Genomic DNA, 56233 nt, shown 5'->3' with positions numbered 1-56233 from the left:
GCGTAGTCGGCGGCGTGGGCGGCGAGGTGTTCGCTGATGCGCTCGGCGACCGCGCGGCCGCCGGTGACGCCGAGCGAGCCGCCCTCGACGAAGTCGTTCTGGACGTCGACGACGATCAGCGCGCGCCTGGAGTCGGTCATCGGGGTCTCCTCTCGAAGCGTGGTGGTGAGGTACGCCGGCCCGGCCGCGACGCCGCGGGCGTCGGGCGGCAGCGTGGCGAGGGTGGCGGCGGCGAAGTCGCGGATCTCGGTCAGCGAGGGCCGGTGCACGATCTCTCCGGCCCGGATCAGCGGGACCTGGACGGGCCGGGCGTCGTCGGCGGGTGGGGGAGCGTCCTGGCCGGTGAACCACTCGGCGACGACGATCCCGCGCTCGTCGTAGGCACGGTAGGGGTGCTTGCGGCCACCGACCGACGCCTTGTCCTTGGACTTCTTCGCGACCGGCCGCAGCGGCTCGCCCTCGGCGTCGGCGATCGCGACCAGCTTGTAGACCATGCTCGCGGTCGGGTGGCCGGAGCCGGTGGCGACGCGGGTGCCGACGCCGTAGCCGTCGATCGGAGCGTCGGCGAGCGCGGCGATGACGAACTCGTCGAGGTCGCTGGTGACCACGATCCGGGTCTTCGTCGCGCCCAGCTCGTCGAGCAGGGTGCGCGCCTTGTGCGACTCCTCGGCGAGATCGCCGGAGTCGATGCGGACCGCGCCGAGGTCGGTGCCGGCCACCTCGACGGCGGTGCGGATGCCCTGGGCGATGTCGTAGGTGTCGACGAGCAGGGTGGTGCCCACGCCCAGCGCCTCGACCTGGCTGCGGAAGGCGTCGGCCTCGCTGTCGTGGGCGAGGGTGAACGCGTGGGCCGCGGTGCCGGCGGTCGGTATGTCATACCGGCGGCCGGCGGCGAGATTGCTGGTCGTCGCGAAGCCCGCCAGGTAGGCGGCGCGAGCGGTCGCGACCGCCGCCTCCTCGTGCGTCCGACGCCCGCCCATCTCGATGATCGGCCGGCCCCGTGCGGCGTCGACCATCCGCGCGGCCGCGCTGGCGATGGCCGTGTCGTGGTTGAGGATGCTGAGCACGAGCGTCTCGAGCAGCACGCACTCGCCGAGCGTGCCGGTCACCGACAGGATGGGGCTGCCGGGGAAGTAAAGGTCGCCCTCGCGGTAGCCGTCGACGTCGCCGGTGAACCGGAAGTCGGCCAGCCAGGCGGCGGTCTGCGCTCCGATGACGCCCTGCTCCTGCAGCCAGGCGAGCTCGTCCGCGTCATAGGTGAAGTGCTCGATCGCGTCGAGCAGCCGGCCGAGGCCGGCGAGCATGCCGTAGCGGCGACCCTCGGGCAGCCGGCGCGCGAAGGCCTCGAAGACGGCCGGGCGCCCGGCACTGCCGTCGCGCACGAACGAGTCGAGCATGGTCAGCTCGTAGCGGTCGGTGAGCAGTCCGGTGCGGTCCATCGCGACTCCCAGCGTTGTAGTCACAATGACTTTAACGCGGGTCCTCTAGCCTCACCAGCATGGCGCGCCGCGACGACGAGGACGACCGCCGCTCGTCGGACGCCTACGAGCGGCATCTCGCCGACCACGAGCGCGACCGGCGGCGGGCCCAGGGCTCCTTCTACACGCCGCCCGACCTGGTGGCGTGGATCCTCGACCACGCGCTGGCGGGTGCGCCGCCGGAGGCGACCGTCCTCGACCCCGCCTGCGGCACCGGGCACTTCCTCGTCGCGGCCGCGCGGCGGCTGGGCGTCCGAGCCGTGCACGGCTCCGACCTCGACCCCGAGGCGGTCCGGATCGCGCGCGAGCGACTCGCCGCCATCGACCCGACCGTCCCGGACGCCGACCTCGAGCGGCAGGTCGTCGTCGCCGACGGGCTGACCGCCTGGGCCGGTCGGACCTTCGACGCGGTCGTCGGCAACCCGCCCTTCCTCGGCCAGCTCCGGCGTCGGTCCGCCGGGCAGAACGAGGAGCACCGCCGCGGCCTCGGCGCCTACACCGACACGAGCGCCGTCTTCCTCCACCGCAGCCTCGACCTGGTCGGCCCGGGCGGCGCCGTCGCGCTGGTGCAGCCGCTGTCGGTGCTGGCGGCGCGCGACGCCGGCGCGGTCCGTACGGCCGTCGCCGGGCGCGGCGCCGTCACCGACTTCTGGTGCTCCGACCGGCCGGTCTTCGACGGGACGCCCGTCCTCACCTGCGTGCCCGTGGTCCGCGTCGGCGCCGAGCCCCCGACCGACCCCGGTGCATGGGGACGGTTGGCGGCGCCGACCTTCGACATCCCCGCCGTAGCGCTGCCCGGCGACACGGGCGTGATCGGCGACCTCGCCGACTGCACGGCCGACTTCCGCGACCAGTTCTACGGGCTCGCGCCCTTCGTCCGGGAAGGTCTCGACGGCGGGACGCCGCTGATCACCACCGGACTGATCGACCCCGCCGAGAGCCGGTGGGGGCGGACGTCGACCCGTTTCGCCGGCACCACGTACGACGCCCCGGCGGTCGACCTCGCCGCCCTCCGCGCCGACGGGGGACTGGCCCGCTGGGCCGACGCCCGGCTGGTGCCCAAGCTGCTGGTGGCCGGGCAGGGCCGGGTGGTCGAGGCGGTCGCCGACGTCCGGGGGGAGTGGCTCCCGTCGGTGCCCGTCGTGAGCGTGGTGCCGCGGGCTGTCGGTGACCTCTGGCGGCTGCTCGCCGTACTGCTCGCGCCGCCGGTGGTCGCCCACGCGGCCGCCCGCTACCTCGGCACCGGTCTCACGCCGGGGTCCGTCAAGGTCAGCGCCCGCCAGGTCGCCGCCCTGCCGCTGCCAGCCGACGAGGTCGCGTGGGCCGAGGGCGCCCGGCTCGCCGAGCGTGCCCAGGCGGCGAGCGATGCCGGCCGCCCCGAGCTGCTCGCCGCGACCGGGCGGGTGATGACCGCCGCCTACGACGCGGCGCCCGAGGCCTTCGGCTGGTGGTCGGCGCGGGTGGCGCGGCGGCCCGACGGGAAGCGCCCGCCGCTCAGCGACCCCGCAGCCGCCGGCTGAGCGTCTCCGACGTCGAGACCACGGCGGCGGCGAGCCGGTCGCGCAGCCGCGGGTCGGTGCCGTCGGAGGGATAGGTGATCGCGACGCCGGCGACCGGCATCTCGTTGTGGTCGAGGACGGCGGCCGCGACGCTCGCCATGCCCGACGTGACCTCGCTGTCCTCGATCGCGTAGCCGCGCTGCCGGGTCTCGGCGAGCACCGAGCGCAGCGCGGTCGGCGAGGTCGGGCCGACGCCGGTGCGGTCGACGAACGACGCCTTGTCGGGATAGAGCGCGCGGACCTGGCTGGCGGGCAGGTGGGCGAGGATCGCCCGGCCGCTCGCGGTCAGGTGCGAGGGCAGGCGGACGCCGACGTCGGTGACCAGCGGTGGCCGCCCCGGCGCGCGCTCCTCGACGACATAGAGGACGTCGCGCCCGTGCGGCACGGCGAGGTGGGCGCTCTGGCCGGTGCGGTCGACGAGGGTGGCGAGCGGGCGGCGGGCGATCCGTTGCAGGGGCGCCTGCCGCGCGTAGCCCGAGCCCACCTCGAAGGCCGCCACGCCGAGTCCGAAGCGCCGGTCGTCGGAGAGATGGACGACGAAGCCCTCGTCGGCCATCGCCTGCAGCAGGTGGTACGTCGTCGACCGCGGGATCCCGAGCTCGCGCGCGATCCGCTCGACGGCCACCGGCTCCGGCTGACCGGCCAGGAAGCGGAGGACCCGCAGCGCCCGAGTCGCCGCGGGGACCTGTGCCACGTCGGGTTCCGCTCAGGCGTCCGCCGAGGCGGCAGCCTCGCCGGAGACCGGGCCGAGCAGGCCGAAGACCTCGCCCTGGGCGCCCGCGACGACCGCCATCCGGCCGAACGGGCTGTCGTTGGGCTCCATCCGCACGTCGCCGCCGAGCTCCTCGGCCTTGGCGACCGTCTCGTCGGTGGACGCGACGGTGAACCAGGTCAGCCAGACCGACGGGACGCCCTCGGGGAGAATGGCGGCGGTGGTCATCCCGCCGGTCGCCTCGCCGCCGGGCTGCCTGAAGGTGACGTAGGTGAAGTCGGGCGAGCTCATGTCGTCGTACTCGTAGCCGAAGACGGCGGAGTAGAAGGCCTTCGCGGCGTCGAGGTCGTGGGAGTGGAGCTCGTTCCACGAGTAGGCGCCGGGCTCGTTGTAGATGCCGGCGCCGATGTGGCTGCCGGCCTGCCAGACGCCGAACGTCGACCCGTCGGGCGCCGTGCCGAAGAACATGCGGCCCTGGTCCATGACGTCGAAGGGGTCCATGTGCAGCGTGCCGCCGGCCGCCCTGACCGCCTCGGCGGTCTGGTCGGCGTCGTCGGTGGCGATATAGGTCGCCCAGTTGGACGGCATCGCGGGGTCGGGCTTGGTGCCGATGCCGGCCGCCGGCCGCTCGTTCTTCATGGCGAGCAGGTAGCCGCCCGCGTCGGGGCCGGGGTCGTGGATGGTCCAGCCGAACAGCTCGCCGTAGAACGCGCCGGCGGCCTGCGGGTCGTCGGCCGCCAGGTCGACCCAGTTGGGGGTGCCTGCGGGCCAGGCATCGTCGCGAACGGGCATCGAGACTCCTCGAAGGGTGGGGAACGGTCCGGGGCGGATTGTCTCGGATCTGAGACTCATCATGCCGCGACACCCTGGCGCGCGCCACCCCGCCGGGGTGGAATCGGAGCATGCAGAATGTGACGGTTGGAACGGGCGCGGTCTCGTTCGAGGACGTGGTCGCGGTCGCCCGCGGCGGCGCCGGTGTTGTGCTCAGCGACGAGGCCCTCGCGGCTATCGACAAGGCGCGCGCGGTCATCGAGGACCTCGCCGCGTCCCCGACGCCCCACTACGGCGTCTCCACCGGGTTCGGCGCCCTCGCCACCCGTCACATCGCCCCCGAGCTGCGTGCCCAGCTCCAGCGCTCGCTGGTCCGCTCGCACGCCGCCGGCAGCGGCCCCGAGGTCGAGCGCGAGGTCGTCCGCGGCCTCATGTTGCTGCGCCTCTCGACCCTCGCGACCGGCCGCACCGGCGTCCGCCGCGAGACCGCCGAGCTGCTCGCCGCGCTGCTCACCCACGGCATCACGCCGGTCGTCCACGAGTACGGCTCGCTCGGCTGCTCCGGCGACCTCGCCCCGCTGGCCCACTGCGCGCTCGCGCTGATGGGCGAGGGCCCGGTCCGCACCGCCGACGGCGAGCTCACCGACGCCGCCACCGCTCTCGCCGCCGCCGGCCTCACGCCGGTCGAGCTGCAGGAGAAGGAGGGCCTGGCGCTCATCAACGGCACCGACGGCATGCTCGGCATGCTGGTCCTCGCCATCCACGACCTGACCGACCTGCTCAAGGTCGCCGACATCTCCGCCGCCATGTCGGTCGAGGGCCAGCTCGGCACCGACCGCGTGTTCGCCCCCGAGCTGCAGGCCATCCGCCCGCACCCCGGCCAGGCGGCCTCCGCGGCCAACCTGACCGCGCTGCTGCGCGACTCCGGCGTCGTCGCCTCCCACCGGGGCCCCGACTGCAACCGGGTGCAGGACGCCTACTCGCTGCGCTGCTCGCCCCAGGTCCACGGCGGCGTCCGCGACACGGTCGCCCACGCGGTCTCCGTCGCCGCCCGCGAGCTCGCCTCGGCCGTCGACAACCCCGTCGTCCTCGCCGACGAGGGCCGCGTCGAGTCCAACGGCAACTTCCACGGCGCGCCGGTCGCCTACGTCCTCGACTTCCTCGCGATCGTCACCGCCGACCTCGCGTCGATCGCGGAGCGTCGTACCGACCGCTTCCTCGACAAGGCCCGCAACCACGGCCTGCCGCCGTTCCTCGCCGACGACCCGGGCGTCGACTCGGGCCTGATGATCGCCCAGTACACCCAGGCCGCGATCGTCTCCGAGCTCAAGCGCCTGGCCAACCCGGCCAGCGTCGACTCGATCCCGTCGAGCGCGATGCAGGAGGACCACGTCTCGATGGGCTGGTCGTCCGCGCGCAAGCTGCGCAAGGCCGTCGACGGCCTCTCGCGTGTGCTCGCCATCGAGCTGATGACGGCCTCCCGCGCGCTCAACCTGCGCGCCCCCCTGACCCCCAGCCCGGCCACCGGCGCCGTCGTGGAGCTGCTCCGCGACGCCGGCGTGGGCGGCCCCGGCATCGACCGGTTCCTCGCCCCCGAGATCGAAACCGCCTACCAGCTCGTCGTCGACCGCTCCGTCACCGGTGCCGTCGCGAGCGTGATCGGAGAACTCGCATGACCACCGACAACCCCCGCCTCCCCATCCACGCCGCCACCGGCACCGAGCTGACCGCGAAGTCGTGGCAGACCGAGGCGCCGCTGCGGATGCTGATGAACAACCTCGACCCCGAGAACGCCGAGCGACCCGAGGACCTCGTCGTCTACGGCGGCACGGGCAAGGCCGCCCGCAACTGGGAGGCGTACGACGCGCTCGTGCGCACCCTGCGCGACCTCGAGGACGACGAGACCATGCTCGTCCAGAGCGGCAAGCCGGTCGGCGTGTGGAAGACCAACAAGTGGGCCCCGCGCGTGCTCATCGCCAACTCCAACCTGGTCGGCGACTGGGCCAACTGGGAGGAGTTCCGCCGCCTGGAGGAGCTCGGCCTTACCATGTACGGCCAGATGACGGCCGGCTCGTGGATCTACATCGGCACCCAGGGCATCCTCCAGGGCACCTTCGAGACCTTCGCCGCGGTCGCCGACAAGCGCTTCAACGGCACCCTCGCCGGCACCATCACCCTCACCGCCGGCCTCGGCGGCATGGGTGGCGCCCAGCCGCTCGCCGTCACCATGAACGACGGTGTCGCGATCTGTGTCGACGTCGACCAGAGCCGCATCACCCGCCGCATCGAGCACCGCTACCTCGACGTCCAGGCCGACAACCTCGAGCACGCGCTCGAGCTCGCGGTCCAGGCGCGCGACGAGCGACGCGGCCTGTCCATCGGTCTGCTCGGCAACGCCGCCGAGATCTTCCCGAAGCTGCTCGAGATGAAGGCCCCGATCGACATCGTCACCGACCAGACGTCGGCGCACGACCCGCTGTCCTACCTCCCCGTGGGCGTGGCCTTCGAGGACTGGCAGACCGCCGCCGAGCGCGACCCGGCCGGCTTCACCAAGGACGCGCAGGCGTCGATGGCCGCGCACGTGCGGGCGATGGTGGAGTTCCAGGACGCCGGCGCCGAGGTCTTCGACTACGGCAACTCGATCCGCGACGAGGCGCGCAAGGGCGGCTACGACCGCGCGTTCGAGTTCCCGGGCTTCGTGCCCGCCTACATCCGGCCGCTGTTCTGCGAGGGCAAGGGCCCCTTCCGCTGGGCCGCGCTCTCCGGTGACCCGGCCGACATCGCCGCCACCGACAAGGCGATCCTCGAGCTCTTCCCCGACAACGAGCGGCTCCACAAGTGGATCGGCATGGCGCAAGAGCGGGTCCACTACCAGGGCCTTCCGGCGCGCATCTGCTGGCTCGGCTACAAGGAGCGCGAGCTCGCGGGCCTGAAGTTCAACGAGATGGTCAAGAGCGGCGAGCTCAAGGCGCCGATCGTGATCGGCCGCGACCACCTCGACTGCGGCTCGGTCGCCTCGCCGTACCGCGAGACGGAGGCCATGCTCGACGGCTCCGACGCGATCGCCGACTGGCCGCTGCTGAACGCGATGACCGCGGTCGCCTCGGGCGCCACCTGGGTGTCGCTGCACCACGGCGGCGGTGTCGGCATGGGTCGCTCGATCCACTCCGGCCAGGTCTGCGTGGCCGACGGCACCGAGCTCGCCGCTGCGAAGATCGAGGCCGTGCTGACCAACGACCCCGGCATGGGCGTCATCCGCCACGTCGACGCGGGCTACGAGCGCGCCATCGAGGTCGCCGCCGAGCGCGGCGTCCGGATCCCGATGCAGGAGGGCTGATCCACCGTGGACCAGGTTGCTGACTTCGAGCAGATGTGGCGCGATCTCGCGCCCGTCGGACGCTCGGCTTCCTCCGGCGGATACTTCCGCCAGCCGTGGCATGCGGCCGAGCTCGAGCTCCGTGCGTGGTTCCGCGAGGCGGCCACCGCGCGCGGGCTGGAGATCGAGGAGGACCCGTTCGGCAACCTGGTCGCGTGGTGGGGGCCGGCTGCCGACTTCGCGGCCACCGGCAAGGTGCTCACCGGCTCCCACCTCGACTCCGTCCTCGACGGCGGCGCCTTCGACGGCCCGCTCGGTGTGGTCTCGTCCTTCGCCGCGCTCGACCTGATGCGCGAGCGCGGCGTGGCGCCCACCCGTCGGCTCGGCGTCGCCGCCTTCGTCGAGGAGGAGGGCTCGCGCTTCGGCCGGGCCTGCCTCGGCTCGCGGCTCGCCGTCGGCGCGACGAAGTGGGCCGACGCGGCCGAGCTCACCGACCGTGAGGGCGTCCGCCTCGGCGACGTCATCGAGGGCGGCGAGTCGACCATGCTCGACGGCGTCGCCACGTACGTCGAGCTGCACGTCGAGCAGGGCCGCGGCCTGATCGACCTCGACGCTCCCGTCGGCGTCCACAACGCGATCTGGCCGCACGGCCGCTATCGCTATGACATCGCCGGCCGGGCCGACCACGCGGGCACCACCCGCATGGAGGACCGCATCGACCCGATGCTCACCTACGCGATGACCGCGCTCGCCGCCAACAAACAGGCGCGGGTGCAGGGTCAGCGCGCCACCTTCGGCCGCATCGACGTGCGGCCCAACGGCACCAACGCCGTCCCGTCCCACGTGACGGCATGGCTCGACGCGCGCGCCGAGTCCGACGCCGCCCTCGCCTCCCTCGTCGGTGAGATCGAGCGCCAGGCCACCGAGCGCGCCGAGCGCGACGGCACGTCCGTCACCGTCACCGCCGAGTCGGTCAGCGGCGAGGTCGCCTTCGACGTGGCCCTGCGCGACGCGCTCGCCGGACGCCTGGGCGGCGTCCCGGTGCTGCCGACGCAGGCCGGCCACGACGCCGGCATCCTGCAGGACGCCGGCATCCCGACCGCGATGCTCTTCGTCCGCAACCCGTCGGGCGTCTCGCACTCGCCGTACGAGACGGCCGAGACGGCCGACTGCCTCGCCGGCGTCGAGGCCCTCGCCGACGCGCTCACCGGCCTGGTGACCGGGGAGGTGGCGGGGTGACCGCCTATCTCCTCGAGCACGCCTTCGTCGACGGGCGCGTCCAGGACACGGTGCGGGTCGAGGTCGAGCACGGCCGGATCACGTCGGTCGAGGTCGACGCCGACCGCACCGGCGTGCCCCTGCGCGGGCTGACCCTGCCCGGCTTCTCCAACACCCACAGCCACGCCTTCCACCGCGCGCTGCGCGGGCGCACCCAGACCGACCGCGGGACGTTCTGGACCTGGCGCGAGCAGATGTACGCCGTCGCGGGCCGTCTCGACCCCGACACCTACTACGAGCTCGCCAAGACGACCTACGCCGAGATGCTGGCCACCGGCTTCACGTCGGTGGGGGAGTTCCACTACCTGCATCACCAGCCCGACGGCACGCCGTACGACGACCCCAACGCGATGGGCAACGCCCTCCTCGCCGCGGCCCGCGACGTCGGCATCCGGATCACCCTGCTCGACACGCTCTACCTGTCGAGCGGCTTCGGCGCCGCGCCCGAGGGCGTGCAGCGGCGCTTCTCCGACGGCACGGCGGAGTCCTGGCACGAGCGGGTCTCCGCCCTGTCGGTCCCGCTCGGCGCCGAGGGCGTCATCGGTGTCGCCGCCCACTCGGTGCGCGCGGTGCCGGCCGAGGCGCTGAAGGCGTTCACGCCGTACGTCGAGGACGGCGTGCCGATCCACGCGCACCTCTCCGAGCAGGTCAAGGAGAACGCCGACTGCGTCGCCGCGCACGGCGTCACCCCGACCCGGCTGCTCGCCGACCACGGCGTGCTCGGTCCGATGACGAGCGCGGTCCACGCGACCCACCTCACCGGCGAGGACGTCCGGCTGCTGGGCGAGGCGCGCGCGTTCGCGTCCTTCTGCCCGACCACCGAGCGCGACCTCGGCGACGGCATCGGCCCGGCGCGGCCGCTGCAGGAGGCCGGCGCGATCCTGACGCTCGGCTCCGACAGCCACGCGATCATCGACGCCTTCGAGGAGATGCGCGCGGTCGAGATGGACGAGCGCCTCGCCACCCAGGCGCGCGGCCACTGGACCGCCGCCGAGCTGCTGCTCGCGGCGACCGCCGACGGCCACCGCAGCCTGGGCTACGCCGACGCCGGCTCGATCGCGGTCGGCCAGCGCGCCGACCTGGTCACCATCGACCTCGCCTCGCCGCGCACCGCAGGCACCGGCGGCGACGAGCACACCGCGGTCTTCGCCGCCGGACCCGCCGACGTCACGCACGTGATCGCCGACGGCAAGGTGGTCTTCGAGGGCGACCACGGCCAGGTGGGCCGCGACCTCGCCGACGTCATCGGAAGGATCTGGAGCGCATGAGCCTGCTCATCACCAACATCAGCGAGCTGGTCACCAACGACCCCGCCACGGGATCGGGCGACCTGCTCGGTGTGCGCACCGACGCGGCCGTCGTCCTCAATGACGGCGTGGTCGAGTGGGTCGGGGCCGCGGCCGACGCGCCCGCCGCCGACGAGGTGTTCGACGCGCAGGGCCGGGCCGTGCTGCCCGGCTTCGTCGACAGCCACAGCCACCTGGTGTTCGCGGGTGACCGCGCGCTCGAGTTCCAGGCCCGGATGGCCGGCGAGTCCTACGCCGCCGGCGGCATCCGCACCACCGTCGCCGCCACCCGCGCGGCGACCGACGACGAGCTCGCCGCCGGGGTGGCCCGCCACGTCGAGGAGATGCGCCGCCAGGGCACGACCACGCTCGAGATCAAGTCCGGCTACGGCCTCTCCGTCGTCGACGAGGCCCGCTCGCTCGAGGTCGCGCGCCGGTTCACCGACGAGACCACCTTCCTCGGCGCCCACGTCGTCGCCCCCGAGTACGCCGACGACCCGGCCGCCTACGTCGAGCTGGTCACCGGCCCGATGCTCGAGGCCGCCGCGCCGCACGCGCGCTGGATCGACGTCTTCTGCGAGCGCGGCGCGTTCGACGAGGACCAGGCCCGCGCCATCCTCGCCGCCGGCGCGGCCGTCGGCCTCAAGGGCCGGCTGCACGCCAACCAGCTGGGCGAGGGCCCGGGCGTCGCGCTCGCCGCCGAGCTCGGCCTCACCGCGGTCGACCACTGCACCTACCTCACCGACGACGACGTCCACGCGCTGCGCGACGCCGGCACCGTCGCCACCCTGCTGCCGGGCGTGGAGTTCAGCACCAGGCACCCCTACCCGTCGGGCCGCCGGCTCATCGACGCCGGCGTCACCGTCGCGCTCGCGAGCGACTGCAACCCGGGCTCCTGCTACACGAGCTCGCTGCCGTTCTGCATCGCGCTCGCGGTGCGCGAGATGGGCATGACGCCCGGCGAGGCCGTGTGGGCCGCCACCGCGGGAGGTGCCGCCGCGCTCGGCCGCACCGACGTGGGGCGCGTCGTACCGGGTGCCCGGGCCGACCTGCAGCTCCTCGACGCCCCCACCCACGTGCACCTGGCCTACCGCCCCGGCGTCCCGCTCGTCGCCCATACCTGGTCCGCCTGACCCCGGTGCCGCCCACCCGGCACAAACTCGCCCCTAAATCACGCCGACCCGGCAGAAAGTGGCTTCGCGCCGAGCGAGTTTCTGACGGGTCGGCGCGAATCTCGAGCAAGTTTCTGACGGGTCGGCGCGAATCTCGAGCGAGTTTGTGCCGGGTCGGCGCGCCACGGCCTACGGTGGCGGCATGTCCCGCCGGCGCGCCCTCTGGCTGTCGGTCGGCGGTGTGCTCGTCGTCGTCATGGTCGCGGCGCTCGCGGTCTTCCAGCCCTGGCTGCTGTTCGTCGACCGCACGGCCGACGAGGGCGACGACCCGTCCGCCGTCGTCGGTACGGCGGACGGCGGGCTGACCGACACCGGCGTGCCGTCGGCGCACGGTGGGGCGCCGACGCGCGTCGTCCTCGTCTCCGCCGAGCTCATCGACGGCGAGCACGGCACGTCGGGGACGGTGATCGTCTACCGCCGCAGCGACGGCTCCCGCTACCTGCGCATCGACGACCTCGACACCTCCAACGGGCCCGACCTCCACGTCTGGCTCAGCGACCGGCCCAGCGGCGGCGACTGCGGGGGCTGTCGCGACTCGTGGGGCATCTACGACGACGGCACCCACGTGCACCTCGGCACGCTCAAGGGCAACCGCGGCAGCCAGAACTACGAGATCCCCGACTCGGCCGACCTGTCCGCGATGCGCTCGGTCGTGATCTGGTGCGACCGCTTCAACGTCGCGTTCGGGACCGCGCCCCTAGCCTGATGCCGTGCAGCACCTCCGGATCGCCTCACCTCGCGACCTGACGCCCGCGGTCCTCGACGCGCTCCGGGCCGACCACGCCGTCACCGGCCTGACGTGCGTCCGAGGCGCGCTGCTCGAGCCCGAGGGCGATCTGGTCGAGGCCGACGTCGCCCGCGAGGCCGTCAACGACGTGGTCGACGCGCTGCGGTCGATCGGTGTCCCGCTCGAGGGTGCGATCCACGTGCAGCCGGTGACGACCTGGCTGTCGGCGCCCGCCCTCGACGCCGAGCGCCGTACGCCGGGCTCGTCGGCCGACTCGGTCGTGTGGGCCGAGGTCACGCAGCGCGCCTACGAGGAGTCCGAGCTCAACTGGACGTTCCTGACCTTCATGAGCCTGGCGACGCTCATCGCGAGCATCGCGATCGTGCTGGACTCGCAGATCCTGGTGATCGGCGCGATGGTGCTGGGGCCGGAGTTCGTGCCGATCGCGGCCCTCGGCCTCGCGCTCGTACGACGCCGTCCCGCGCTGCTCCGGTACGCCGCCCGGACGCTGCTCGGCGGCTTCGCGGTCGCGATAGCGGTGGCGGCGCTCGCGGCCCTGGCCGCACGCGCCCTCGGCTGGGTGAGCGTCGCGCAGGTCATCGCCCCACGCCCGGCGACGGCGTTCATCTACACCCCCGACAAGTGGTCGTTCATCGTCGCCGTCATCGCCGCCGCGGCGGGGGCGCTCTCGCTGACCTCGGCCAAGGTGGGCGGTCTGTCGGGCGTCTTCATCTCCGTCACCACCATCCCGGCGGCCGGCAACGTCGCCCTCGGCCTGGCGTTCGGGGTGCCGAGCGAGATCCGCGGGAGCCTGCTCCAGTTGCTGCTCAACATCTCCGGGATGGCGGTCGCGGGCTGGCTCACCCTCGCCTTCCAACAGGCCGTGTGGAGCCGGATGTCCGCGCGCCGCGCGCGCCTCGCGGCTCGCATCCACCGGCACGACTGACCGGGCGGGCTACGGTGCGGGCATGCAGCAGCCCCAGGAACTCGTCGCCGCCCTGCCGAGCGCGCGCCGCAACCAGTCGGTGGTCGTGTCCGGATGGTTCGCGACCCATGCCGACGCCGGAACCCCGGGCCCGCACCTGCGGCTGTCGGCGTCCGACCTCGAGGACCTCGTGGTGCGCACCGACCAGGTGCCGCGGCTCTGCGCGCTGCTGCAGGCGATGGCTCAGCGCGTCGACGAGCAGTGGGCGGCCGACGGCGAGCAGTACGCCGACGAGGTGGTCCGCCGCGCCCCCGACCCGGAGGACCCCGCCGTCCAGCGGGCCGCGGCCCTCGACCGGCTGCGCTTCGCGGCCGCGGTGGGCGACCGGCTCGACGAGGTCGTCGGCCTGATCCGCGCGGCCGAGAGCACCGACGAGGCGATCGACGCGGTGGCCGCGCTGCTCGACGTCGACCCGGCGCACGTGCTCGGCCGGCTGACCCGCTTCAACCTGCTCGGGCTGACCCGCCCGGCCACCGAGCGACGCTGGCAGTTGATCGACGGCGAATGACCGGATCCCCGCTCGTGGCGGGCCCTTTCCGCCCGAGAGGATGGGGGACATGACGACCGAGCATGCCCCGATCGAGCCCGACACCAAGGACTGGACCTGGGTCCTCGACCGCCCCTGCCCCGACTGCGGCTTCGACGCGACCACGGTCGCCGCCACCGAGCTCGGGGCCGCGATCCGCGACGACGCGGCCTTCTGGGCGACGGTGCTCGCCGACCCGCGCGCGGGCGAGCGGCCCGCACCGGGCGTGTGGTCGCCGACCGAGTACGGCTGCCACGTCCGCGACGTGCACCGGGTCTTCGCCGGCCGGGTCGAGCAGATGCTGACCGAGGCCGACCCGCTCTTCGCCAACTGGGACCAGGACGACACCGCCCGCGCCGAGCGCTACGACGAGCAGGTCGCCGCCGACGTCCTGCCCGCTCTCGCCGAGGCGGCCGAGCTCGCCGCGGCGCGCTACGACGCCGTACCCGACGACGCCTGGGGCCGACCGGGCCGGCGCAGCAACGGCAGCGTCTTCACCGTCGACACGCTCGGCCGGTATCACCTGCACGACCTCGTGCACCACCGCTGGGACGTCCGGTGGATCATGGGCGGGTGAGGCACACCGAGTTCTGGTCGCGCATGGAGCACCACCTGGGCGCGGCCTACGCGCGCACCTGGGCCAGTCAGCAGGTGATGGCGGACCTCGACGGTCGCACGGTGCAGGAGGCGCTCGACGCGGGCGTCTCGCCGAAGCAGGTCTGGCTCGCGGTCTGGGAGCGCCTCGGCCTGCCCCCGAGCGAGCGATGACCGGCGTCGCGGACGCCGACCTGGAGATCGGGTCGGCGCAGCGCCGTACGGTCCGGGTCCTCGTCCTCACCCAGGCGGTCGGCGCGGTCGGCATCACGATCGGCATCGCGACCGCGTCGCTGCTCGCACGCGACCTGTCCGGGTCGGAGGCGCTGTCGGGGCTGGCGCAGACGTCCCAGGTCCTGGGCGCGGCGGTGATCTCGTTCCTGCTGGCGCCGCTGATGGCGCGGCGCGGCCGTCGTACCGGGCTGATGACGGGCTATGTCGTCGGCGCGGGCGGCGGCCTGACCGCCGTCCTGGCAGGGGTGGTGGGCTCGATGCCGCTGCTCCTCGTGGGCGCGCTCATGCTCGGCGCCGCGACCTCGGCCAACAACGCCGCGCGGTACGCCGCCACCGACCTCGCCACCGACGCCAACCGCGCCCGCTCGCTGTCGATGGTGGTGTGGGCGACGACGATCGGCGCGGTCGCCGGCCCCAACCTGACCGGCCCGGCCGGCGCACTCGCCGACCGGATCGGCATCCCCGAGCTGACCGGACCGTTCGCGATCGGCGCCATCGGCATGCTGTCGGCGGCGGTCGTCGTGGGCCTGCTGTTGCGGCCCGACCCCCTGCTCCTGGCCCAGCGCGCCGCCCGTCCCGCGGGTGTGCTGGCCGCCCCCCGGACCGGCTCGTCGTGGAGCCGGACCGTCGAGACCGTCCGCGCCCGTCCGCAGCTCGGCTACGCCATCGCGGGGCTGGCGCTCACCCACGCCACGATGATCGGCGTGATGACGATGACGCCGATCCACATGGAGCACGGCGGATCCGGGCTCGAGGTGATCGGCATCGTGATCAGCGTCCACGTGCTCGGGATGTTCGCCTTCTCGCCGTTCGTCGGGATGCTCGCCGACGGGTTCGGCCGCCCACCCGTGCTCGGCGCCGGGGGAGCGACGCTGCTGCTCGCGCTGCTGCTCTGTGCGTCGTCCCCGACCGGGATGTCGTGGCAGGTGACCCTCGGGCTGTTCCTGCTCGGGCTCGGCTGGTCGCTGTCGATGGTCGCCTCGTCGACGATGGTGGCCGAGCACGCGCCGATCGAGGTGCGCACCGACGTCCAGGGCGTCTCCGACCTGGTGATGGGCATGACCGCCGCCGTCGCGGGCGCGCTGGCCGGCCTGATCGTCGGCCAGGCGGGCTATCCGGCGCTCGCGCTGGTCAGCCTGGTGCTGGTCGTCGGGGTGCTCGGATGCGCGCTGCGGGCCGCCGCGCCGACACGCCGGGTGGCGTAGCGGGACTTCGAACAGATGTTCGGCTAGGTTGGTGGGCACGGCGGCACGGGAGTGATCCACGAGCCGTCCACAGGTACGACGCAGGCGAGTCTTCGTCCACAGCACGGCACGACTGATCAGGTTGTGTCGGGACCTCGTCATAGCGTCGCCGACGTACCTGGCTCATCCACGACCTAAGGACTGACGAACATGGCTGGTGACGACCGCATCAAGGCCCTCGACGCCGCGCTGCTCAACATCGAGAAGCAGTACGGCAAGGGCTCGATCATGCGCCTCGGCGACGACACGCGCGCCCCCCTCGACGTGATCCCGACCGGATCCATCGCCCTCGACGTCGCCCTCGGCATCGGCGGTCTGCCGCGCGGCCGGGTCGTGGAGATCTACGGCCCCGAGTCCAGCGGTAAGACGACCGTCGCGCTCCACTCCGTGGCCAGCGCCCAGGCCGCCGGCGGCATCGTGGCCTTCATCGACGCCGAGCACGCGCTCGACCCCGACTACGCCAAGGCGCTCGGCGTCGACACCGACGCCCTGCTGGTCTCCCAGCCCGACTCCGGTGAGCAGGCGCTCGAGATCGCCGACATGCTGATCCGCTCCGGCGCCCTCGACCTGATCGTCATCGACTCCGTGGCCGCGCTCGTGCCCCGCGCCGAGATCGAGGGCGAGATGGGCGACAGCCACGTCGGGCTCCAGGCCCGCCTGATGAGCCAGGCGCTGCGCAAGATGACCGGTGCCCTCAACCAGTCCAAGACGACCGCGATCTTCATCAACCAGCTGCGCGAGAAGATCGGCGTCATGTTCGGCTCGCCCGAGACCACCACCGGTGGTCGCGCGCTGAAGTTCTACTCCTCCGTGCGCCTCGACGTCCGCCGCATCGAGACCCTCAAGGACGGCACCGACATGGTCGGCAACCGCACCCGGGTCAAGGTCGTCAAGAACAAGGTCGCCCCGCCCTTCAAGCAGGCCGAGTTCGACATCATGTACGGCAAGGGCATCTCCCGCGAGGGCGGCCTGATCGACGTCGGCGTCGAGGCGGGCCTGATCCGCAAGGCCGGCGCCTGGTACACCTACGAGGGCGACCAGCTCGGCCAGGGCAAGGAGAACGCCCGCAACTTCCTCAAGGACAACCCCGACCTGGCCAATGAGCTGGAGAAGAAGATCCTCGAGAAGCTCGGCGTCACCCCCACCGTCGACGGCGACTTCTCCGACCTCTCCGACGAGCCCATCGGCGTCGACAGCTTCTGACCGCCCACCCCACCCCACTCGGACGCCCGGACACCCCGGCCCCGTCCGGGGGCCGGCAGGTGCCGGCCAGGGGCGCGGCGCGGCGACTCGGGGTGCCGTCGGCGTGGAGGTCCGGTCACCTTCCGGAGGTGAGTGCGCCGACGGCGGGGTCCCCGCTCTGAGCCGCGCGGCGGCCCTGGCAGGCGCCGGAGGTGCGCGGACGGAACGGACCGACCACCCGACGACACGAGCCGCAGACGACCCCCGACCCCCGAACCAGGCGACAGCCACCCATCAGCGGAGGTGAGCGATGAGCTCGTTCCGACAACGCACCCCCATCGACCGCAACGCCGAGCCCCCCGCCGACGACGAGCCCCAAGGCTGGACCGAGGACGCCGACCCCGAGTCGGTCGCCCGCAAGATCCTCCTCGACCAGCTGTCCATCAAGGCCCGCAGCCGCCACGAGCTCGAAGACCGGCTGGCCCGCCGCAACGTCCCCGAGGAGGTCGCCGGCCGGCTGCTCGACCGCTTCGAAGAGGTCGGCCTGGTCGACGACGAGGCGTTCGCCCGCTCGTGGGTCGAAGGACGTCAGCGCAGCCGCGGCCTGGCCCGCACGGCGCTGGCGGTCGAGCTGCGGCGCAAGGGGATCGACGACGAGACCGCCCGCACGGTCCTGGCCGAGGTCGATCCGGGCGACGAGGACGCCGCGGCCGCCCAGCTGGTCCGCAAGAAGCTGCGCTCGATGCGCGGCCTCGACCCGCAGGTCGCGACCCGGCGCCTGGTGGGGATGCTCGCGCGCAAGGGCTACGCACCCGGTACGGCGTACGCCGTCGTCCGCCGCGAGCTCGGCGCCCTCGCCGACCCCGACGCCGCCGACGCGCCCGACCTCGGCCTCGACGACTAGCTCGGCCCGCCCCGCCGTCCGCGCCGCCGCCGAGAGCCGAGAGCCGAGGCGCCGACGACGCGGCGACCGCCGCACCCCCGGTGCAGAATGGTCCGGTGACGACTGAGACCGACGCGAAGCCGGCGCCCGAGCGCGAGATCCTGACCTACGACCTGTTCGGCACGGCCGTGCGCGACCTCGCCCAGCAGGTGGTCGACGACGGCTTCGAGCCCGACATCGTGCTCGCCATCGCCCGCGGCGGGCTGGGCCTGGCGATGGGCCTGGGCTATGCGCTCGACGTCAAGAACCTGTCGGCGGTCAACGTCGAGTTCTACACCGGCGTCAACGAGCGTCTCAACGTCCCGATGATGCTGCCGCCGACGCCGGCGGCGATCGACCTGACCGGCATGAAGGTCCTCATCGCCGACGACGTCGCCGACACCGGCAAGACGCTCGAGGTGGTCCGCGACTTCTTCGCCGACCACGTCGCCGAGGCGCGCACGGCAGTGATCTACGAGAAGCCGTGGACGGTGATCCGTCCGGAGTACGTCTGGCGCCGGACCGAGGGGTGGATCGACTTCCCGTGGTCCTCGACCCCGCCGCTCGTCGACCGCCGCGGCGGCCTCGCCCACTGAGCCCCCACGCGTGAGCCGGGCCGCTAGGGTCTGGCCATGAGCTTCCCTCTCTCGGACCTGACGTCGTCGCTGCGCGTCCCGCCCGGTCCGGTCGATCTGGGCGCGATCGACACCAACGGTGCCCCGGGCTTCGACGGCGACAAGAAGGACGGCGAGACCGCGCTGCTCGCGCTGGCGCCCGGCCTGGAGGACCTGCAGGAGCGACTGTTCGCCGAGGGCAAGTCCGGCGGCCGGCGCAACATCCTGGTGGTGCTGCAGGGCATGGACACCTCCGGCAAGGGCGGCACCCTCCGCTCGACGGTGGGGCTGGTCGACCCGCAGGGGGTGCGGATCACCTCCTTCAAGGCGCCGACGCGCGAGGAGCTCGCCCACGACTTCCTGTGGCGGGTCACCAAGGCACTGCCCGAGGTGGGGCTGATCGGCGTCTTCGACCGCTCGCACTACGAGGACGTCCTGATCGCGCGGGTCCGGTCGTTGGCTCCGGCGGAGGAGATCGAGCGGCGCTACCAGGCGATCAACGACTGGGAGGCCGACCTGGCCGCTGAGGGCACCACGATCATCAAGTGCATGCTGCACATCTCCGCCAAGGAGCAGAAGGACCGGCTGCTGGCGCGGCTCGACGACCCGACGAAATACTGGAAGTACAACCCGGGCGACGTCGACGAGCGCGAGCTGTGGCCGCATTACCAGGAGGCCTACCGGATCGCCATCGAGCGGACCAACACCAAGGTCGCTCCGTGGCACGTGATCCCGGCCGACAAGAAGTGGTATCGCAACCTCGCGATCGGCACGCTGCTCCACGACGCGCTGCAGTCCTTCGACCTGGGCTGGCCGAAGGCCGACTTCGACGTCGATCACGAGCGCCAGCGGCTCAACGACGAGAAGCCGCTGTGACCGCGCAGGTCGACGAGAGCGGTACGCCGGTGCGCGGCCTGCCCCTCGTCACGGTGACCCGCTATGTCACGCCTCTGCGCGAGGGCGGCAGCCTGCCGGGGGTGGTCGAGGCCGACGACCTCGGCACCTATGTCTGCAAGTTCCGCGGCGCCGGCCAGGGCCCGCGGGTCCTCGTCGCCGAGGTGATCGTCGCCGGCCTGGCGCGACTGCTCGACATCCCGACGCCCGATCAGGTCGTCCTCGACGTCGACCCCGAGATCGCCCGCTACGAGGCCGACGAGGAGGTCCAGGACCTGCTCAACGCGAGCGCGGGCCTCAACCTCGGCATCGACTTCCTGCCCGGCAGCTTCGGCTACGACGCGACGACGACGCCCGACGCCGACCTCGCCGGCCGCGTCCTGTGGCTCGACGCCTTCTCCGCGAATGTCGACCGGAGCTGGCGCAACCCCAACCTGCTGGTCTGGCGCGGCACGCTCCAGGCGATCGACCACGGCGCGTCGCTCTACTTCCACCACTCGTGGTCCGGCGGGCCGGGCGACCCGAGCCGCTTCGCCGGCCAGGCGTACGACGCGTCGGAGCACATCCTGCGGCGCTACGCCGAGCAGGCGCGCGCCCAGGACGCCGACCTCGCCGCGCGGCTGAGCGACGACGCGCTCGCCGCCGTCCTCGACGACGTGTGCGACGACTGGCTGGAGCCGGTGCCGGGCGCGGAGACGCCCGACGCCCTGCGCGAGCGGTACGTCGCCTTCCTCGCCGCCCGGCGTGACGGCGGCCGGCCGTGGCTGCCCGAGGCGGTCACCGCGGAGGCCGACGCGTGACGCCGTACCAGTACGTCACGCTGCGCTGCGTGCCGCGCGTGGAGCGCGAGGAGTTCGTCAACGTGGGCGTGGTGCTCTACTGCCCGGACGAGAAGTTCCTGGGCGTCCGTTCGGCGGTCGACCCGGCGCGGATCCGGGCGCTCGACGCGCACGTCGACATCGACGCGGTCCGGGCGGCGCTCGACGCGGTCGACCAGGTCTGCCGCGGCGAGGCGCACGCGGCGTTCGGGGTGGGCGTGCGCGCGACGGCGTACGGCTCGCGGGCGCAGAAGGACGACGCGAGCACCCGCTTCGGCTTCCTCAAGGCGCCGAGGAGCACGGTCCTGCAGCCGGGGCCGGTGCACGGCGGGGTGACCGCCGATCCGGCGCGGACCCTGGAGCACCTGCTCGAGGCGCTGGTCCTCTGAAGCACCGGACGCTTTGGTCGCGGATTCGGCGGAATCGCGACCACAACGTCCGGTACGACGCTCAGACGGGGACGAGCTCGACGGCGCCGACGGCGTAGCGGGCGAGGATCGTCCGGGCGATCTCCGGGTGCGCGCCGAGCGGCTCGGAGACGGCGACGGCGCCGGCCTCCAGGGCGAGCTCGGTGGCCCGGTCGACCAGGTTGCCGGGGGCGAGGAAGAGCGACGCGACGGCGATGTGCCGGCGGCCCTCGGCGCGGAAGGCGCGGACCGCCTCGCCGGTGGCCGGGGGAGCGCTGGTGGCGTACGCCGCGGTGACGGGCAGCTTGTGGTGCGCGCCCCAGAGCCGGGCGAGCCGGGCGACGGCCTGGTTGGCCAGCGGGTCGGACGTCCCGGCCGCGGCCAGGACCAGGGCGTCGAGCTCGCGGACGCGGGCGTCCTTGAGCGCCTCGCGCAGCCGCTCGTCGAGCACCTCGAGGAAGCGCGCCTCGAGACCGAGCACGGCCGTCGCACGGATCTGCAGACCCGGGTGGCGCGTGGTCGCCTCCGCGATCGCCTCGGGTACGTCGACCCGGGCGTGGAATGCCTCGACGAGGAGCAGCGGCACCACGACGATCTCGTCGTAGCCGGCCTTGACCAGCCGGTCGACGACCGTCTGGAAGCTCGGCTTGGCGAGGTCGAGGAACGCCTTCTCGATGCGCAGGTCGGGACGCAACGCCTTCGTGGCGTCGACGAGCGCGGAAACGGTGGCGGCCGAGCGCGGGTCGCGGCTGCCGTGGGCCAGGGCGATGAGTGCCGGAGCGGTCATCGTCGGTTCCCCCCTTCCTCAAGGGTGCGGTGCGCCGGGATGCGGGTGACGGGGAAGGACGCCATGGGGGTCATGAGCGTCATGAGTGGATCCCGCATTCGGTCTTGTTGGTGCCGGCCCACCGTCCGCTGCGCGGGTCGTCGCCGGGGGCGACCCGGCGGGTGCACGGCGCGCAGCCGATCGACGGGTAGCCGTCGTAGACGAGCGGGTTGACGAGCACGCCGTTCTCGGCGATGTAGCGCTCGACCTGCTCGTCGCTCCATCGGGCGATGGGGGACACCTTGACCTTCTGCTTCTTGGCGTCCCAGCCGATCACCGGAGCGATCACCCGGTTGTGGGTCTCCGCACGGCGCAGGCCGGTGGCCCACGCGTCGTACTGCGAGAGCGAGTCGGCCAGCGGCTTGACCTTGCGCAGCGCGCAGCACAGGTCGGGGTCGCGCTTGTAGAGCTCGGGGCCGTACTCGGCGTCCTGCTCGGCGACGGTCTGCACCGGCGTGATCGAGATCAGGTTGACCTTCATCGTCGCCTCGACGGCGTCGCGGGTGCCGATGGTCTCGACGAAGTGGTAGCCGGTGTCGAGGAAGACGACGTCGACGCCGGGCACGACCTTCTCGGCCAGGTGGGCGAGGACGGCGTCGCCCATCGAGGAGGTGATGCAGAACCGCTCGCCGAAGGTGGCGGCGGCCCACTCGATGATGACCTCGGCGGGGGCGAGCTCGAGCTCAGCGCCCCAGTGGGAGACGATCTCGCGGAGCTCCTCGGGAGACCGGCCGGCGGTGTGCGAGCCGCGGAACTCGCGGGCCGCGCGCGTGGTGGCGGTGGTCATGAGGCACCTCCTTCTTCGTTGGTTCGGACGTCGGACGCCCGGTCGATGAGGCCGAGCAGCTCGACCTTGAAAGCTCGACGGCACCCTCGGCATTCCCAGCCGACGGGCTCGTGGGGCCACAGGTCGGTCTCGCCGCAGTAGGGGCAGTGGTAGGGCACCGCCCGCGACGACACCGACTCCTCGGACATCAGACGGACTCCAGCGCCTTCTCGCCGCGCAGCAGGTCCTCGTCGGCGCGGTGCACCCAGGCGTCGAACGCCTCGCCCTCGGTGCGGTCGGCGAGGTAGTTGCCGACGACCGTCGAGACGTAGTCGTCGAGACCCTTGCTGGTCACCTTGTGCGCGCGCAGCTTGCGGCCGAAGTTGGCCCGTAGGCCGATCGCGCCGCCGAGGTGCACCTGGAAGCCCTCGACCTGGTCGCCGTTGTCGTCGACGACGAGCTGGCCCTTGAGGCCGAAGTCGGCGACCTGGGTGCGGGCGCAGGCGTTGGGGCAGCCGTTGACGTTGATGGTGATCGGGGTGTCGAGGTCGGGGAAGCGGCGCTCGAGCTCGTCGACCAGGTCGCTGGCGCGGTTCTTGGTGTCGACGATGGCGAGCTTGCAGAACTCGATGCCGGTGCACGCCATCGTGTTGCGGCGCCAGTTGGACGGGCGGGCGCTGAGGCCGATCTCGTCGAGGCGGTCGAGCAGCGCGTCGAGGACGGCGCCGTCGACGCCGATCAGCACCAGCTTCTGGTACGGCGTCAGGCGGGCGCCGGTGACGCCGTACTCGTCGAGCAGGTCGGCGAGCTGCACCAGCAGCGTTCCGGAGACCCGGCCGGCGGTCGGCGCGATGCCGACGTAGAACTTGCCGTCCTTCTGCTCGTGGACGCCGATGTGGTCGCGGTGACCGACCGGCGACTCGGGGGAGTCGAGGGTGACCAGCCTCTTGCCGAGGTACTCGTTCTCGAGGACCTCGCGGAACTTCTCGACGCCCCAGTCGGCGACGAGGAACTTGAGGCGGGCGCGCGAGCGCAGCCGGCGGTAGCCGTAGTCGCGGAAGATGCCGGCCACGCCGGACCACACGTCGGGGACCTCGTCGAGCGGGATCCAGACGCCGAGCTTCTGGGCGAGCATCGGGTTGGTCGACAGACCACCGCCGACCCACACGTCGAAGCCGGGGCCGTGCTCGGGGTGCACGGTGCCGACGAAGGAGACGTCGTTGGTCTCGGGGGAGACGTCCTGGCTGGGGTGGCCGGTGACCGCGGTCTTGAACTTGCGGGGGAAGTTCGAGAAGTCCTTGTTGCCGATGTAGCGGCGCTCGATCTCTTCGAGGGCGGGCGTGCCGTCGATGATCTCGTCCTTGGCGACGCCGGCGACCGGCGAGCCGAGGAAGGGGCGCGGCGAGTCGCCGCAGGCCTCGAGCGAGTGCAGGCCGACCGCGTCGAGCCGCTCCCAGATCTCGGGGACGTTCTCGATCTCGATCCAGTGGTACTGGATGTTCTGCCGGTCGGTGACGTCGGCGGTGTCGCGGGCGAAGTCGACGCCGATCTGGCCGAGCGCGCGCACGGCGGCCGGGGAAAGCAGCTTGCCGTCGGAGCGGACCCGCATCATGAAGTAGCGGTCGTCCAGCTCCTCCTCGGCGAGGGAGCCGGTCCTGCCGCCGTCGATGCCGGGCTTGCGCTGGGTGTAGAGACCCATCCAGCGGAAGCGGCCGCGCAGGTCGGCCGGGTCGATCGAGTCGAAGCCCCGCTTGGAGTAGGTGGAGAGGATCCGGTCGCGAACGTTGAGCGGGTCGTCGTCCTTCTTGGACTGCTCGTTCTTGTTCAGCGGCTCGGTGTAGCCGAAGGCCCACTGGCCCTCGGCACGGCGGGGCCGGGGCACCTCGGTGAAGCGAGGCGGCTGGGACTGGAAGCGCAGGTCAGGCATGCGGGGAGGAGGTCCTTCGCTGATGGGCGCGCGGAGTGCGCGGCTCGAGGGAGATGGTCGGCGTGATCAGCGGGGCCAACACATCATGCTGCGCGTGCGCCCGAAGTCCACGTGGCGTCGAACCACGAGGTGCGCATGGGTGGCAGCAGTGACCATGTCAATGAGTCTCACGCCTCGGACGCCCGGTCCACAAATGTCTATCCCATGATGTGGACAGCGTTCTCGGAATGTGGACGCAACCGCTGCCTCGGACCGGGGTTCAGGCGGATCCTGCGACGGAGGTCACACCAGGCGCCGCCTGCCAACCCGCCAGTAGCTTCGCAGCACCCGGGGTCTCCGGTCGCGGCCCGCGGGCCGCACTACGCTGTGCGCCATGAGCGACAACTCCCTGAACGGCGGCCTGGTCAGCAGCGCCTACAGCCAGGCCCTCGAGGTCATCGCGTCCGTCGAGCCCCGCATCGCCGAGGCGACCCGCCAGGAGCTCGCCGACCAGCGGGCGTCGCTCAAGCTGATCGCCAGTGAGAACTACGCCTCGCCCGCCGTCCTGCTCACGATGGGCACCTGGTTCAGCGACAAGTACGCCGAGGGCACCGTCGGCCACCGCTTCTACGCCGGCTGCCAGAACGTCGACACCGTCGAGGCGCTCGCCGCCGAGCACGCGCGCGAGCTGTTCGGCGCCGAGTACGCCTACGTCCAGCCCCACTCCGGCATCGACGCCAACCTGACCGCCTACTGGGCGATCCTGGCCCACCGGGTCGAGGGCCCGTGGCTGCAGAACGCCGGCGTGAAGAACATGAACGACCTCACCGAGGCCGACTGGGAGAAGCTGCGCGCCGAGCTCGGCAACCAGCGTCTGCTCGGCATGAGCCTCGACGCCGGCGGTCACCTGACCCACGGCTTCCGCCCCAACATCAGCGGCAAGATGTTCCACCAGAACCAGTACGGCACCGACCCGGCCACCGGGCTCGTCGACTACGACGCGCTGCGCGCCAAGGCCAAGGAGTTCAAGCCGCTGATCCTGGTCGCCGGCTACTCGGCCTACCCGCGCCGGGTCAACTTCGCCAAGATGCGCGAGATCGCCGACGAGGTCGGCGCCACCCTCATGGTCGACATGGCCCACTTCGCCGGTCTGGTCGCCGGCAAGGTGTTCACCGGCGACGAGGACCCGATCCCGCACGCCCACGTCGTCACCAGCACCTCGCACAAGTCGCTGCGCGGCCCGCGCGGCGGCTTCATCCTGGCCACCGAGGAGTACGCCCCGAGCGTCGACCGCGGCTGCCCGATGGTACTCGGCGGTCCGCTCTCGCACGTGATGGCCGCCAAGGCCGTCGCCTTCGCCGAGGCCCGTACGCCGCAGTTCCAGACCTACGCCCAGGACGTCGCCGACAACGCGAAGTCGCTGGCCGAGGGCCTGATGAAGCGCGGCACCAAGCTGGTCACCGACGGCACCGACAACCACATCGTGCTGCTCGACGTCTCCTCCTTCGGCCTCACCGGCCGCCAGGCCGAGTCGGCGCTGCTCGACGCGGGCGTCGTCACCAACCGCAACTCGGTGCCGGCCGACCCCAACGGCGCCTGGTACACCTCCGGCATCCGGATCGGCACGCCGGCGCTGACCAGCCGCGGCTTCGGCGGCGACGAGTTCGACACCGTGGCCGAGCTGATCGTCCAGGTGCTGCAGAACACCCAGCCCGGTACGACGTCCGCCGGCGCGCCGTCGAAGGCGTCGTACGTGCTGGCCGACGGCGTGGCCGACAAGGTCCACGCGGCGTCCGCCGAGCTGCTCGACAAGCACCCGCTCTACCCCGGCCTCGACCTCTCCTGACCGATCAGCGCCAGGAGTAGCCGACCTCGGGGCGCCCGCCGCTCGCGCCGTACCTCAGGCCGCGGGCGGCGAGCCCCTGGTCGGCGAGGTGCTCGAGATAGCGCCGCGCCGTCACCCGCGAGGACCCGACGGCGTCGGCGACCTCGCTCGCCGACAGCTCGCCGTCGGCGTCGCGCAGGGCGGCGGTGACGGCGCGCATCGTCTCGGGGCTCATCCCCTTGGGCAGCGGCACGGTCGCGGTGGGGCGCAAGGAGCCGAGCAGCCGGTCGACCTCGTCCTGCACCACCTCGGCGGGGGCGGCCGCGAGCTCGGCGCGATAGGCGGCGTACTGCTCGAGCTTGGCCCTGAAGGTCGCGAAGGTGAACGGCTTGAGCAGGTAGAGCACGACGCCCTGCCCGACCGCCTGGCGCACCACCTGGGTGTCGCGCGCCGCGGTCACCGCGATCACGTCGCACAGGTGGCCGGCGCCGCGCAGCCCGGCGAGCAGGCCGAGGCCGTGTCCGTCGGGCAGGTTCATGTCGAGCAGGACCAGGTCGACGGGCGTGCCCGCATCGCGCGCAGCGTCCAGCGCCCGGGCGGCGTCGCGGGCCGAGCGGGCGATGCCGGCCACCGCGAACCCCGGCACCCGGTCGACGTACGACGCGTGCGCCTCCGCGGCGAGCGCCTCGTCCTCGACGACGAGCACCCGGACCTCGCTCACGACACGGCTCCCGGGCGGAGCGTCACCGTGAAGGCGGCGCCGCCCAGCGTCGAGCGGCCCACCGCGACGTCGCCGCCGTGGCTGCGGGCGACCTGCGCGACGAGCGCCAGGCCGAGTCCGCGGCCGGCGCCGGGCGCCGCCTTCGTCGTCCAGCCGCGGTCGAGCACGCGGGCGGCGGCCTCGTCGTCGAGGCCGGCCCCGCTGTCGCCGACCTCGATCCGGACCGCGGTCGCGTCGCCGGAGAGCCGGACGTCGATGCGCCGGGTCGGCGTGTCGGCGAGCGCGTCGAGGGCGTTGTCGACCAGGTTGCCGAGGACGGTCACCAGGTCCCGCGGCGCGATGCCCTCGTGCGGCGGAAGGGTGCCCTCGATCCGCAGCTCGACGCCGCGCTCGGCGGCCTCGGCGGTCTTGCCGAGCAGCAGCGCGGCGACGACCGGATCGTCGACGGCGCCGACGACGCGGTCGGTGAGCAGCTGGGCGAGCTGCAGCTCCTCGGTGGCGAACTCGACGGCGTCCCCCGTGCGGCCCATCTCGATGAGCGACACGACGGTGTGCAGGCGGTTGGCGGACTCGTGGTTCTGCGAGCGCAGCGACTCGGTCAGCCGGCGGACGACCTCGAGCTCGCCGGTCACCGCGCGCAGCTCGGTGTGGTCGCGCAGGGTGACGACGGCGCCGACGTCGCGCCCGTCCCAGCGCGCGGGCGCGGAGGAGACGACGAGGATCCGCTCGCCGGCGAGGTAGAGGTCGTCGGCCTCGGCGGTGCTGCCGCGCGCGGCGGCGACCAGGCCGGGCGCGAGACCGAGGTCCTCGACCGGCGTGCCGAGGACGTCGTCGGGCAGGTCGAGCAGCCGGCGCGCCTCGTCGTTGACGAGCTGGACCCGGCCGTCGCCGTCGAGCAGCAGAAGGCCCTCGCGGACCGAGTGCAGGACAGCGGAGTGGTACTCGTACATCCGCGCCAGCTCGCGCTCGCCGAGCCCGTGGGTGACCCGGTGCAGCCGCCGCCCGAGCAGCCAGGCGCCGCTCAGCCCGACGAGGAGCACCGCGCCACCGGCGAGGGCGATGGCGGTGACGTCGCGGCGCAGGCCACGGTTGATGTTGCTGACCCGGATGCCGACGGAGACCAGCGCGACCACCCGGCCGCCGTCCTTGACCGGGACGACGGCGCGGACCGACGGCCCGAGCGTGCCGGTGTACTGCTGGGTGAAGACGTGCCCCTGGGGCGCGCCACCGAGGTCGCCGACGAACTTCCGGCCGATCTGGGCGGGGTCGGTGTGGGTGTAGCGCGTGCGGTCGAGGCCCATCACGACGACGAAGTCGGTGGCGGTGTCGCGGCGGACCTCCTCGGTCCACGGCTGCAGGACGGCGGTCGGGTCGCCGCCGCGCAGCGCGGACCGGACGGTGGGGGAGTCGGCGACGGTCTCGGCGACGTCGACCGCGCGCTGCGCGGCCCGGCTGTGCGCGTCCTTCCGCGCGTCGTACGACGCGAGCAGGATCCCGATCACCACCAGCAGCAGGACGCTGCCGACCTGGAGCAGCAGCACCTGGCGCGCGACCGGGCGGTCGCGGAGCAGGTGGGCACGGGACACCGCCTCATTGTGGTGCGCGCGACGCGTGGGTGCCATGGAGCGAGCGCGAACACAACGAACACAACCGTGACGGACGTCACTCGCGGCCGCATGGTTGCCGGGTAACCCAGCCCGGACCAGGAGGAACCATGGGCACCACCAAGGCGACAGCCGCACCGCACGGCTCGCGCACGCACTACCTCTATCTCGCCGTGATCGGCGCGGTGCTGCTCGGCATCGCCACCGGCCTGGTCTTCCCGGACCTGGCGGTGCAGCTCAAGCCGCTCGGCGAGGGCTTCGTCAACCTGATCAAGATGATGATCCAGCCGGTCATCTTCTGCACGATCGTGCTCGGCGTCGGCTCCGTCGCGAGCGCGGCCCGGGTCGGCCGCGTCGGCGGCCTCGCGCTCGTCTACTTCATGGTGATGTCGACGGTCGCGCTGTCGATCGGCATGCTCGTCGGCAACCTGCTGCACCCCGGCGACGGGCTGCACCTCACCGCGCAGGCCGCGGCGACCGCGCAGGAGAAGGCGGCCGAGGGGCACGCCGACACCACGGCGTTCCTGCTCGGCATCATCCCGACGTCGCTGTTCAGCGCGCTCACCAGCGGGAGCGTGCTGCAGACGCTGCTGGTCGCGCTGCTCGTCGGCTTCGCGCTGCAGCGGATGGGCGCGGTCGGCGCGCCGGTCCTCACCGCCGTCGGCCACCTGCAGCGCCTGGTGTTCCGGCTGCTGTCGATGATCATGTGGGCCGCGCCGGTCGGCGCCTTCGGCGCGATGGCCGCGGTCACCGGGCAGGGCGGCGTCGACGCGCTGAAGAGCCTGGCCATGCTGATGGTCGGCTTCTACGTGACCTGTGTGCTCTTCGTGGTCGTCGTCCTCGGCCTGCTGCTCAAGGTGGCGACGGGCATCAACATCTTCGCGCTGCTGCGCTACCTGGGTCGCGAGTTCCTGCTCATCCTGGCCACCTCGTCGTCCGAGTCGGCGCTGCCGCGGGCGATCGCCAAGCTGGAGCACGCCGGTGTCGACAAGACGACCGTGGGCGTCGTGGTGCCGACCGGCTACTCGTTCAACCTCGACGGCACCGCGATCTACCTGACCATGGCCTCGATCTTCATCGCCGAGGCGCTCGGCACGCCGCTCGCGCTGGGCCAGCAGATCTCGCTGCTGCTGTTCATGATGATCGCCGCGAAGGGCGCGGCGGGCGTGACCGGCTCGGGCATGGCGGTCCTCGCCGGTGGCCTGCAGTCCCACCGCCCCGAGCTCGTGGACGGCGTCGGCCTGATCGTCGGCATCGACCGGTTCATGTCGGAGGCGCGGGCGTTGACCAACTTCGCCGGCAACGCCGTCGGCACCGTCCTGGTCGGCCACTGGACCGGCAGCATCGACCGGGCCCGGCTGGACCGGGTGCTGGCCGGCGACGAGCCGTTCGACGAGACCACGATGCTCGACGAGCCCGTGGCGGCGGCCCCGGCGGAGCCCGCCGTACCGCGCCCGGAGCTCGCGGTGACCAGCGCCTCACACTGAGGATCCCCGGCTCACCGGTCCCGGGCGGATAGCGTGGCGCTCATGGCGGACGCTCCCGGGACCGGTGACAGCCGGCTGCCGTGGCTCCGCGGGGCGGCCCACCTCCTCTGGCGGCTGATCGTCACGACGGTCAGCTCCTGCCTGCGCTACCGGGTCACGGGGCTGGCCGCCGAGGGCGCCTTCTTCACGGTGGTCTCGGTGCCGCCGCTGATCTTCGCGCTCGCCGGCGGCGTCGGCTACGTGACCGACCACTTCACCGCCGCCCAGGTCGACGAGGTACGACGGGCGGTGCTCGACCTGTTCAGCCGCTTCCTCACCGACACGGCGGTCAACAAGGTCATCAAGCCGACCATGAACGACGTCCTCGACGGCGGCCGCTTCGACGTCATCTCGCTGGGCTTCGTGCTCGCGCTCTGGTCGGGCTCGCGGGCGCTCAACGTCTTTGTCGACACCATCACGATCATGCACGGGCTCGGCGGGCACCGGGGGATCGTGAAGACCCGGGCGCTGTCGTTCCTGCTCTATATCCTGGCCGTGGTCTCGGGTGCGATCACGCTGCCGCTGGTGGTCGCCGGACCACAGCTGGTGCGGACCTGGCTGCCCAACCGGGCGAGCTTCCTGATGAGCTTCTACTGGCCGCTGATCGTGGTGATCTGCATCTGCTTCCTCGCCACGCTCTACCACGTGTCGGTGCCGGTGCGGACCAACTGGAGCTTCAACCTCCCCGGCGCGACCTTCTCCCTGGTGAGCTGGATCGTGGGCTCCTACGCGCTGCGCTGGGTGCTCACCGTGACCGCCCAGGACTCGCACTCCATCTACGGCCCGCTGGCGGCGCCGATCGCGATCCTGGTGTGGCTCTACATCGTGGCGCTCGCCGTCCTCATCGGCGCGGGGGTCAACGCCGCCTTCGACGAGGTCTTCCCGCAGGAGGCCACGCAGCGAGCCCGGCGCGAGCTGCGTGAGCGCGTCAGCCGCCTCGTGCGTCGTACCCCGGCGCCGGTGGAGTAGGTTCGCCGCCGTGAGCGAGACGGGACCGGCGGAGACGCGCACGGCGGGGCAGGTCGCCCTGCCCGAGCGGGCGCGCTCGCCGTGGTGGCAGCTGAGCCGCCGGCTGCTGATGGCGCTGGGCATCCTGGTCGGCACCGTGCTGCTGGTCTACCTCGACCGCCACGGCTACCGCGACGGCGGCGACGCCACCCCGCAGAACCCCAATGGCGACCTGTCGCTCATCGACGCGATGTACTACACGACGGTCACGCTCAGCACGACCGGCTACGGCGACGTCACGCCGATCAGCGACGGCGCGCGGCTGGCCAACGCGTTCATCATCACCCCGCTGCGCATCGCGTTCCTGGTCCTGTTGATCGGCACCACCCTCGAGGTGCTGGCGCAGCGCGGCCGCGAGATGTTCCGGATCACCCGCTGGAGGAAGAACATGGGACACCACGTCGTGGTGATCGGCTACGGCACCAAGGGCCGCAGCGCCGTCGAGACGCTCGTCAACAACGGACTCGACCGCGAGCACGTGGTCGTCGTCGACCCGAGCCCGACCGCCCTCGCCGACGCCCACGCCGACCAGCTGGCCGTCGTCACCGGCGACGCGACCCGGCGCGGCGTGCTGACCCGCGCCGGCGTCGCCGACGCCGACCAGGTCATCATCACGACCGGCCGCGACGACTCCAACGTCCTCGCCGCGCTCACCGTGCGCCAGCTCAACCCCGACGCATGGATCGTCGCGGCGGTCAGCGAACAGGAGAACGCGCCGCTGATGCGCCAGTCCGGCGCCGACTCGGTCATCACCTCCTCCGACGCCGTCGGCCGCCTGCTCGGCCTCTCCACGCTGTCGCCGACGCTCGGCACCGTGATGGAGGACCTGCTCACCTACGGCGAGGGGCTCGAGGTCGCCGAGCGGGAGCTGCTCGTCAACGAGGTCGGCCTGCCGCCGCAGTCGCTGCCCGACCAGGTGATCGCCGTGGTCCGCGACGAGCGGGTCTACCGCTACTTCGACCCGGTGGTGACCCTGCTGGCGCGCGGCGACCGGCTGGTCGTCGTACGGCCGGCCAAGGAACTGCCGTGGGCGCCGCGCCCCGGCACGCACAACGAGGACTTCGCGACCGACGACGACTAGGACCTTCGCCCGGACCGCTGGCCCGCCGGGACTAGATGGCCCGGAGCCGGTCGTGCAGACCTGGCGCCGGAGCGTCCGAAACGGCCGTGTGCCCCGCGACAGAGCGTCGTCTTGGCGGCAGTCTGGGCACATGGGGAAGGACTACGGGCCGTGGGTGCGGCACGACTGGTGCCCGTCCTGCGCCCGGCGCACGGAGCAGACCCGCTGGCACCGCCGTACGGCGGGCGCGCCGCCGGCGACCGGCGAGCACGGGATCCGGTGCAACGAGTGCTCGACCGAGCTCGATCCGCAGCTGCGCGCGGCGCGCTGCTAGGTGTGCTGCTAGGTGTGCTGCTAGGTGTGCTGCTAGGTGTGCTGGCTGGGCCCGTCGCGGCCCACCTCGGTGTGGGGTTGCTTCCGACGGAACGGGTACTGCCTCTGCCGTACCTGATCTGAGGAGGAGCACACCATGCACCGCACCAGCAACGCGCACACCGACCTGGTGAGCGACCTGCGCGACGTCAAGGACGACCTGCGCGACGAGCTGAGGATCCTCGTCGACACGGTGGCCCCGCGCGTCGAGACGGCGGCCCAGGGGATGGCCCAGGGGATGGCCGACCGGCTGCCCGACACCGTCGTCGACCGGCTGCCCGACGCGGTGGTCGACCGGCTGCCGATCAAGCGCAGCCACCGTGGCCGCAACCTGCTGATCCTGGCCGGCATCGGCGCCGTCGGCGTGGCCGCCTGGATGAAGATGCGACCCCGTCCGGCCCCGCGGCCGGACGACCGGACGGATTCCGGTGATTTGCCCACGCCCGGATCCGTGGAGCACTAACCTCTCGACCGGTTCCCCAACCACTGGCGCCCGACGGACCCCACACTCGCCGGGCGCTGAGACACCCCGTCCGGCCTGCCCGGACGGGGTGTTCCGTTTCCGGGGCGAAGGCGGGTAAAGCCTTGCCGGAAACAGTCACGCGGCGCTCTCGCGTCGTCCTACCCTGAGCGTGGGTACCGGCACTCGGGACGGTCAGCCTCTCGGGCGCTCCCGACCTCTCCGCTCCGGAGGCCGGGTCACGACGACCATGGGGGTCTGCATATGCCCACGACGGCGGCGGACGTGCCGTCGCCCACGGATCCGGCCCGGCGCCCCTGCCAGGGCCGTGCATGGTGAGGCGTCCCCACTCCGCCTGACCATGGTCGGATGTCTCTCAGGAGTGCGAGGCGCATCCGACGGCCCGGAGACGTCCGGGTGTTCGCCCCGTTGCAGGAAAGCGCGCCCGCGGCGGGGCGAACGCGTCTTCGGTGACTCATCCGGGTGCGGGTCCCTTCGTCTCACCCGGCATCTGGGTCCTGAATCCCGCCGATTCGGGGCAGAATTGCCGGGTGAGACGCGTCCCGAAGGTCAGCCCTCGAGCTCCGCCGGTACGGCGACCGCGTCGACCAGCGCCCCGTTGCGGAGCACGGTGATCTCCATCCGCTGTCCGATCGCGTCGGCGAACAACCGCTTCTGCAGCGACTGCGCGTCGCCGAGCGGCACGCCGTCGACGGCCAGGACCAGGTCGCCGGCCCGCAGCCCGCTCGTCGCGGCCGGGCTGGCGTCGACGACCTCCACGACCCGCAGCGCCCGGCGCTGCCCGAACCGCTCGGCCTGGGCGGGCGTGAGCGGCGCGGGGGAGCTGACCAGGCCGAGGTAGCCGCGGCGAACCCGGCCGTCGTGCATCAGCGCGTGGATGATCCGGTGCGTCGTGGCGTTGACGGGGACTGCGAGCCCGAGGCCGACGCCGGCGACCGCCGTACAGATGCCGACGACGCGGCCGCGGCTGTCGGCGAGCGCGCCGCCGGAGTTGCCGGGGTTGAGGGCGGCGTCGGTCTGGACGACGTCCTCGATGAGCCGGGCCGAGGTCCGGGTGCGGGCCGGCATGCTGCGGCCGAGGGCGCTGACCACGCCTGCGGTGACGGTGCCGGCGAGGCCGAGCGGGTTGCCGACCGCCACGACGAGCGAGCCGACGAGGAGCGCGTCGGCGTCGCCGTACTCGGGCGGGGGCGGGATCTCGCGGTCGGCCCGGATCACGGCCAGGTCGGGCAGCGGGTCGCGCCCGACCACCTCGAAGTGGGCGAGCGTCCCGTCCGCGAACTCGACGTTCCCGCCGGCGGCGTCGCCGACCACGTGCGCGTTGGTCACCAGGTGCCCCTCGCCGGTCAGGACGACGCCCGACCCGGCCGACTCCGAGCGTGGCGACCGGACCCGCAGCGCGGCCACGCGCGGCGTCAGGCGCGCCGCGACGGACGTGACGATGGCGGAATAGGCGTCGAGGGCGTCCGACTCCGCGGCGGGGTCGGTGGTCATGAACCGGCAACGAGTGGCGCGGGCCACGGATTCCGCGGTTCACCCAGGGCGAACGCCTACGCGGTCGTGCGCAGCCCGAGGAGCCACCGCCGCGCGCGGTGCAGCCGCGGCACGAGGACGTAGACGACCAGCGGGACGGCGATCGACGCGAGCACGAACGTCCGGAGGACGACCGGCAGGTGGCCGAGCCAGTGGCCGAGCAGCAGGTTGAGCACCGTGAGCGTCGGGAACACCGCCAGCCAGACCATCAGCGCGTTCTGGTGCTTCGAGGGCGGGGCGACGGCCGGGGCGTTCGACATGACCCGCTCAACGCGGGCGGGCCGTCTCGTCATCCCCGTGTGGCCGGGATCTCGGTGGTCGAGGACGCCCCTACCGAGAGCCGCCCGGTCCCCAACGGGCGGCTCTCGGTCTTCCCAGGGAGTAGCCGGCATGTCCCACAGCACGCCAGACCCGCACGAACCTAGCCAGTCGGCGGGCCGGCCGGATCACCCAGAATGGGTAACTGACCCCGCGCCACCCGTGACGTGGGGGAGCAGGCAGGGCCGGTTGTCCAGAGCCCGGCACGCGCCCCGAATGACGAAAGCCCCCGGTCTGCGTCTCCGCAGGCCAGGGGCCTCATCGTTCTGTGGGCGATACTGGGTTTGAACCAGTGACCTCTTCCGTGTCAAGGAAGCGCGCTACCGCTGCGCCAATCGCCCTTGTGGAGTTGTACGTTGAGGTGGGTACGGGATTTGAACCCGTGTACACGGATTTGCAGTCCGTTGCCTCGCCTCTCGGCCAACCCACCGCGGCGGCCCTACACACTGGCCTGGTCAGGCAGTGGGTCTGACCACTCCGAGCGGACGACGAGGCTCGAACTCGCGACCTCAACCTTGGCAAGGTTGCGCTCTACCAACTGAGCTACGTCCGCATCGCACCGCCCTGCTTGCCTTTCGGCCCGCCCTGCGGTGCGTTGAGAACATTAGCCGATCCGGTGAACGGCGCCAAAACGGGGTCCACTTCCGGCATGTCGGCGCCTGCGCGAGGTGCTGCAGGGGCCTTCTAGGCTGGCGCCATGCGCGTGTGGATCAACGGCCAGCTGCTCTCCGACCCGACGATGCCGGCGGTGCCGGTGACCGACCACGGGCTCACCGTGGGCGATGCGGTCTTCGAAGCGGTCAAGGTCGTCGACGGGCAGCCGTTCGCCTTCCAGCGCCACCTCGACCGGCTCGCGCAGTCGGCCGCGGGGCTGGGGCTGGTGGGCCTCGACCTCGACGACGTACGACGTGGGGTGCACGCCGTCCTCGACGACCAGGAGCTGCCGCTGGGTCGGCTGCGGATCACGGTCACCGGTGGCAACGCCCCGCTCGGCAGCGGCCGGGGCACTGATCCGCTGACGGTGATCGTGGTGGCGAGCCCGATGCCGGCGGCGCCGGAGACGACGTCGGTGATCACCGTCCCGTGGCCGCGCAACGAGCGCGGTGCGCTCGCCGGCCTCAAGACCACCTCGTACGGCGAGAACGTGCTCGCCCTCGCCCGGGCGCAGGAGAAGGGCGCGAGCGAGGCGATCTTCGCCAACCTCGCCGGCCACCTCTGCGAGGGCACCGGCACCAACGTCTTCTATGTCGTCGACGGCGAGCTCCGCACGCCGACGCTGGCGAGCGGCTGCCTCGCGGGCGTGACGCGGGCACTGGTCATCGACTGGTTCGGCGCCAAGGAGGTCGACGAGCCGATCGACGTCGCGGCCGGGGCGGACGAGATCTTCCTGGCCTCGACCACGCGCGACGTCCAGGGCGTGCACCGCTGGGACGACCGCGAGCTGCCGGCCCCCGGGCCGGTCACCCGGGCCGCGGCCGAGCGGTGGCGTCAGCGCGAGGCCGAGCTCATCGGATTCGATCGCTGACGCTCAGGGTCACGCCGTCGCCGATCCGGTAGGGGTTGGTGGCGATCAGCGCGCCGAGCACCCGGCGCATCCGTGAGATCTCGGCCCGAACGGTCACCTGACGCTCCGTGTCGCCATAGATCTGCCGGCTGAGCCGGCCCGCGGTCACGCCGGACGGACCGGCGGCGCCGATGGCGGCGAGCAGCTCGGCGTGGCGCGGCGTGAGCGCCACCCGCCACGGCGCGTCGCCGCCACGGACCTCCAGGGTCGCCGGCGACGTGGTCAGGTCGAGCACGGCCGCCAGCAGGTGCCCGGACGACGACGGACGGATCAGCCAGCCGCCGCGCATCCGCTCGGGCAGGCACAGTCCGAGCCCCGGTACGGCGAGCGCCCGGTCGGCCTGCGGGGCCTCGACCCGGTCGCGCACGGCGACGCCTTGGTGGGCGGCGACCCAGCCGTGGTCGTCGACCACGAGCAGCGGTCCGTTGGCGCCGGAGAGCAGCGGCTCCGCCGTACGGCGCAGCTGCTCGAGGCGCTCCTCGTGGTGGCGCCACAACCGCGCCTCGGCGAGCCGGACCGACGCCGTCACCAGCGCCTCGATCGCCGGGTGCAGGGTGAGCGCGGGGCCGCTGACGTCGACGATCCCGAGCAGGGAGCCGTCGATCGGGTCGTGGATGGGGGAGGCCGTGCAGTACCAGGGGACCTGCGCGTTCTCGAAGTGCTCGGCCGAGAACAGCTGCACCGGCGCGCCCTCCGCGAGCGCGGTGCCGATGGCGTTGGTGCCGACCGCGCCCTCGGTCCACAGCGCGCCCTCGGCGAAGCCCAGGCCGTCGGCCTGCCGCTTCACCCGCGGTGAGCCGCTGCGCCACAGCACGATCCCGTCGGCGTCGGAGACGACGACCAGGTAGTTCGAGGCGTCGGCGGCCGAGAGCAGCAGCTCGCGGATCTCGTCGATGACCAGCGCCAGGCGCGACGTACGGCGTCGCTCGTCGACGTCGGCGGGCGTGAGCGGGGCGCGCCCGTTGCGGCCGTCGGGGTCGACGCCGAGGCTGATCACCCGGCTCCAGGAGCGCGCCACGACGGCCCGCGGCCGCTCGGGCGGCGCGGAGCCGGAGAGCACCGCGTCGTGGATCCGGACCAGGTCGCGGGCCCGCATCGCGAGATCGTGCGTGGCCATGTCCCCACCGTAGATGGCCGGATGTGATGGGGGCCACATGCAACAACGTGCAACGGTTCCCGGTGGAGGGGGTCCGGCGGTCGACTTCTCGGCATGACCCAGCTCGACGACCGGCCCGTCACCACGGCCGACACCGACCCCGCCACCGCCTGGTTCGCGGCCTTCGAGGACGCCCTCGCCGCCCGCGACGTCGACCGCGCCGCCGGCCTGTTCGCCGCGACCAGCTTCTGGCGCGACCTGATCGCCTTCTCGTGGAACCTGACCACGGTCGAGAACCCCGACGGCGTCGCGGACCTGCTCACCGCCACTCTCGACCGGGTCGACCCCCGCGGCTTCCGGCTCACCGAGCCGGCCGACACCGCGGACGGCGTCACGACCGCCTGGTTCGAGTTCGAGACCTCGGTGGGCCGCGGCCGTGGCCTGCTCCGCATCGTCGACGAGGACGGCCCGAAGGCGTGGACCTTCCTCACCACGCTCTTCGAGCTCACCGGCCACGAGGAGCCGCGCGGCGTACGGCGTCCGATGGGCGCCGAGCACGGCGCCTCCAAGGAGCGGGTGACCTGGCTCGAGAAGCGCGAGGCCGAGGATGCCGCGCTCGGCGTCGACACCCAGCCGTACGTGCTCGTCGTCGGCGGCGGCCAGGGCGGCATCGCGCTCGGCGCCCGGCTGCGGCAGCTCGGCGTACCGGCGCTCGTCATCGACAAGCACCCGCGCCCCGGCGACCAGTGGCGCAACCGGTACAAGTCGCTCTGCCTGCACGACCCGGTCTGGTACGACCACCTGCCGTACCTCAAGTTCCCCGACAACTGGCCGGTCTTCGCGCCCAAGGACAAGGTCGGCGACTGGCTGGAGTTCTACACCCGGGTGATGGAGGTGCCGTACTGGTCGAACACCGTCGCCACCAGCGCGTCGTACGACGAGGCCGCGGGGGAGTGGACCGTCCACCTCGAGCGCGAGGGCAGGCCGCTCGTGCTCAAGCCGACCCACCTGGTGATGGCGACCGGCATGTCCGGCAAGCCCAACATCCCGTCGCTGCCCGGCGCGGACGTCTTCCAGGGCGAGCAGCACCACTCCTCGCAGCATCCCGGCCCGGACGCGTACGCCGGCAAGCGGGTCGTCGTCATCGGCAGCAACAACTCGGCGTTCGACATCTGCGGCGCGCTCTGGGAGACCGGCGCCGACGTGACGATGGTGCAGCGCTCGTCGACGCACATCGTGAAGAGCGACACCCTCATGGACATCGGCCTGGGCGACCTCTACTCCGAGCGTGCGGTCGAGGCCGGCGTGACCACCGAGAAGGCCGACCTGATCTTCGCGTCGCTGCCCTACAAGATCATGCACGAGTTCCAGATCCCGCTCTACGACAAGATGCGCGAGCGCGACAAGGACTTCTACGACCGGATGACCGCCGCCGGCTTCGACCTCGACTGGGGCGACGACGGGTCCGGCCTGTTCATGAAGTACCTGCGCCGCGGCTCGGGCTACTACATCGACGTCGGCGCCGCCGAGCTCGTGGCGAGCGGCGACGTCAAGCTCGCGCACGGTCAGGTCGATCGCCTGACCGAGACGTCCGTCGTCCTCGCCGACGGCACCGAGCTGCCGGCCGACCTGGTCGTCTACGCCACCGGCTACGGCTCGATGAACGGCTGGGCCGCCGACCTGATCAGCCAGGAGGTCGCCGACAAGGTCGGCAAGGTCTGGGGCCTCGGCTCCGACACGACGAAGGATCCCGGCCCGTGGGAGGGCGAGCAGCGCAACATGTGGAAGCCGACCCAGCAGGAGAACCTCTGGTTCCACGGCGGCAACCTGCACCAGTCGCGGCACTACTCGCTCTACCTGGCGCTCCAGCTGAAGGCGCGGCACGCCGGGATCGAGACGCCGGTGCACCGGCTGCAGGAGGTGCACCACCTGGGCTGAGCGCGCCCTGCGCGCGGCTGTGTGAACCCTCGATGTGAACCGCGGGACGGGATAGGTTAGAGTCCCGACCGCGGTTCCTTCGGGTGCCGCCTCGGGCGATTGGCGCAGTGGTAGCGCGCTTCGTTCACACCGAAGAGGTCACTGGTTCGAACCCAGTATCGCCCACCGAGAATCCAGGAGCCGCGCCCGACCGGGCGCGGCTTCTCTGCTGTCCGGCTTTGTCACCGAATCCGGGCATGCGCCTCGCCGCCGCACCTTCCTAGGGTCGGGCCATGAGGGCCAGGTCGCGTCGACACCGGCCCGGTGGCGCCCGGCTCCGCGCCACCGTCGCCGTCCTGCTGGGGGCCGGTGGGGCGGTGGTGCTCGCGGCACCGCCCCCGGCCTCGGCCGCGGTGCCGACGGTGGTGGCGAGTCTCGTGCAGAACATCTCGACGGCCGCGATGAACCCGCCGTTCCCCGACCCTGACGGCGTCACCTACCTGCCCGGCCGCGACCATCTGCTGATCGCGGACTCGGAGGTCGACGAGATGTCGATCTTCCAGAACACCAACATCCTCGAGACGACGCGCACCGGCACGGTCGTCGACCGGGGTGTCACGACGGCGTACAGCCACGAGCCGGCGGGCATCTCCTACGCGCCCGCGAACGCCCACGTCTTCATCTCCGACGACGACCAGTTCCGCGTGCACGAGATCACCGCGGGCGCCGACGGCCGCTACGGGACGGCGGACGACGGCCACACGATGATCAGCACGGCGGCCTTCGGCAGCACCGACCCGGAGGACGTGACCTACTTCCCGCCGACCGGCGAGCTGTTCGTCCTCGACGGCGCCGACAACGACGTGCACCGCGTCTCGCCGGGGCCGAACGGACGGTTCGACGGCGTCCCGCCGACGGGTGACGACACCGCCGTCGAGTTCGACGTCCAGCGGTACGGCGCCGAGGACCCCGAGGGCATCAGCTACCACCCGGGCCGGGGCACGCTCGTCCTGGTCGACAGCACCTCCGACCGGATCTACGAGTTCAATCGCGACCTGCAGCTGATCGACCAGATCGACATCGCGGCGTCCCACCAGGTCTTCGCGGGCGGCCTGACGGTCGCGCCGGCCGTCGACAACCCGAGTCGCTGGGACTTCTGGGTCGTCGACCGCGGCATCGACAACAACAGCAACCCCAACGAGAACGACGGCCGGCTCTACGAGCTGCGCGCCGACCTCCCGCCGATCGGCAATCTGGCGCCGGTCGTCGACGCCGGCCGCGACGCGCCGGACGAGATCGGGACGCCGATCGCCCTCAGCGCCACCGTGTACGACGACGGCGGGCCGGGCCCGAGCACGCTGCAGTGGTCGCAGGTGTCCGGACCGGGCACGACCACCTTCAGCCCGCCGTCGGCGGCGCAGACGAGCGCGGCCTTCTCCGCGACCGGCACCTACGTCCTGCGCGCCACCGCGTCCGACGGCCAGCTGTCGACGTCCGACGACGTGACGATCACGGTCGTCGCGCGCGGCGCGCCCCGGCCGCTCGACACCCCGGTCGCCAAGGCGTTCGACGACGTCGAGCAGCGGCCGACCGGCTTCGCCGACTGGCTGGGGTCGACGCTCAACATCCCCAACGCGGGCACGACGTCCCAGACCATCGGCATCCGGTTCGCCCGGCTGGCGGTCCCGGTGGGGGCGACGATCACCGAGGCGTGGATCCAGTTCGCCGCGACCGGGTCGACCAGCACGGCCGCGTCGGTCCAGGTGCGCGCGGTCGCCGCCGACGACACCCCGACGTTCACGACGTCGTCCACGACCGTGTCGTCACGTCCGCAGACCTCGACGTCGGTGGCGTGGAGTCCGGCTGCCTGGACGTCGGGCCAGCGCGGGGCCGCGCAGCGGACGCCGGACCTCAAGACCCTCGTCCAGGCGGTGGTGAGCCGGCCCGGCTGGCGCTCCGACAACGCGCTGGCCTTCGTGATGACCGGCACGGGGGAGCGGCGGGCGTCGTCGCACGACGGCTCCACCCCGCCGGCGCTGCACCTGGCCTACACCATGCCCGCCCAGCAGGACGGGCCGCCGACGGCCGCGTTCACCTCGAGCTGCACCGGGCTGGCGTGCGGGTTCGACGGGACCACCTCCTTCGACAACGAGGGCCCGATCGCGTCGTACCAGTGGACGTTCGGCGACGGCGGCACCGCGACCGGCGCCACGCCGAGCCACACCTACGCCACCGCAGGCACGTACGCCGTCACGCTCGTCGTCACCGACGGGACCGGGCACGCCGGCACCGTCTCCCACGAGGTCACCGTCGCCGCCACCAGCTCCGCCATCGCCTTCCGCGGCGTCGCCGCGAGCAACACCAACACGACCGCCGCGGCCGTGACCGTGCCCGCCGTCCACGCCGGTGACGCGATGCTGCTCTTCGCGACCCTCAACGTCACCACGAGCACGGTCACGCCACCCGCCGGGTGGACCCAGCTGGCCGACTTCGTCACCGGCTCCGAGCGGACGATCGCGTGGCAGCGGGTCGCGACGGCCGCCGACGCCGGCAGCCGGGTGACGGTCGGGCTGAGCGGCTACGCCAAGACCGCCCTCCAGCTCGTCGCCTACGGCGGCACGTCGGCGACGCCGGTCGCCGCGATCGCCACCCGCGGCGACCCCGCCAACACGCTCACCCACCCGACGCCGTCGGCGACGGTGGCGGGCGCGGGGCGCTGGGTGGTGTCGTACTGGGCCGACAAGTCGTCGGCGACCACGGACTGGCAGCCGCCCGCGGGCGTCACCGTGCGCGACGAGACCATCGGCGCCAGCGGCGGTCACATCGATGCGCTGGTGGCCGACGGGGGAGCGCCGGCGCCGCAGGGGACGTCGCCGTCCCTCACCGCCTCGACCGACGCGTCCAGCCGGGCCGCGACGATCACGGTGGTGCTGCAGCCGTAGCGGCGGCCGGCGTCGGCGTCAGGCGTCCGCGGCTGCGTCCTTCTCGGTCGTGTCGCCCGACGTGCTCAGCCGGCCGCCGGTGTCCTCCAGGTGCGCGCGGATGAACCAGTGGAAGAGCTCGAGCTGCTCGGTCTCGCCGATCAGCATGTCCTGGGTGACCAGGTCGAGGTCGTCGAGCTCCTTGATGGCGTCGCGGTAACTGGTGATCACGCCCTGGTAGACGACGTCGAGTGCCGCGAGGTGCTGCTGGGTGGTGGCCCGGCCGATGGCGTAGTCGTCCCACGGCCGCCGGTCCACGAGGCCGCCCGGCGTGCCCTGGGGTGAGCCGCCCAGGGTGGCGATCCGCTCGGCCAGGTCGTCGGCGAACCCGCGGACGGCCTCGACCTGCGGGTCGAGCATCTCGTGGACGGCGATGAAGTGGGGCCCGACGACATTCCAGTGCACGTGCTTGAGCGTGAGATGGAGGTCGGTGCAGGCGTCGAGCCTGCTCTGCAGCAGCTCGACGACCCGCTGGGCCGCCTTCTCGTCGAGTCCGGGCGTGGTGAAGTGAAGGGTCTGGGTGGAAGCCATGTCCCTCCGGTACGCCGTCCGGGCGGGCTCACACGGGTGCTTGCCGCAACTGCCGCGCGAGGGAGCGCCGTCGCTCGGTACGATCGACACGCGGCCGACCGGCCGCGTCCACGCAGCAAGCCAAGGGAGCACCTCCGTGTCCGACATCAAGGTCGTCGTACTCACCCCCGATGCGCGCCGGGAGTCGACGGTCACGGAGGGCACGAAGGCCTGGGAGCTGTTCCGCGACGACGCCGACGTGATCGCCGCGCGGGTCGCCGGCCAGCTCAAGGACCTGTCCTACCCGCTGGTCGACGGCGACGAGATCGAGGGCGTCGCGATCGGCAGCGCCGACGGTCTCGACATCCTGCGCCACTCGACGGCCCACGTGCTGGCCCAGGCCGTGCAGCAGGTCTTCCCCGAGGCCAAGCTCGGCATCGGGCCGCCGATCCAGGACGGCTTCTACTACGACTTCGACGTCGAGACCCCCTTCGTGCCGGAGGACCTGGTCAAGCTCGAGTCCGCGATGCGCAAGATCATCAAGGAGAACCAGCGCTTCGACCGCCGGGTCACCACCGACGAGGACGCCCTGGTCGAGCTGGCCGACGAGCCCTACAAGGTCGAGCTGATCGGCCTCAAGGGCAGCGCAGCCGACGCGGCCGAGGGCGCCAGCGCCGAGGTCGGCGCCGGTGAGCTGACCATCTACGACAACATCAACCGCAACGGCGAGGTGGCCTGGAAGGACCTCTGCCGCGGGCCGCACCTGCCGACCACCAAGCGCATCCCCGCGTTCAAGCTGATGCGCAGCGCGGCGGCCTACTGGCGCGGCGACGAGAAGAACAAGCAGCTCCAGCGCATCTACGGCACCGCCTGGCCGAGCAAGGACGAGCTCGACGCCCACCTGCACCGGCTCGAGGAGGCCGAGCGCCGCGACCACCGCAAGCTGGGCCGCGAGCTCGACCTGTTCAGCTTCCCCGACGAGATCGGGTCCGGCCTGCCGGTGTTCCACCCCAAGGGCGGTGTGATCAAGCGCGAGATGGAGGACTACGTCCGCGCCCGCCACATCGAGGAGGGCTTCTCCTACGTCGGCACGCCCCACATCTCCAAGGACGGGCTGTTCCACACCTCGGGCCACCTGCCCCACTACGCCGACACGATGTTCCCGCCGATGGAGTTCGAGGGCGCGAACTACCAGCTGAAGGCGATGAACTGCCCGATGCACAACCTGATCTTCAGCAGCCGCGGGCGCTCCTACCGTGAGCTGCCGCTGCGCCTGTTCGAGTTCGGCAGCGTCTACCGCTACGAGAAGTCCGGCGTCATCCACGGCCTGACCCGCGTGCGCGGCTTCGCCCAGGACGACTCGCACTCCTACTGCACCCCCGAGCAGGCGCCCGACGAGGTCAAGCACCTACTCGACTTCATGCTGAGCGTGCTGCGCGACTTCGGCCTCGACGACTTCTACCTCGAGCTCTCGACGCGCGACGACAGCAAGGCCGACAAGTTCATCGGCACCGACGACGACTGGGCGACCGCGACCGCGATCCTCGAGCAGGTCGCCACCGAGTCCGGCCTCGAGCTCGTGCCCGACCCGGGCGGCGCCGCGTTCTACGGCCCGAAGATCTCGGTCCAGGCCAAGGACGCCATCGGCCGCACCTGGCAGATGGGCACCGTCCAGTACGACTTCAACCAGCCGGCCCGGTTCGGCCTGGAGTACACCGCCTCCGACGGCTCCAAGCAGCAGCCGGTGATGATCCACTCCGCGAAGTTCGGCTCGATCGAGCGCTTCCTCGGCGTCCTCGTCGAGCACTACGCGGGCGCCTTCCCTCCGTGGCTGGCCCCGGTCCAGGTCGTCGGCATCCCCGTGGCCGACGCCTTCACCGACTACCTGTACGAGGTCACCGACCAGCTCAAGGCGCGGGGGATCCGGGTCGAGGTCGACGAGTCCGACGACCGGTTCCAGAAGAAGATCCGCAACGCGCAGCTGCAGAAGATCCCGTTCATGCTCATCGCCGGTGGCGAGGACGTCGAGAAGGGTGCGGTCAGCTTCCGCTACCGCGACGGGCGCCAGGACAACGGCGTCCCGATCGCCGAAGCGGTCGAGCGGGTCATCGCCGCGGTCGCAAGCCGCGAGCAGGTCTGAGCCCGGATGCTTCGCGCGGTCGCCGCCGGCCCCGCCGCCGTCCTCGCGGCGGCGGTGCTGGCGGGCTGCGGCGGCGACGAGCCGTCGGCGGCCCCGCCCCGGCCGCCCGCGAGCACGCCGACCACGGCGCCGACGTCCGACGCGGCGGTCCCGGGCGGCGACGCCGGCGACCCGGGAGCCGACGCGAGCAACCTCGCCCAGCAGGCCGAGAACCTGGCCCGCGAGAGCGGCAAGCCGACCAGCGACATCGCGCCGCGCGACGGCGAGGTGCTCGGCGCCGACGTGAGCTGGCCGCAGTGCCCGAAGGGCATGGGCATCCCGCAGAAGCAGGGCCAGGGGCTGCCGATGCCGACCGCCGACGCCGAGTACGTCGTCCTCGGTCTCACCAACGGGCCGGCCTTCACGCCCAACCCCTGCCTGGCCGACCAGGTCGCCTGGGTCAAGCAGAACGACGTCCTCGTCTCGGTCTACGCGGTCTCGAGCTATCCGTCGAAGGCCGCCCTCGACGACTACGGCGCCGACGGCCCCTATGACGCGTCCACCACGCTCGGCCGGCTGCGCAACGTCGGCTACCAGCAGGCCCGCTACAACGTCGGCACGATGGGCAAGGTCGGTCTGGTCAGCCCGATCGTGTGGCTCGATGTCGAGCCGGTGCCGCAGTTCGACTGGAGCCCCGACCTGACCGCCAACGCGGCGGTGATCGAGGGCGCAGCGCGCGGCTACGTCGACGCCGGCTTCAAGATCGGCGTCTACTCCACGCCCCACCTCTACCGCACCGTCGTCGGCGACCTCACCCTCGGCGGCGTGCCCGAGTGGCGCGCGGCCGGCCAGACCTCGCGCGCCGAGGCGCTCGACCGCTGCGGTCCCGACTGGTCGATCCAGGGTGGTCCGGCGGTCATGGGGCAGTGGGTCGAGCAGCAGCGCGACCTCGACGTCACGTGTCCCGGCATCGCGGCCGATCTCGGACAGTGGTTCCACCGTTTCACCTGACGGGACGTGAGAGGGTGGCCCCCATGAGCTCGGAAGAGGTGGGCCCCGAGCTGCTCGACGGACGTCGGCGGCGATGGCAGGAGCACAACCAGGTACGCCGTCAGGTGATCATCGACGCCGCGATCACCGTCCTGGAGCGCCAGACGCCGGGCGAGGACGTTCAGGTCCAGGCCGTGGCCGACGAGGCCGGCATGAGCCGCACCGTCATCTACCGCCACTTCGAGGACCGCGCCGACCTCGACCGCGCCGTCCAGCGCCAGATCTGCGAGAACGTCGGCTCCGAGCTCCTGCCCGCCCTCTCCTACGACGGCACGCCCGACCAGATCATCCACCGGATCGTCGGCGCCTTCATCCGCTGGGCCGAGGCCCACCCCACGCTCTACTGGTTCGCCGAGCGCGACCTGTCCGGCTGGGGGCCGAGCCCGCTCAGCGCCGCCGTCGAGCAGGTCGCCGAGGGCATCGAGGGGATCATGTCGATCGTGGTCGCCGCGCTCGGCGTCGAGCTGACCGACGACGACAAGGCCGCGCTCGACCCGTGGGTCTTCGGCATGATCGGCGCCGTCTTCGCGGCGGTGCGCCGCTGGCTGGGGCGCGACGTACGGGCACCCGACACCGACGCGTGCATCAACATCCTGTCCGAGTCGATCTGGCTCCAGATCAACGGCATGGCGCTGGCGCGCGGCCTCAACCTGCCCGACCTCCCGGTCGCCGACCTGCTCCAGGCGCTGCAGCCGGGGGGAGAGGCGTGAGCGACGCGACCGTCGGCCCCGACGGGCTCGAGCGGCTCTGGACGCCCCACCGGATGGCCTACGTCCGCGGCGAGGCCGACGACGAGCCGGCCCACGCCGACCCGCGCCCGGCCTGCCCCTTCTGCCGGATCACCCGTGACCCGGCGACGTCGACCGACGACGAGCTGGTGGTGGTCCGCGGCGCGACGGCGTACGTGATCCTCAACCTGTACCCCTACAACCCCGGCCACCTGATGGTGCTGCCCTACCGGCACGTCGCCGACTATCTCGAGCTCGACGACGCCGAGACGGCCGAGGTGACGGCGCTGACCAAGGCCGCGCTGCGCACCATCCGCACGGTCTCGCACCCGCACGCCTTCAACGTGGGGCTCAACCTCGGGGGAGCGGCGGGCGGATCGCTGTCCGGTCACCTGCACCAGCACGTCGTCCCGCGCTGGTCGGGCGACGCCAACTTCATGACCGTCATCGGCGGCACCAAGACGCTGCCGCAGCTGTTGGGCGAGACCCGCGACCTGCTCGCCGGTGCGTGGCAGTAGGGCGCGATCGAGTAGGTTCCTGACCCGTGTTGGAACGCTTCAAGGAGTTCTGGGCCGGGACGCTGCTCCACCCGTTCGTGCGGCTCTTCATCCGGCTGGGCATCAGCCCGGACGCGGTGACCCTGGTCGGCATGCTCGGCGTGAGCGCGGGTGCGCTGATCTTCTTCCCGCGGGGCGAGCTGCTCATCGGCGTCCTGTTCATCACGGCGTTCGTCTTCAGCGACCTGATCGACGGCCGGATGGCGCGCGAGATGGGCCGGGTGTCGAAGTTCGGGGCCTTCTGGGACTCCACGCTCGACCGGATCGGCGACGGCGCGATCTTCGGCGGCCTCGCCCTCTACTTCGCCGGCACGGGCAAGGACCAGGGTGACAGCTACCTCTACCTCTGCGTGACGCTGTGGTGCCTGGTGATGGGCTCGGTGACGTCGTACGCACGGGCGCGCGCCGAGTCGCTCGGCATGGACGCCAAGGGCGGTATCGCCGAGCGCGCCGACCGACTCGTGTCGATCCTCGTGATGACCGGTCTGGGCGCTCTCCTCGACCTGCCGATCCTGATGTACGTGACGCTGTGGGCGCTCGCCGCGGCCAGCACCTACACGGTGATCTTCCGGGTGCTGAAGGTGCGCCGACAGGCGCTCGCGCTCGACGCGGCGGTCGCGGGCGATACCGATTCCTGAACACCGTTCAGAGGCCGTAGGATCAGTCACATGAGCGAGCAGCAGGAGCACGGCACCACCCGGGTCAAGCGCGGCATGGCCGAGATGCTCAAGGGTGGCGTCATCATGGACGTCGTCACCCCCGAGCAGGCCAAGATCGCCGAGGACGCCGGCGCGGTCGCCGTCATGGCACTGGAGCGGGTCCCCGCCGACATCCGCGCCCAGGGTGGCGTGTCGCGGATGAGCGACCCCGACATGATCGACGGCATCATCGCCGCGGTCTCGATCCCGGTCATGGCCAAGGCGCGCATCGGCCACTTCGCCGAGGCGCAGATCCTGCAGTCGCTGGGTGTCGACTACATCGACGAGTCCGAGGTCCTCACCCCGGCCGACTACGAGAACCACATCGACAAGTGGGCCTTCACGGTCCCGTTCGTGTGCGGCGCGACCAACCTGGGCGAGGCGCTGCGCCGGATCACCGAGGGCGCGGCGATGATCCGCTCCAAGGGCGAGGCCGGCACGGGTGACGTCTCCAACGCGGTGACCCACATGCGCACCATCCGCAAGGAGATCCGCCGCCTCGGCGCGCTGGCCGACGACGAGCTGTACGTCGCGGCCAAGGAGCTGCAGGCGCCCTACGAGCTGGTCGCGGAGGTCGCGCGCACCGGCAAGCTGCCCGTCGTCCTCTTCACCGCCGGCGGCATCGCGACCCCGGCCGACGCGGCGATGATGATGCAGCTGGGCGCCGAGGGCGTCTTCGTGGGCTCGGGCATCTTCAAGTCGGGCAACCCGGCGCAGCGGGCCGAGGCGATCGTCAAGGCCACCACCTTCTTCGACGACCCCGACGTGGTCGCGAAGGTCTCGCGCGGTCTGGGCGAGGCCATGGTCGGCATCAACGTCGAGGAGCTCGCCCAGCCCCACCGCCTCTCCGAGCGCGGCTGGTAGTCCCTCCTCACCGCATCTCCTCGACCCCGTCGGACCTGATCCCAGGTCCGACGGGGTCGCGTGCATCTCCGGGCTCTCCGGCGCGTCTCGCGCGACCACCCACGTCACGAGGCAACGTGGCCGGGGACTAGCCTCTGCGCGTGCCTGCCATCGGTGTCTTCGCCCTCCAGGGCGACGTCCGCGAACATCTCCACACCCTCACCGCCCTCGGCGCCGACGCCTTCCCGGTACGTCGCCCCGCCGAGCTCGAGCGCTGCGACGGCCTGGTGCTGCCGGGCGGGGAGTCGACCACGATGTCGAAGCTGGCGCGCACCTTCGAGCTGCTCGAGCCGCTGCGCGAGCGGATCCGCGGCGGCATGCCGACCTTCGGCACCTGCGCCGGGATGATCCTGCTCGCCGACCGGATCGAGGGCGGTACCGCCGACCAGGAGACCATCGGCGGGCTCGACGTCACCGTGCGGCGCAACGCCTTCGGGCGTCAGGTCGACTCCTTCGAGGCGGACCTGCCGTTCACCGGGCTCGACGCGCCGGTGCACGCCGTCTTCATCCGCGCGCCGTGGGTCGAGCGCACCGGCCCGGACGTCGAGGTGCTCGCCGAGTCCAACGGTCACCCGGTCGCCGTACGGCAGGGACACCTGATGGCGACATCCTTCCACCCCGAGGTCGACGGCGACGGCCGCGTGCACCGGATCTTCCTCGACCTGGTGGCCCGTTAGACTTACGCGGCTGTTCCGGCAGCGATGGTTCGTCGAGGTAGATAGAGGGACGGGAAATGTCTGGCCACTCCAAGTGGGCAACCACGAAGCACAAGAAGGCCGCGATCGACGCCAAGCGCGGCAAGCTCTTCGCGAAGCTGATCAAGAACATCGAGATCGCCGCGAAGATGGGTGGCCCCGACCCCGCCGGCAACCCCACGCTGTTCGACGCCATCCAGAAGGCGAAGAAGCAGTCGGTCCCCAACAAGAACATCGACTCCGCGGTCAAGCGCGGCGGCGGTCTCGAGGGTGGCGGCGTCGACTACGAGACGATCATGTACGAGGTCTACGGCCCGCAGGGCGTCGCCGTCCTCGTCGAGTGCCTCACCGACAACCGCAACCGGGCCGCGATGGAGGTCCGCACCGCGGTCACCCGCAACGGCGGCACGATGGCCGACCCGGGCTCGGTGTCGCGGCTGTTCAGCCGCAAGGGCGTCGTCACGGTCGCCAAGGTCCAGGAGGGCAAGGAGATCTCCGAGGACGACGTCCTCGAGGCCACCCTCGACGCGGGCGCCGAGGAGGTCAACGACCTCGGTGACGCCTTCGAGGTCCAGTCCGAGGCCACCGACGTCGTCGCGGTCCGCAGCGCGCTGCAGGACGCCGGCATCGACTACGACTCGGCCGAGGTGCAGTTCGTCGCCACGATGGACATCCCGGTCGCCGACCCCGCCGCGGCCGGCAAGGTGTTCAAGCTCGTCGACGCGGTCGACGACCTCGACGACGTCCAGAACGTCTTCTCCAACGCCGACATCCCCGACGAGGTCCTCGACCAGATCGACGCGTGACGCGTGTCGCTGCCCGCGCGGGCGGCCGACTCGTCTAACGTGGCGTCCGAACACTTGTTCGGACGGAAGGTGACGACGTGCGCGTGCTCGGGATCGACCCGGGGCTGACCCGCTGCGGCCTCGGCGTGGTCGACGGCTCGATCGGGCGACCGCTGACCCTGGTCGACGTGAGCGTGGTGCGCACGTCGTCCGAGCTCGCGGTGCCCGAGCGTCTGGTCACCATCGAGAAGGGCATCGACGCCCGGCTCGACGAGTACGCGCCCGACGCGGTCGCCATCGAGCGGATCTTCGCCCGCTCCGACGTCAGCACGATCATGGGCACCGCCCAGGCCGCCGGCATCGCCATGGTGTGCGCCGCCCGGCGCGGATTGCCGGTCGCGCTGCACACGCCGAGCGAGGTCAAGGCCGCGGTGTCCGGCAACGGCCGCGCCGACAAGGCCCAGGTCGGCGCGATGGTCACCCGGATCCTGCGCCTCGACGCGATGCCCAAGCCCGCCGACGCCGCCGACGCGCTCGCGCTCGCGATCACCCACATCTGGCGCGGCGGCACCCAGGCGCGCATCGACGCCGCGCTGGCCGCCGCCCGGCCCACCCGCGCCCACCCGACCCGTTCCCGCATCCCCGGAGGAGCCCGATGATCGCCTTCGTCCGCGGCCAGGTGGCCGCGCTCAGCCTGACCAGCGCGGTGCTCGAGGTCGGCGGCGTCGGCCTCGAGCTGATGTGCACGCCCGCCACCCTGGCCCAACTGCGCACCGGCGCCCAGGCGACCCTGCCCACCAGCATGGTCGTCCGCGAGGACTCGCTGACCCTGTTCGGATTCGCCGACGAGGACGAGAAGACGATCTTCGAGCTCGTCCAGACCGCCTCCGGCGTCGGGCCCAAGCTCGCCCAGGCGATCGTCGCGGTGCTCTCGCCCGACGGCGTCCGCACCGCCATCGCCGGCGACGACGTCCGCACTCTCACCAAGGTGCCCGGCATCGGCCAGAAGGGCGCGCAGCGGATCATCCTCGAGCTCAAGGACCGCATCGGCGCTCCCACCGGCTCCGGCGGCGCCGTCCACGCCGGGCCGAGCGCCGACGCGTGGCGCGACCAGGTCCACCAGGGCCTGATGGGCCTGGGCTACAACACCAAGGACGCCGAGAAGGCGGTCGACGCGGTCGCCCCCACGGCCGGCGACGCGCCCGACGTCGGCGCCCTGCTGCGCGCCGCGCTGCGGTCGCTCTCGAAGGCCTGAGAAGGTAGGGCATGGCCTTCCACGAGGACGAGCTCGCCGCGGCCGAGGAGGTCCATCTCCGGTCGCTGACCGCCGCCGAGGCCGAGGGCGACGAGCGCGCGGTCGAGGCCGCGCTGCGCCCGCGCAGTCTCGACGAGGTGGTCGGGCAGGCGCGCGTGCGCGACCAGCTGGGCCTGGTTCTCGAGGCCGCCCGGCAGCGGGGGAGGGCGCCCGACCACGTCCTGCTGTCCGGTCCGCCGGGGCTCGGCAAGACCACGCTGGCGATGATCATCTCCCACGAGATGAACGCGCCCCTGCGGGTCACCAGCGGCCCCGCGATCACCCACGCCGGCGACCTCGCGGCCATCCTGTCCGGTCTCAACGAGGGCGAGGTGCTCTTCGTCGACGAGATCCACCGGATGTCGCGCCCGGCCGAGGAGATGCTCTACCTGGCGATGGAGGACTTCCGGGTCGACGTCGTCATCGGCAAGGGCCCGGGCGCGACCGCGATCCCGCTCGAGATCCCGCCGTTCACGCTCGTCGGCGCCACCACCCGCGCCGGGCTGCTGCCGGGGCCGCTGCGCGACCGCTTCGGGTTCACCGCCCACCTGGAGTTCTACGAGCCGCACGAGCTCGACCTGATCGTGCACCGCTCGGCCGGCCTGCTCGGCGTCGAGCTGACCTCCGAGGGCTCCGCCGAGATCGCCAGCCGCTCCCGCGGCACCCCGCGCATCGCCAACCGGCTGCTGCGCCGGGTCCGCGACTACGCCCAGGTCCGCGCCGACGGCGTGGTGACCCACGGCGTCGCCCAGGCCGCGCTCGACCTGTACGAGGTCGACGGGCTCGGTCTCGACCGGCTCGACCGCGCCGTGCTCGACGCGCTGTGCCGTCGCTTCGGCGGGGGACCGGTCGGCGTCTCGACGCTCGCGGTCGCCGTCGGCGAGGAGCGCGAGACGGTCGAGGAGGTCGCCGAGCCCTTCCTGGTGCGCAACGGCTTCCTCGCACGCACGCCGCGCGGGCGGATCGCCACCCCCGCCGCATGGACCCACCTGGGGCTCACGCCGCCCCCGCTGTCCTACGACGACGCCGCCCCCACGCTGTTCGAGGAGTAGGCCCCGATCCCGCGCGGATCCTCCGCGCGCTGGGGTCCGTGGCTACACTTTGCCGCGGTCCGTTCCGAGCCAGGCTCGGCGCGGCGGCCCATCATGCCCCCCGCTGGAGAAGGTTCTCGTGAAAGACGCGCTGTCCCTGCTGCCGATCGTGGCGATCGCGGCCATCTTCTGGCTGCTCATCATCCGGCCGGCCTCCCGTCAGCGCAAGGAGGCCGCCAGCCTCCAGAGCCGGCTCGCCGCCGGTGACGACGTGATGCTGACCTCCGGCATCCTCGGCACCATCACCGGCCTCGCCGACGACCACGTCGAGCTCGAGATCGCCCCGGGCGTCGCGATCCGCGTCGTCCGCGGCGCGGTCGCGTCGGTGCGCCGTACCGACGTCGACGACGAGAGCCCCTCCGCCGACGGCGACCACGCCGTCGGGTCCGACGACACCGACCACGAGGAGCGCTGAGCATGGCTCGCCGTCCCCGCCCCGGGCGCCACCTAGTCATCTTCTTCCTGGGCCTGGCCATCCTCTACGGCCTCACGGCCCTTTCCCAGGCCAATGTCGGCAAGGGCGAGAGCGCCTGGAAGCCGGCCCTCGGCCTCGACCTCCAGGGCGGCACCCGCATCACGCTGACCGCCGAGGGCTCGCCGAAGAAGGAGAACCTCGACGAGGCCCGCCGGATCATCGACCAGCGCGTCAACGGCTCCGGCGTCGCCGAGGCCACGGTCACCACCCAGGCCGGCAACAACATCGTGGTCGAGGTCCCCGGCAACACGGCCAACCGGGCCCAGCTCGAGGAGACCGTGACCCGGCAGGCGCAGCTGCGCTTCCGCCTGGTCGCCTGCTCCGAGCAGAACCCGTCGAAGTGCGCGGGCGGCGCGACCGGCGGCAACGGCATGACCGGCGGCCTCAACCGCCCGGCTCCGCAGTACAAGGCCGACGGGACGCCCACCCCGAGCCCGACCCCGACCCCGACCGACGGTGCGAGCACCCCGGCTGCCCCGGCCCCGCCGGCGGCGAGCGAGATCGCCAAGACCGCGACCGCGCAGTTCAACATCGACTGGTCGCGCAAGCCCGACGCCGCGTCGATCGCCGAGTTCGCCAAGTACACCTGCAGCCCCAAAGGCATCCTGCTCGGCGCCGACGGCAAGCCGGCCGACCTGCCCGACGTGCCCTACGAGCCGCTCGTCGCCTGCTCGCAGCCCGAGTCCGGCAACGCCTCGCAGAAGTACCTGCTGAGCCGCTCGGTCATCGAGGGCACCGAGCTGACCAACGCCTTCGCCGGCACGCCCCAGAAGGGCATCGGCTGGGAGGTCAACCTCGAGATGGGCAACAGCAAGGACAAGGCCTACCCCAAGGGCTCGACCGGCGCGTCGACCGACTTCGAGACCGTCTCCCGCGCGTTCCGCGGCACCGACGAGCAGTTCGCCATCGTGCTCGACGGCACGATCATCTCGGCGCCGGTCATGACCGCCGTCATCAGCGACGGCCGCTCCAGCATCTCCGGCAACTTCACCGAGCAGAGCGCGCTCGACCTGGCCAACAGCCTCAAGTTCGGCGCCCTGCCCATCAAGTTCAGCGACAGCCAGACCTCCGTCGAGGAGATCGGGCCGTCGCTGGCCGGCAACCAGCTCACCGCCGGTCTGACCGCCGGCGCGATCGGCCTCGTGCTGGTCATGCTCTATTGCCTGATCTACTACCGCGGCCTCGGCCTGGTCGTCGTCAGCTCGCTCTTCGTGGCGGCGTCGATCACCTACGCGATGGTGCTGCTGCTCGGCAAGACGGCCGGCTTCACGCTGACCCTGCCCGGCATCGCAGGTCTGATCATCGCGGTCGGCATCACGGCTGACTCCTTCGTCATCTTCTTCGAGCGCATCCGTGACGAGATGCGCGAGGGCAAGTCGATGCGCGTCGCGGTCGAGACCGGTTGGGCGCGCGCCCGGGTCACCCGGATCGCGGCCAACACGGTCCAGATCCTCTCGGCGCTCGTCCTCTACATCTTCGCCACCGGCGTGGTGAAGGGCTTCGGCTTCGCGCTGGGCCTGACCACGCTCATCGACCTCGCGGTGCTGTTCTGGTTCACCAAGCCGATGGTGTCCTGGCTCGCGCAGTTCAAGGCGTTCAACTCCGGCCACAAGCTGTCCGGACTCAGCAAGGAGACGCTGGGCGTGGAGATCACCCGCTCCCGACGTACCGCCACCGCGGGAGGGGACGCCTGATGGGCAAGATGTCCGTGCTGGGCAACGACCTGTACCAGGGTCGCAAGTCCATCAACTTCGTCGGCAAGCCGTGGCTCTACTACGCCATCTCGGCCGTCGTCGTCGGTCTCGCGATCGCCGTCCTCTTCCTCAAGCCGCTCAACATGGGCGTCGAGTTCACCGGCGGCACCTCGCTGTCGGTCGAGGTCGGGTCCGGCAACGCCACCCAGGCCAATGCCGACCAGCTGCACAACGACGTCGCCGACGCGGCCATCGGCAACGCGCGCAACCCGGTCGTCACGACCGAGGGCAACTCGTCGCTGACCGTCGTCGTCGAGAACCTCAACAAGACCGAGCGCGCCGAGATCACGCAGGTGATCCAGAAGGCCTTCCCGCAGGTCAAGCCCTCCGACGTGTCGATCCAGGACATCGGCCCGAGCTGGGGCCAGGAGGTCGCCAAGCGCGCGGCCACCGGCGTCCTGATCTTCCTGGTGCTCGTCGTCTTGTTCATCTGGGGCTACTTCCGCGAGTGGCGGATGTCCGTGGCCGCGTTCATCGCGCTCTTCCACGATGTCATGCTGACCGTCGGCGTCTACGCGCTCTCGGGCTTCCAGGTCACGCCGGCCGCCGTCACCGGTGTGCTCGCGATCCTCGGCTTCTCCCTCTACGACACGGTCGTCGTGTTCGACAAGATCAAGGAGAACACCGGCGCGCTGCGCAAGTCGACGCAGTCCTACGCCGACGCGGCCAACCTGGCGGTCAACCAGACCCTGGTCCGGTCGATCAACACCTCGATCGTCGCGCTCATCCCGATCGGTGCGATCCTCTACGTCAGCGCCGTCCAGCTCGGCGCCAGCTCGCTGCAGGACCTCGCGCTCGCGCAGTTCGTCGGCATGGGCGTCGGCGTCTACTCCTCGGTCATGCTCGCGCCGCGCGTGCTCGTGCACCTGAAGATGCAGGAGACCGAGGTGCAGCGGCAGGCCCGGCGGGCCAAGGCCAAGCAGCGTGCGCTCGCCGACCGGTACGCCTCGGTCCCGGCCGCCGTCGACGAGGGCCCGGTCGTGGGTCGCGGCGGCGACGACCTCGCCATCCCCGACGAGCTGCTCGACGAGGACGACCTCGGCTTCAGCGTCGAGGAGGAGCCGGCGGCCGCCCGCCGTCCCAGCACCCGCGACGAGGCCAGCGGCAAGGGCCGCGTGGTGCCGACGCAGTCGCGCCCGGTCGCCGACAGCGGCAGCTCCGGACGCAAGCAGCCGACCCGCCAGACGCGGTCCAAGCGCGGCAAGAAGTAGTGGTGGCGACACAGGCTCGGGACCGCGCGGTCGAGGCGCTGACCCGCCTCGTCCGCGACATCCCGGACTTCCCCGAGCCAGGCATCGTCTTCAAGGACATCGCCCCGCTCCTCGCCGACGGCGCCGGCTTCGCGGCCGTG

The 56233-nt window shown here is 72.2% G+C and carries 53 protein-coding genes, 4 tRNA genes and 2 pseudogenes (1 of these 59 only partly in view); 43 read left to right on the top strand and 16 right to left on the bottom strand.

Annotated elements, in window-relative coordinates; genetic code table 11:
• Positions 1 to 140 carry the start of an isochorismatase family protein gene (locus AB4880_RS26120; RefSeq protein WP_379228889.1) on the bottom strand. Its footprint begins 448 nt before the window's first position, so the window shows 140 of its 588 coding nt (coding positions 1-140); its start codon is at positions 138 to 140; its stop codon lies beyond the left edge, outside the window.
• A gap of 15 nt (positions 141 to 155) precedes the next feature.
• Positions 156 to 1439: pseudogene (locus AB4880_RS25165) on the bottom strand (nicotinate phosphoribosyltransferase); the annotation flags it as partial.
• 59 nt (positions 1440 to 1498) lie between these two features.
• Between AB4880_RS25165 and AB4880_RS25160 the strand changes: the two are divergent.
• Positions 1499 to 2998: an HsdM family class I SAM-dependent methyltransferase gene (locus AB4880_RS25160; RefSeq protein WP_367921965.1), complete on the top strand. Its 1500-nt coding sequence runs from the start codon at positions 1499 to 1501 to the stop codon at positions 2996 to 2998.
• On the opposite strand, the gene AB4880_RS25155 is transcribed toward AB4880_RS25160, so the two are convergent.
• Positions 2973 to 3731 (bottom strand): IclR family transcriptional regulator, encoded by a 759-nt coding sequence (locus AB4880_RS25155; RefSeq protein ID WP_367921964.1) that lies wholly within the window; start codon positions 3729 to 3731, stop codon positions 2973 to 2975. The genes AB4880_RS25160 and AB4880_RS25155 overlap by 26 nt on opposite strands.
• Before the next feature lie 12 nt (positions 3732 to 3743).
• On the bottom strand, positions 3744 to 4541 hold the full coding sequence (locus AB4880_RS25150) for a VOC family protein (RefSeq protein WP_367921963.1): 798 nt from the start codon (positions 4539 to 4541) through the stop codon (positions 3744 to 3746).
• Between the two features lie 110 nt (positions 4542 to 4651).
• On the opposite strand from AB4880_RS25150, the gene hutH reads away from it, so the two are divergent.
• From hutH to AB4880_RS25065, 17 genes are all read left to right on the top strand, one after another.
• On the top strand, positions 4652 to 6196 hold the full coding sequence (hutH, locus tag AB4880_RS25145; RefSeq protein ID WP_367921962.1) for a histidine ammonia-lyase: 1545 nt from the start codon (positions 4652 to 4654) through the stop codon (positions 6194 to 6196).
• On the top strand, positions 6193 to 7857 hold the full coding sequence (hutU, locus tag AB4880_RS25140; protein WP_367921961.1) for a urocanate hydratase: 1665 nt from the start codon (positions 6193 to 6195) through the stop codon (positions 7855 to 7857). Before hutH ends, hutU begins: the two co-directional genes overlap by 4 nt.
• Positions 7858 to 7863: 6 nt before the next feature.
• The gene (locus tag AB4880_RS25135) at positions 7864 to 9075 is read left to right on the top strand and encodes an allantoate amidohydrolase (RefSeq protein ID WP_367921960.1); all 1212 of its coding nucleotides are present in this window, start codon (positions 7864 to 7866) and stop codon (positions 9073 to 9075) included.
• Positions 9072 to 10382: a formimidoylglutamate deiminase gene (locus AB4880_RS25130; protein ID WP_367921959.1), complete on the top strand. Its 1311-nt coding sequence runs from the start codon at positions 9072 to 9074 to the stop codon at positions 10380 to 10382. The genes AB4880_RS25135 and AB4880_RS25130 overlap by 4 nt, the downstream gene beginning before the upstream one ends.
• The gene (gene hutI / locus AB4880_RS25125; RefSeq protein ID WP_367921958.1) at positions 10379 to 11533 is read left to right on the top strand and encodes an imidazolonepropionase; all 1155 of its coding nucleotides are present in this window, start codon (positions 10379 to 10381) and stop codon (positions 11531 to 11533) included. Before AB4880_RS25130 ends, hutI begins: the two co-directional genes overlap by 4 nt.
• A gap of 181 nt (positions 11534 to 11714) precedes the next feature.
• Positions 11715 to 12278 (top strand): DM13 domain-containing protein, encoded by a 564-nt coding sequence (locus tag AB4880_RS25120; RefSeq protein ID WP_367921957.1) that lies wholly within the window; start codon positions 11715 to 11717, stop codon positions 12276 to 12278.
• A gap of 4 nt (positions 12279 to 12282) precedes the next feature.
• Positions 12283 to 13245, top strand: coding sequence for a DUF389 domain-containing protein (locus AB4880_RS25115; RefSeq protein WP_367921956.1), 963 nt, complete (start codon positions 12283 to 12285; stop codon positions 13243 to 13245).
• 22 nt (positions 13246 to 13267) lie between these two features.
• The gene (locus AB4880_RS25110; RefSeq protein WP_367921955.1) at positions 13268 to 13792 is read left to right on the top strand and encodes a hypothetical protein; all 525 of its coding nucleotides are present in this window, start codon (positions 13268 to 13270) and stop codon (positions 13790 to 13792) included.
• Between the two features lie 49 nt (positions 13793 to 13841).
• Complete coding sequence (locus AB4880_RS25105; RefSeq protein ID WP_367921954.1) at positions 13842 to 14387, top strand: DinB family protein; 546 nt, start codon at positions 13842 to 13844, stop codon at positions 14385 to 14387.
• Positions 14384 to 14578 carry a DUF3046 domain-containing protein gene (locus AB4880_RS25100; RefSeq protein WP_367921953.1) on the top strand — a complete coding sequence of 65 codons (195 nt, stop codon included), beginning with the start codon at positions 14384 to 14386 and terminating at the stop codon, positions 14576 to 14578. The genes AB4880_RS25105 and AB4880_RS25100 overlap by 4 nt, the downstream gene beginning before the upstream one ends.
• On the top strand, positions 14575 to 15843 hold the full coding sequence (locus AB4880_RS25095) for an MFS transporter (protein WP_367921952.1): 1269 nt from the start codon (positions 14575 to 14577) through the stop codon (positions 15841 to 15843). Before AB4880_RS25100 ends, AB4880_RS25095 begins: the two co-directional genes overlap by 4 nt.
• 189 nt (positions 15844 to 16032) lie before the next feature.
• The gene (recA, locus tag AB4880_RS25090; RefSeq protein WP_367921951.1) at positions 16033 to 17085 is read left to right on the top strand and encodes a recombinase RecA; all 1053 of its coding nucleotides are present in this window, start codon (positions 16033 to 16035) and stop codon (positions 17083 to 17085) included.
• A gap of 289 nt (positions 17086 to 17374) precedes the next feature.
• Positions 17375 to 17968, top strand: coding sequence for a regulatory protein RecX (locus tag AB4880_RS25085; RefSeq protein ID WP_367921950.1), 594 nt, complete (start codon positions 17375 to 17377; stop codon positions 17966 to 17968).
• A gap of 95 nt (positions 17969 to 18063) precedes the next feature.
• Entirely contained in the window at positions 18064 to 18582 is a 519-nt protein-coding gene (locus AB4880_RS25080) for a phosphoribosyltransferase (protein WP_367921949.1), read from the top strand.
• A 36-nt stretch (positions 18583 to 18618) separates the two neighbouring features.
• On the top strand, positions 18619 to 19476 hold the full coding sequence (locus AB4880_RS25075) for a PPK2 family polyphosphate kinase (protein WP_367921948.1): 858 nt from the start codon (positions 18619 to 18621) through the stop codon (positions 19474 to 19476).
• On the top strand, positions 19473 to 20294 hold the full coding sequence (locus tag AB4880_RS25070; protein ID WP_367921947.1) for a HipA family kinase: 822 nt from the start codon (positions 19473 to 19475) through the stop codon (positions 20292 to 20294). Before AB4880_RS25075 ends, AB4880_RS25070 begins: the two co-directional genes overlap by 4 nt.
• Positions 20291 to 20701 carry a DUF3037 domain-containing protein gene (locus AB4880_RS25065; protein WP_367921946.1) on the top strand — a complete coding sequence of 137 codons (411 nt, stop codon included), beginning with the start codon at positions 20291 to 20293 and terminating at the stop codon, positions 20699 to 20701. The genes AB4880_RS25070 and AB4880_RS25065 overlap by 4 nt, the downstream gene beginning before the upstream one ends.
• 61 nt (positions 20702 to 20762) lie before the next feature.
• On the opposite strand, the gene AB4880_RS25060 is transcribed toward AB4880_RS25065, so the two are convergent.
• From AB4880_RS25060 to AB4880_RS25050, 3 genes are all read right to left on the bottom strand, one after another.
• The gene (locus tag AB4880_RS25060) at positions 20763 to 21506 is read right to left on the bottom strand and encodes a sirohydrochlorin chelatase (RefSeq protein WP_367921945.1); all 744 of its coding nucleotides are present in this window, start codon (positions 21504 to 21506) and stop codon (positions 20763 to 20765) included.
• A gap of 79 nt (positions 21507 to 21585) precedes the next feature.
• Entirely contained in the window at positions 21586 to 22332 is a 747-nt protein-coding gene (locus AB4880_RS25055) for a phosphoadenylyl-sulfate reductase (RefSeq protein WP_367921944.1), read from the bottom strand.
• A gap of 187 nt (positions 22333 to 22519) precedes the next feature.
• Positions 22520 to 24238, bottom strand: a complete 1719-nt coding sequence (locus tag AB4880_RS25050) for a nitrite/sulfite reductase (RefSeq protein WP_367921943.1) — start codon at positions 24236 to 24238, stop codon at positions 22520 to 22522.
• A 373-nt stretch (positions 24239 to 24611) separates the two neighbouring features.
• On the opposite strand from AB4880_RS25050, the gene AB4880_RS25045 reads away from it, so the two are divergent.
• Positions 24612 to 26063: a glycine hydroxymethyltransferase gene (locus AB4880_RS25045; RefSeq protein WP_367921942.1), complete on the top strand. Its 1452-nt coding sequence runs from the start codon at positions 24612 to 24614 to the stop codon at positions 26061 to 26063.
• A gap of 4 nt (positions 26064 to 26067) precedes the next feature.
• Here AB4880_RS25045 and AB4880_RS25040 read toward each other — a convergent pair whose 3' ends face one another.
• Both AB4880_RS25040 and AB4880_RS25035 read right to left on the bottom strand, forming a co-directional pair.
• Positions 26068 to 26763, bottom strand: a complete 696-nt coding sequence (locus tag AB4880_RS25040) for a response regulator (protein WP_367921941.1) — start codon at positions 26761 to 26763, stop codon at positions 26068 to 26070.
• Positions 26760 to 28349: a sensor histidine kinase gene (locus AB4880_RS25035; protein WP_367921940.1), complete on the bottom strand. Its 1590-nt coding sequence runs from the start codon at positions 28347 to 28349 to the stop codon at positions 26760 to 26762. Before AB4880_RS25035 ends, AB4880_RS25040 begins: the two co-directional genes overlap by 4 nt.
• A 128-nt stretch (positions 28350 to 28477) precedes the next feature.
• Between AB4880_RS25035 and AB4880_RS25030 the strand changes: the two genes are divergently transcribed.
• The 5 genes from AB4880_RS25030 to AB4880_RS25010 all read left to right on the top strand — a co-directional run bounded on the left by AB4880_RS25030 (position 28478) and on the right by AB4880_RS25010 (position 32796).
• On the top strand, positions 28478 to 29854 hold the full coding sequence (locus AB4880_RS25030) for a cation:dicarboxylate symporter family transporter (RefSeq protein ID WP_367921939.1): 1377 nt from the start codon (positions 28478 to 28480) through the stop codon (positions 29852 to 29854).
• Between the two features lie 42 nt (positions 29855 to 29896).
• Positions 29897 to 30862 carry a YihY/virulence factor BrkB family protein gene (locus AB4880_RS25025; RefSeq protein ID WP_367921938.1) on the top strand — a complete coding sequence of 322 codons (966 nt, stop codon included), beginning with the start codon at positions 29897 to 29899 and terminating at the stop codon, positions 30860 to 30862.
• 109 nt (positions 30863 to 30971) lie between these two features.
• Positions 30972 to 31982, top strand: coding sequence for a potassium channel family protein (locus AB4880_RS25020; RefSeq protein WP_367922011.1), 1011 nt, complete (start codon positions 30972 to 30974; stop codon positions 31980 to 31982).
• 130 nt (positions 31983 to 32112) lie between these two features.
• Entirely contained in the window at positions 32113 to 32295 is a 183-nt protein-coding gene (locus tag AB4880_RS25015; protein ID WP_367921937.1) for a hypothetical protein, read from the top strand.
• Positions 32296 to 32430: 135 nt separating this feature from the next.
• Positions 32431 to 32796: a hypothetical protein gene (locus AB4880_RS25010; protein ID WP_367921936.1), complete on the top strand. Its 366-nt coding sequence runs from the start codon at positions 32431 to 32433 to the stop codon at positions 32794 to 32796.
• Between the two features lie 567 nt (positions 32797 to 33363).
• Here the strand turns inward: AB4880_RS25010 and AB4880_RS25005 are convergent.
• From AB4880_RS25005 to AB4880_RS24985, 5 genes are all read right to left on the bottom strand, one after another.
• Positions 33364 to 34308 carry a S1C family serine protease gene (locus AB4880_RS25005; RefSeq protein WP_367921935.1) on the bottom strand — a complete coding sequence of 315 codons (945 nt, stop codon included), beginning with the start codon at positions 34306 to 34308 and terminating at the stop codon, positions 33364 to 33366.
• A 56-nt stretch (positions 34309 to 34364) separates the two neighbouring features.
• Positions 34365 to 34607 carry a putative antibiotic biosynthesis monooxygenase gene (locus AB4880_RS25000; RefSeq protein WP_367921934.1) on the bottom strand — a complete coding sequence of 81 codons (243 nt, stop codon included), beginning with the start codon at positions 34605 to 34607 and terminating at the stop codon, positions 34365 to 34367.
• 327 nt (positions 34608 to 34934) lie between these two features.
• Positions 34935 to 35006, bottom strand: a tRNA-Val gene (locus AB4880_RS24995).
• Between the two features lie 18 nt (positions 35007 to 35024).
• Positions 35025 to 35095: transfer RNA gene (locus AB4880_RS24990), tRNA-Cys, on the bottom strand.
• Between the two features lie 50 nt (positions 35096 to 35145).
• Positions 35146 to 35218 (bottom strand) — tRNA-Gly (locus tag AB4880_RS24985).
• A 144-nt stretch (positions 35219 to 35362) separates the two neighbouring features.
• On the opposite strand from AB4880_RS24985, the gene AB4880_RS24980 reads away from it, so the two are divergent.
• The gene (locus AB4880_RS24980) at positions 35363 to 36190 is read left to right on the top strand and encodes an aminotransferase class IV (protein ID WP_367921933.1); all 828 of its coding nucleotides are present in this window, start codon (positions 35363 to 35365) and stop codon (positions 36188 to 36190) included.
• Here the strand turns inward: AB4880_RS24980 and AB4880_RS24975 are convergent.
• The gene (locus tag AB4880_RS24975; protein WP_367921932.1) at positions 36171 to 37346 is read right to left on the bottom strand and encodes a GAF domain-containing protein; all 1176 of its coding nucleotides are present in this window, start codon (positions 37344 to 37346) and stop codon (positions 36171 to 36173) included. The genes AB4880_RS24980 and AB4880_RS24975 overlap by 20 nt on opposite strands.
• Positions 37347 to 37439: 93 nt before the next feature.
• Here AB4880_RS24975 and AB4880_RS24970 point away from each other — a divergent pair, with 93 nt between their 5' ends.
• The 3 genes from AB4880_RS24970 to AB4880_RS24960 all read left to right on the top strand — a co-directional run bounded on the left by AB4880_RS24970 (position 37440) and on the right by AB4880_RS24960 (position 42184).
• On the top strand, positions 37440 to 39263 hold the full coding sequence (locus AB4880_RS24970; RefSeq protein ID WP_367921931.1) for a flavin-containing monooxygenase: 1824 nt from the start codon (positions 37440 to 37442) through the stop codon (positions 39261 to 39263).
• 93 nt (positions 39264 to 39356) lie between these two features.
• Positions 39357 to 39428, top strand: a tRNA-Val gene (locus tag AB4880_RS24965).
• A gap of 107 nt (positions 39429 to 39535) precedes the next feature.
• Entirely contained in the window at positions 39536 to 42184 is a 2649-nt protein-coding gene (locus AB4880_RS24960; protein ID WP_367921930.1) for a PKD domain-containing protein, read from the top strand.
• Positions 42185 to 42202: 18 nt separating this feature from the next.
• On the opposite strand, the gene AB4880_RS24955 is transcribed toward AB4880_RS24960, so the two are convergent.
• Positions 42203 to 42754, bottom strand: a complete 552-nt coding sequence (locus AB4880_RS24955; protein WP_367921929.1) for a Dps family protein — start codon at positions 42752 to 42754, stop codon at positions 42203 to 42205.
• A 136-nt stretch (positions 42755 to 42890) separates the two neighbouring features.
• Between AB4880_RS24955 and thrS the strand changes: the two genes are divergently transcribed.
• The 15 genes and pseudogenes from thrS to AB4880_RS24880 form a co-directional block, all read left to right on the top strand.
• Complete coding sequence (thrS, locus tag AB4880_RS24950; protein WP_367921928.1) at positions 42891 to 44873, top strand: threonine--tRNA ligase; 1983 nt, start codon at positions 42891 to 42893, stop codon at positions 44871 to 44873.
• A 6-nt stretch (positions 44874 to 44879) separates the two neighbouring features.
• Entirely contained in the window at positions 44880 to 45863 is a 984-nt protein-coding gene (locus AB4880_RS24945; RefSeq protein WP_367921927.1) for a glycoside hydrolase family 25 domain-containing protein, read from the top strand.
• A 23-nt stretch (positions 45864 to 45886) separates the two neighbouring features.
• Positions 45887 to 46612, top strand: a complete 726-nt coding sequence (locus AB4880_RS24940) for a TetR/AcrR family transcriptional regulator (protein WP_367921926.1) — start codon at positions 45887 to 45889, stop codon at positions 46610 to 46612.
• A gap of 53 nt (positions 46613 to 46665) precedes the next feature.
• Positions 46666 to 47148 (top strand): HIT family protein, encoded by a 483-nt coding sequence (locus AB4880_RS24935; RefSeq protein ID WP_367922010.1) that lies wholly within the window; start codon positions 46666 to 46668, stop codon positions 47146 to 47148.
• A 26-nt stretch (positions 47149 to 47174) separates the two neighbouring features.
• On the top strand, positions 47175 to 47825 hold the full coding sequence (pgsA, locus tag AB4880_RS24930) for a phosphatidylinositol phosphate synthase (RefSeq protein WP_367921925.1): 651 nt from the start codon (positions 47175 to 47177) through the stop codon (positions 47823 to 47825).
• Between the two features lie 30 nt (positions 47826 to 47855).
• Positions 47856 to 48749: a pyridoxal 5'-phosphate synthase lyase subunit PdxS gene (gene pdxS / locus AB4880_RS24925; protein WP_367921924.1), complete on the top strand. Its 894-nt coding sequence runs from the start codon at positions 47856 to 47858 to the stop codon at positions 48747 to 48749.
• A 134-nt stretch (positions 48750 to 48883) separates the two neighbouring features.
• The gene (gene pdxT, locus AB4880_RS24920; RefSeq protein ID WP_367922009.1) at positions 48884 to 49465 is read left to right on the top strand and encodes a pyridoxal 5'-phosphate synthase glutaminase subunit PdxT; all 582 of its coding nucleotides are present in this window, start codon (positions 48884 to 48886) and stop codon (positions 49463 to 49465) included.
• Positions 49466 to 49521: 56 nt separating this feature from the next.
• On the top strand, positions 49522 to 50289 hold the full coding sequence (locus AB4880_RS24915) for a YebC/PmpR family DNA-binding transcriptional regulator (RefSeq protein ID WP_367921923.1): 768 nt from the start codon (positions 49522 to 49524) through the stop codon (positions 50287 to 50289).
• Positions 50290 to 50366: 77 nt separating this feature from the next.
• The gene (gene ruvC / locus AB4880_RS24910) at positions 50367 to 50927 is read left to right on the top strand and encodes a crossover junction endodeoxyribonuclease RuvC (protein WP_367921922.1); all 561 of its coding nucleotides are present in this window, start codon (positions 50367 to 50369) and stop codon (positions 50925 to 50927) included.
• Positions 50924 to 51523: a Holliday junction branch migration protein RuvA gene (gene ruvA, locus AB4880_RS24905; RefSeq protein WP_367921921.1), complete on the top strand. Its 600-nt coding sequence runs from the start codon at positions 50924 to 50926 to the stop codon at positions 51521 to 51523. Before ruvC ends, ruvA begins: the two co-directional genes overlap by 4 nt.
• Positions 51524 to 51534: 11 nt before the next feature.
• A complete protein-coding gene (ruvB, locus tag AB4880_RS24900; protein WP_367921920.1) occupies positions 51535 to 52614 on the top strand; it encodes a Holliday junction branch migration DNA helicase RuvB in 1080 nt (359 codons plus the stop codon).
• 118 nt (positions 52615 to 52732) lie between these two features.
• Entirely contained in the window at positions 52733 to 53068 is a 336-nt protein-coding gene (gene yajC / locus AB4880_RS24895; protein ID WP_367921919.1) for a preprotein translocase subunit YajC, read from the top strand.
• 2 nt (positions 53069 to 53070) lie between these two features.
• On the top strand, positions 53071 to 54822 hold the full coding sequence (secD, locus tag AB4880_RS24890; RefSeq protein WP_367921918.1) for a protein translocase subunit SecD: 1752 nt from the start codon (positions 53071 to 53073) through the stop codon (positions 54820 to 54822).
• Entirely contained in the window at positions 54822 to 56093 is a 1272-nt protein-coding gene (gene secF / locus AB4880_RS24885; protein ID WP_367921917.1) for a protein translocase subunit SecF, read from the top strand. The genes secD and secF overlap by 1 nt, the downstream gene beginning before the upstream one ends.
• Positions 56093 to 56233: pseudogene (locus tag AB4880_RS24880) on the top strand (adenine phosphoribosyltransferase); the annotation flags it as partial. The gene secF and the pseudogene AB4880_RS24880, both read left to right, overlap by 1 nt.

The organism is Nocardioides ginsengisoli, assembly GCF_039537225.1.
Taxonomy (GTDB): domain Bacteria; phylum Actinomycetota; class Actinomycetes; order Propionibacteriales; family Nocardioidaceae; genus Nocardioides; species Nocardioides ginsengisoli.
This window is presented reverse-complemented; position numbering and strand designations above follow the sequence as displayed.

What these genes read in the sequence shown, in the direction of transcription:
- AB4880_RS25160 (WP_367921965.1), top strand. Translation starts at nt 1,499, where the DNA reads ATGGCGCGCCGCGACGACGAGGACGACCGCCGCTCGTCGGACGCCTAC.
- AB4880_RS25150 (WP_367921963.1), bottom strand. Translation starts at nt 4,541, where the DNA reads ATGCCCGTTCGCGACGATGCCTGGCCCGCAGGCACCCCCAACTGGGTC.
- hutH (WP_367921962.1), top strand. Translation starts at nt 4,652, where the DNA reads ATGCAGAATGTGACGGTTGGAACGGGCGCGGTCTCGTTCGAGGACGTG.
- hutU (WP_367921961.1), top strand. Translation starts at nt 6,193, where the DNA reads ATGACCACCGACAACCCCCGCCTCCCCATCCACGCCGCCACCGGCACC.
- hutI (WP_367921958.1), top strand. Translation starts at nt 10,379, where the DNA reads ATGAGCCTGCTCATCACCAACATCAGCGAGCTGGTCACCAACGACCCC.
- AB4880_RS25120 (WP_367921957.1), top strand. Translation starts at nt 11,715, where the DNA reads ATGTCCCGCCGGCGCGCCCTCTGGCTGTCGGTCGGCGGTGTGCTCGTC.
- AB4880_RS25110 (WP_367921955.1), top strand. Translation starts at nt 13,268, where the DNA reads ATGCAGCAGCCCCAGGAACTCGTCGCCGCCCTGCCGAGCGCGCGCCGC.
- AB4880_RS25105 (WP_367921954.1), top strand. Translation starts at nt 13,842, where the DNA reads ATGACGACCGAGCATGCCCCGATCGAGCCCGACACCAAGGACTGGACC.
- AB4880_RS25095 (WP_367921952.1), top strand. Translation starts at nt 14,575, where the DNA reads ATGACCGGCGTCGCGGACGCCGACCTGGAGATCGGGTCGGCGCAGCGC.
- recA (WP_367921951.1), top strand. Translation starts at nt 16,033, where the DNA reads ATGGCTGGTGACGACCGCATCAAGGCCCTCGACGCCGCGCTGCTCAAC.
- AB4880_RS25085 (WP_367921950.1), top strand. Translation starts at nt 17,375, where the DNA reads ATGAGCTCGTTCCGACAACGCACCCCCATCGACCGCAACGCCGAGCCC.
- AB4880_RS25075 (WP_367921948.1), top strand. Translation starts at nt 18,619, where the DNA reads ATGAGCTTCCCTCTCTCGGACCTGACGTCGTCGCTGCGCGTCCCGCCC.
- AB4880_RS25060 (WP_367921945.1), bottom strand. Translation starts at nt 21,506, where the DNA reads ATGACCGCTCCGGCACTCATCGCCCTGGCCCACGGCAGCCGCGACCCG.
- AB4880_RS25055 (WP_367921944.1), bottom strand. Translation starts at nt 22,332, where the DNA reads ATGACCACCGCCACCACGCGCGCGGCCCGCGAGTTCCGCGGCTCGCAC.
- AB4880_RS25050 (WP_367921943.1), bottom strand. Translation starts at nt 24,238, where the DNA reads ATGCCTGACCTGCGCTTCCAGTCCCAGCCGCCTCGCTTCACCGAGGTG.
- AB4880_RS25045 (WP_367921942.1), top strand. Translation starts at nt 24,612, where the DNA reads ATGAGCGACAACTCCCTGAACGGCGGCCTGGTCAGCAGCGCCTACAGC.
- AB4880_RS25030 (WP_367921939.1), top strand. Translation starts at nt 28,478, where the DNA reads ATGGGCACCACCAAGGCGACAGCCGCACCGCACGGCTCGCGCACGCAC.
- AB4880_RS25025 (WP_367921938.1), top strand. Translation starts at nt 29,897, where the DNA reads ATGGCGGACGCTCCCGGGACCGGTGACAGCCGGCTGCCGTGGCTCCGC.
- AB4880_RS25020 (WP_367922011.1), top strand. Translation starts at nt 30,972, where the DNA reads ATGGCGCTGGGCATCCTGGTCGGCACCGTGCTGCTGGTCTACCTCGAC.
- AB4880_RS25015 (WP_367921937.1), top strand. Translation starts at nt 32,113, where the DNA reads ATGGGGAAGGACTACGGGCCGTGGGTGCGGCACGACTGGTGCCCGTCC.
- AB4880_RS25010 (WP_367921936.1), top strand. Translation starts at nt 32,431, where the DNA reads ATGCACCGCACCAGCAACGCGCACACCGACCTGGTGAGCGACCTGCGC.
- AB4880_RS25005 (WP_367921935.1), bottom strand. Translation starts at nt 34,308, where the DNA reads ATGACCACCGACCCCGCCGCGGAGTCGGACGCCCTCGACGCCTATTCC.
- AB4880_RS25000 (WP_367921934.1), bottom strand. Translation starts at nt 34,607, where the DNA reads ATGTCGAACGCCCCGGCCGTCGCCCCGCCCTCGAAGCACCAGAACGCG.
- AB4880_RS24980 (WP_367921933.1), top strand. Translation starts at nt 35,363, where the DNA reads ATGCGCGTGTGGATCAACGGCCAGCTGCTCTCCGACCCGACGATGCCG.
- AB4880_RS24975 (WP_367921932.1), bottom strand. Translation starts at nt 37,346, where the DNA reads ATGGCCACGCACGATCTCGCGATGCGGGCCCGCGACCTGGTCCGGATC.
- AB4880_RS24970 (WP_367921931.1), top strand. Translation starts at nt 37,440, where the DNA reads ATGACCCAGCTCGACGACCGGCCCGTCACCACGGCCGACACCGACCCC.
- AB4880_RS24960 (WP_367921930.1), top strand. Translation starts at nt 39,536, where the DNA reads ATGAGGGCCAGGTCGCGTCGACACCGGCCCGGTGGCGCCCGGCTCCGC.
- AB4880_RS24955 (WP_367921929.1), bottom strand. Translation starts at nt 42,754, where the DNA reads ATGGCTTCCACCCAGACCCTTCACTTCACCACGCCCGGACTCGACGAG.
- AB4880_RS24945 (WP_367921927.1), top strand. Translation starts at nt 44,880, where the DNA reads ATGCTTCGCGCGGTCGCCGCCGGCCCCGCCGCCGTCCTCGCGGCGGCG.
- AB4880_RS24940 (WP_367921926.1), top strand. Translation starts at nt 45,887, where the DNA reads ATGAGCTCGGAAGAGGTGGGCCCCGAGCTGCTCGACGGACGTCGGCGG.
- AB4880_RS24935 (WP_367922010.1), top strand. Translation starts at nt 46,666, where the DNA reads ATGGCCTACGTCCGCGGCGAGGCCGACGACGAGCCGGCCCACGCCGAC.
- pdxS (WP_367921924.1), top strand. Translation starts at nt 47,856, where the DNA reads ATGAGCGAGCAGCAGGAGCACGGCACCACCCGGGTCAAGCGCGGCATG.
- AB4880_RS24915 (WP_367921923.1), top strand. Translation starts at nt 49,522, where the DNA reads ATGTCTGGCCACTCCAAGTGGGCAACCACGAAGCACAAGAAGGCCGCG.
- ruvA (WP_367921921.1), top strand. Translation starts at nt 50,924, where the DNA reads ATGATCGCCTTCGTCCGCGGCCAGGTGGCCGCGCTCAGCCTGACCAGC.
- ruvB (WP_367921920.1), top strand. Translation starts at nt 51,535, where the DNA reads ATGGCCTTCCACGAGGACGAGCTCGCCGCGGCCGAGGAGGTCCATCTC.
- secD (WP_367921918.1), top strand. Translation starts at nt 53,071, where the DNA reads ATGGCTCGCCGTCCCCGCCCCGGGCGCCACCTAGTCATCTTCTTCCTG.
- secF (WP_367921917.1), top strand. Translation starts at nt 54,822, where the DNA reads ATGGGCAAGATGTCCGTGCTGGGCAACGACCTGTACCAGGGTCGCAAG.